This is a genomic window from Candidatus Hydrogenedentota bacterium, assembly GCA_012730045.1.
Lineage (GTDB): Bacteria > Hydrogenedentota > Hydrogenedentia > Hydrogenedentales > CAITNO01 > JAAYBR01.
This window is the reverse complement of the sequence record JAAYBR010000104.1, coordinates 1-57,671: the sequence shown is the minus strand read 5'-3', so window position 1 is coordinate 57,671 and position 57,671 is coordinate 1. Positions and strand designations below refer to the sequence as shown.

The following is a 57,671-nucleotide window of genomic DNA, read 5'->3' as shown; positions in this document are numbered from 1 at the left end:
CACAGCTGCCCGAACCCGGACTGCGCGGCGGAGTCCCTTGTGCTCATGGAGTCCACCACGATGGAGGCTCCGGAGAAGCCCAAACTGAAGAAGGTGAAGCGCAAGAAGACCCCGCCCGTGATCCCGATGGGCGACGACTTCGACGTGGACGAGGCAATGGTGGACATGCCCCTCGAGGACGAAGATTTCGAGGACGTCGAGGTGGAGGAGGAGGAAGAGGCGGAGGAGGTCGAAGAGGCCGAAGAGGTGCTGGAGGAAACGGCAGACGACTTCGAGGAGGAGGTGGCCGAGGTGGCGGACGACCTTGAGACCGACGACGGGGACGAGGAGATCGCGGACGATGATCTCAGCGGTGGCGGCCTGCCGCTGGACACCGAGGAGCTCTAAGCCCCGGAAGCCTGAACAAGAACGGCGCCCGGAACGCGCGTGCGCGTTCCGGGCGCCCTTTTCTTCAGGCGGAAAAGCGGATTCCTCAGCCTTCCGGCTTCGCCCCCTCCGGGGGTTCCTTCGGGGCCGACTCTTCGGCCAGGGAGACGCTGACCTTGTCGTACTGGTAGGACACCTCGACAACGGGGGCCGCCTCCTTGAACTCCTTGCGGAAGAAGGCTGCCAGCGTGGCCTCTGCGGGCACGGTGACGGTGATTTTGCGCCGGGGAACCGGAAGCTCGTTCACCGGCCCCTCGAAAACCACGGCGCACTCCATCCGCCGCGCCAGGTCCTCAAGCACTTCAATCAGGTCACGGTCCTCGTACACCAGCGGGGTCTCCGGAACCGCCGTGGTGATCTTCCGGTGGAAGTCCGCGGAAAGCTCCTCGCCGAGCATGACGTCCGATGCGTTGGACGACGTGCCGGCCGGGCTGGGCGCGGCCGCGGCGGCGGGTGCCCCGGAGCGCTCGACGGACATCACCAGCCTGCGGGGAATCTTCATGGGCGGCTGCCCCGGAACGGTCTCCACCTCCACGCTGCTCGGGGTCTCCCGGATCACCCGGCCGCCGCGCAGCTGCTTGCCGTTCTTCAGGGTGATGACATCCCCCTCAATCGGGGTTTCGCTGGAGGGGCTGTCCTCCGCGGGCTCCGCATCTCCGGCGGGCTCCGCATCTCCGGCGGGTTCCGCGGCGTCGGCGTCCGCAGGCTTCGCCTCCGGCGCGTTGGCGGGCGCGTCCGACTCCCTGGCGGGCGCATCCTGCGCCAGAACCACCGCGGGCGCGCACAGCAGCGCGGCCAGTGCAAGAAGGCAAAGGGCATGCAATTTCATGGGGTGCTCCTTTCGAAATCCGCCCCCATTCTAGTGGGGGGGCGGCGGCAAATCAACCGAAACACCCCCCCCTGCGGGGAAGCCCGGGGGACCGGGCTGGGCGGGCGGCAGCGGGAGCAGCAGCTGGACGGTGGTTCCCAGCCCCTCCCCGCTGTGCACGCGCACAGCGCCCTGATGGCCGCGGGCAATACCCAGCACGGCGGAAAGGCCAAGCCCGCGCCCCATGAACTTGGTGGAGAAGAAGGGCTCGAAGATGTGCTCCAACGAGTCGGGAGCCATGCCTTTTCCCGTGTCGGTCACCTCCACCCACGCATACGCGACGCCGGGGCGCGGCGGGGCCGCCCAGACGCCGGCCGCGCCCGCGCCCCGGAACACGAGGGTGCCCGTTCCCACGGAGACCACCCCCCCCGTCCCGGCCAGGGCCTCTGAGGCATTGAGGAGCAGGCTGACCACGGCCTGCCGCAGCTGGGCGGAATCACCCCGCGCGGGCACCGCCTCCGGGGAAATCCGGAAGCGCAGGCGGATTTCCGGCGGCAGCTCCGGCGCCAGCATCCGCGCGGCCTCGCGGGCCACCAGGTTCAGGTCCATGGGCTCTGCGGCGAAGCTTCCCTTTCCCGCGTAGGTGAGCATCTGCCGGCAGAGGGTGGCGGCCTTGCGCGCCGCCGCGCCGATCTCCATCAGCGACTTGTGGGCCGGGTGGTGCGGGGGCACGTCGAGGAGGGCGAGGTCCACGTTGCCGATGACGGCCATGAGCAGGTTGTTGAAGTCGTGGGCGACCCCCCCGGCGAAAAGGGAAAGGCTCTCCAGCCGCCGCGCCTCGCGCATGCGCGCGTCCACCTGCCGCTTGCGCTCCTCCGCCGCCACCACCCCCGTGATGTCCTCCAGGGTGAACACCGCCCCCTCCGCGCCGGTCAGGCGCAGCGGCACGCCGTTGAGCGAAAGGATGCGCTCCCCCGCATCCCCGGCCGCGGGGCGGCACCGGCGGTTCATGAACGGCGCCCCCCCCGCCATGACCCCCCGGGCTGCGGCGGCAAAATCCGCGCCGTCCTCCAGGCGCAGGAGCGGGGACACCTCGTCCAGGAACATGCCCGCCAGCTCCTCCGCCGCCATGCCGAGAAGCTCGGCCGCGCGCCCGTTGGAGAAGACCACCACGCCCGGCGCGTCGGCCGCCAGAATTCCCACCGGACTCGTTCCCGCAATCCCCGCCAGCAGCTCCTGCTGGCGGACCAGTGCCTGCTCCGCGTGGTGCCGGGCCGTCACGTCGCGCAGAATGCACAGGCGCGCGGGGGTCGCCGAGGGGTCCATCCCGATGTCCGTTGCCTCCACAAAGACCTCCCCCCCGTCGGGTCCGGGAATCGCCAGCGACGCCGGCGCCGGCTCCGTCCCCGCCACAGCCGCCTCCCCGCCCGGCACCAGCCGGGAAAACAGCACCCCCTCCAGGGCTGCGGGCGCGTCCCGGTGAAAGAGCCGGGCCGCCGCCGCGTTGGCGAACAGCACGCGGCCCTCCGCGTGCATCAGCATGGCGTCCGGCGCTGATTCGATAAGGGCCCGGTGCTTGCGCTCGCTGGCCGCCAGTTCCGCCGTGTGCGCCGCGACCTGGACCCGCAGGGTGGCGATCCAGAAAAAGGCGGCCAGCAGGACAAGCGCGGCGACCGCCGCCGCGGCGAGGAACTTGGGGAGATGGCGGTCCAGAAAACCCCGGTCGCGCACGCCCAGCCATTTCTCGTAGATGGCCCGGTACTCCCCCGTCGCCTTCAGGATGCGCAGGCCCTCGTTCAGCCGCCCCACCAGGTCCCCGCGCCCCTTCTTCACGGCGAAGCAGAAGGAGGACTCGCTCAGGGTGAACGGGGCCACGTCGAGGTTGGACAGGCCCAGCCGCTCGCACAGGAACAGCCCCTGGTACCGGTTGAGCAGGGCGACATCGTACTCCCCCGCGGCCAGCAGCCGCAGGGCGCCCTCCGGGTCCGGCACGGTGACCACCCGCCTCGCCACGTCCCGCGCGAGAATCCAGTCGTGCATGATCTCCCCCTCCTGCACGATCACCGAGCGGCCGCGCAGCTCCTCGGGCCCCGAAAGGGTGGTTCCCTTCCGGAAGAAGACGCCGTGAATCAGCAGGCTGTGGGGGACACTGAAATCCGCCAGCTCTTCCCGCTGCGGGGAGTAGGCGTAGCCCGTCAGGCCGTCCACCTCCCCCGTCTCCAGCAGATGCCGGGCCTCCCCCCAGGGCAGCAGCCGGATCTCCAGGTCGAAGTTCATCACCCGGGCCACCGCGCGGAGCAGCTCCACCGTGAAGCCCGACGGCGCGCCCCCCTCCAGAAACTCAAAGGGCGGGTAATTGGCGTCCCCCGCAAACACCAGCCGCTCCCCCCGCGCGGGCGCCGCCACGCAGGCCGCCACGCAGAACAGCCCGGCCAGAAGGGGGAAAAGCGCGCGCGAAAAGAAAGGGCCTGGACCCCTCCCCCGGACGCGGTCGAGACTCCCTGACGGCATGCGCTGCGTCTCCGGAACGGTTTTCGGCGCCGCGGCGGACTGCCCGCCGCCCCCTTACTCTAGGGGGGCGCGCGGCGGAATGCAAGCGCGGGGCGTGAACCCGCGCCGCCGCCTGGAATATAGTGGGGGCCCCGGCACGCCGCCGCAACAGGAGACAAGGTAATGGACCCGCACCACCTGACCCGCCGCGCCTTTCTGGCCGCCGCCACCACGACCGCCCTGGCCGCCGCCGCGCCGCGCGTGAACGCCGCGCGCGTGGTGCCGCGAAAACTGTCGCCCAACGAGAAAATGAACATCGCGGGCATCGGCGTGGGCGGCATGGGGCGCGGCAATGTGGACGCGTGCGCCGTGACGGAGAACATCGCCGCCCTGTGCGACGTGGACTTCAAATACGCGGGCGGCACCCTCGCCGCCTACCCGAAGGCGCGCCGCCACACGGACTACCGGAAGATGTTTGACGCCGAGGGCGACCAGATTGACGCGGTGGTCATCGCCACGCCGGACCACACCCACGCCGTCATCGCCATGGAGGCGGTGCGCCGGGGAAAGCACGTTTACTGCCAGAAGCCGCTCACGCACAGCGTCGCCGAAACGCGCGCCCTCACCCTGGCCGCCCGCGAGGCGGGCGTGCAGACGCAGATGGGCAACCAGGGGCACTCCTCCGACGCCATCCGCCGCTGCCGCGAATGGGTGCAGGCCGGGGTCATCGGCCCCATCCGCGAGGTGCACGCGTGGAGCGACCGCCCCGTGGGCGGGGATCCGTGGTCGGACTTCCCGATCATGGCGCGCCCGAAGGAGAAGCCGCCCGTGCCGGACTCGCTGGACTGGGATCTGTGGCTCGGGCCCGCGAAGAAGCGCCCCTACCACCCGGTCTACCACCCCATGTCCTGGCGCGGGTTCGTGGATTTCGGCACCGGGCCCCTCGGCGACATGGGCTGCCACATCCTCGACCCGGCCTTCTGGGCCCTCGACCTCGGGCATCCCGCCAGCGTGCAGGCCACCACGACGCACTACGAGCCGGAGGTCAGCGCGGAGACCTACCCCCGCGCGTGCGTCGTGCGGCACCAGTTCCCCGCCCGGGGCACGATGCCGCCCGTCGCCCTGACCTGGTATGACGGCCGCCTCAGGCCGCCCGTCCCGGACGGCCTGCCCGCCGACTACGACTTTGGCACCAACGGGGCCCTCTTCATCGGCGAGAAGGGATTCATCCGCCACGGCTCCCACGGCGCGGGCGGCGTCCATCTGCTGCCCGAGGCCTTTGCCAAGGAGGCCCCGCAGCCCCCCGAAACCATTCCGCGCATCCCCCAGACCGACGGCGCCCACGAGCGCGACTGGATCCGCGCCTGCAAGACCGGCGAGCCCGCATCGTCAAATTTCGAGTACGGCGGCGCGCTCACGGAGATGGTGCTGCTGGGCGTCGTGGCCGTCCGCCTCCCGGACCGCCGCCTCGAATGGGACGGCGCGGCCCTGCGCGTCACCAACTGCAAAGAGGCCGAGAGGCTCGTGAATCCGCCCTACCGCCGGGGCTGGTCGCTGGAGGGGTAGGGAAGACTCAACGCGGAGACGCGGAGAACGCAGAGGGAGCGAGGCACGCAGACCCGGACGTGTCGCCTGGGAAACGGGGGCTCTCTTCCTCCTTTCGCCGTGGCGGCCCGCAGGCGAGCCTGCGGGAAGAAAGGCGGCAGCAAGCTGCCGCAGTCCAAGGTGCTCCGCACGATGCAGGCCCTGGGTCGGCGTGAACCCCGACTCCCTCTCCAGACTTCCCTTCACCACCGGTTTCGATCCCCGCGCGCGCTTCGCGCGCCTTGGAGTGCGGTAGCTTGCTGCCGCCTTTCTTCGCGCGGGCTTGCCGGCGCGGGGCCAGTTTGCAGCCCCCTTGCCGCCGTCTTTTCCAACCTGACTCTCCGCGCCCTGCGTTGGGTCTTCCCTACTCCTCCGCCACCACACGGAAGCCGACGTCGTGGATGGTCTGCGTCTTTTCGTAGTGGTTGCGGAAGGCGGCGCGGGCGCGCTTGGGGCGGTCGAGCCAGGAGCCGCCCCGGACGACTTTGCGCGTGGTCCCGCCGCCGGCGGGATAGTCTGACGCGGTCCATTCGGCGACGTTCCCGTGCATGTCGTGGAGCCCCCACGGGTTCGCCGCGAAGGTGCCGGCGGGGGCCGACACGCGCCAGTGGTCGTCGAAGCGGGTCTCGGACGCGCGCCACGGCGGGAGCGCCGTGGGCACATGGGGGTAGAACACCGTGTGGTGCGTGGCGTCGGAGAGGTTCTCGCAGGCGCTGAAGTCGCTGTCGTTGGTCCCGTACCAGAGCGGGGTCGTCGTGCCCGCGCGGCAGGCGTACTCCCACTGCTCCTCCGTGGGCAGGGCGAAGCGGCGGCCCGTGCGCGCCGAGAGCCAATCGCAGAAGGCGGCGGCCTGTTCCCAGGACACGCGCACCACAGGCTGCTCCGGACGGTTCAGGGTGAAACCGCGCTCATCGTCGCCGAACTGGTAGGCCTCGCCGGTCTCCAGACCGCTGTCGTGCGCGGGGTCGAAGCGCCGGAACTGCGCGTTGGTGATTTCGCAGCGCCCCATGAGGAAGCCCCGTTCAAAGCGGACCGGGCGCGCGGGCGCCTCGTTGGGCAGGCCGTGGTCCGTTCCCAGGGCGCACTCCCCCGGCGCCACGCGCACCAGCTCCAGCGCCATGCCGTCGCCGAGGTCCACGCGCTCCACTGCGGGGGTTCCGGCGGGTACGGCTGGCGCGGTCACGGGCCCGCCCATGACGAGTTCAGCGGGCGTCTCCGCCGGGGCGGCGGCCTGCTTCTCCAGCACGGGCGCGGGATGGATCGCCTCGGGATCCTCGTCCATCCCGGCATACCGCGCGTGCAGCTCACGCCGCCGCGCCGCGCCCTTAAGCGCCAGGTCATGCTTCTCCGGGATGGACGCGACCCCCTCCTTCCACGTGCCGTGGAAGGGGGCGTTGAGGTCTATCCAGGTGACGAGGCGGTCCCATGCCTCGGGGGAGAGGCTCACGCCGTAATGCCCGTCGCGGAGAATCTGGACGAGGCGGCTGGTGTCCGCGTGGAAGGCCCGCGCGGGGAGCAGGTGCGCGTCGCTCTCCAGCGTGGGCGTGTGCACCCAGCGGCGCAGCTCCATGTAGGACGGCGAGAAGTGCATCTGGAACGCCGAGGGCACCCGCTCCGCCGGTTTGGCCGTGAGGTCGAAGGGGCCGGTGTCCGGGCCGTGGCAGTCCACGCAGTATGCGTCCAGCACGGGCTGGACCTCGCGCTCGAAGGAGAAGCCCCGCTGGGGGCCGTGCCACGGGGCGATGTCGGAGGGCGGACGCCGGAAGGCCTTCGGCTGCATCCCCGGCGCGCTCGTGTTGTTTTGCCGCTCATGGCAGCCCACACAGGACAGGGTCTCACCGGGAACGCCGGTCATCCAGCTCCTCATGAGGGCGAGCGCCTTGCCGTCGGCATCCAGCGGCTGCACGGCGACGGGGGTCATGGCGGGCATGCGGAAATACGCCGAGCCGTCGTCCTCCACGGGCACCGTGCCGACGATCTTCTTCACGTCCCAGGGGCCGTCCAGCCCCACCCGGTCCGGCTCCGCGCCGAGACCGTGGAAGGTGAAGTCGTAGCTGATGAGCCGCAGGGATTTCACGGAGCCCCGGGGCACCCCGGCCAGTCCGGGGCCGACATAGACATCGGCGAGCATGACCTCCGAGGTCTTCTTTTCGGGCTTCACGATGTCGGGGATCACCGGGGGACGCGGCGTCCGGCGCAGGGCGACGGGCTCGAACATCGCCCGGCCCGGCTCCTCGTACAGGAGCGTGAAGTTGTCGAAGACGTCCACCAGGTACACGCCCCAGAGGGCATCCCATGCGGGGCGGCAGGACACGAGGAAGTATTTCTCGCTGAGGGGGTACGGATGCAGGAAGCGGGGCCAGCTCGTGGAGATGAGCCCGTCGAGGATCACGGGCTCCACCTTCTCGCCGAAGCCGGGAATCCGCTGGACCACGCCGTTGGTCTCCGTGCGGCCGAGGGTCGGGTCGAGGATGACCAGCTCCCCCTGGCGGGGCTCGTCGTGGTGGCCGCCGACGATGGTGGCCACCTTCGTCGGGTGGCCCGGCACGGGCCGCGCGAAGAACATGGCCGTCGGCCAGAAGGAGTTGCTGCCGTAGTACTCCATCTGGCGGCTGCCGTCGGGGTTCATGCTGAAGAGCAGGCGCGTGAAGGCGTGGGCGATGTCGGCGTACTCCCAGCGCTGGTAGAGCACCCGCCCGTCGTTCAGCACCGCCGGGCACCAGTTGTGGTCCTGGTCGTTCGTCAGGCGGCGGATGCCGCCGTCAAGCCCGCGCAGGTAGAGGTTGGCCACCTTGGACCGCCCGCCGAGGCAGGGCACGCCGATGATGGGGGCCGTCGAGGTGAACACGATGCGGTCGTCGGGCAGGTAGCACGCGTCGTAGTTGTGGATGTCCGGGGCCTCGATGGTGGACACCCGCGCGCACTGGCCGTCGGCGAGGCGCAGCTCCATGATGTTCCACTTGCCCGTGTCGTCGGGCATGGAAAAGAGCATCCGTTCGGCGTCCCAGTGCAGGTCCAGGTCGCCAAGATACACGTCGGCGGGCGGCGTGTACAGGGTCTCCGGCGCGGCCCCCGGCGTTTTGTAGTCCAGCGAGACCACGGTGTTCTGGTACGCCGCGGGGGGCAGGTCGTCGTTGCCGTAGGAGTTGTGGAGCAGGCCGGGGTTCTCGGCGGAGCGCCGGATCATCAGCAGGCGGTCGAAGTCCAGCAGCGGGTTGGCCAGCAGCGCCTCGCGCTGGAGCGCCGCGAACCGCTCCACGATCCCCGCGTGGGCCTCCGGCCCGCTCCCGGCGGAAAGGGCGCCCTGCTCCGCCTCCAGCACCGCCAGCCGCTCCAGGAACCCCGCGCCGCCGGGATAGGCGTCCGGGAACGACTTCGACAGGTCCTCGACGGCCATGCGCAGGGCGCGCCATTGCTGCTCCGTGACACCGGGCGTTTCGGGGTGCCGCCGCGCGGGGAACTTGGTGCGGATGGCGAAGGGCACCCAGGTGTCCGGCGCGGCCAGATAGGCCAGCAGGTTCGATGTCAGGCGCAGCAGGTTCTCGCGGTGGGGGTTTTCCATGTCCGCATAGTCGGGCCAGCGCCATCCGAAGACGATGAAGCGGCCCTTGCCCACGGTGTACTCCGCCAACGGCCGCTCCACGCCGCGCGGGGTGTTCCCCAGCACCATCGCCGCACCCGGGCCGCCCCAGTAGAAGTCCGCCAGGGCCCGGCACCCGCCCGCGCTCAGCCAGATGCGCCCGTCCTCCAGCGGCAGCCCGGCGAAGGCCGGGTGGGCGGGTTCCTCCGGCACCAGCGCGGCAGGGTCGCGGTAGTTCTCGATGTTCCGCCGCTGCGACCGGATGTAGCTCTCCACGCCGAGATTGTCAATGAGCGCCAGCGCGCCGCCCGACAGCAGCGCGCCGCCGCCGTTTCCAATATAGGACCGGAGGGCGGTGATCGCCGGGCCGCTGTACATGGCGTTGTAAGCGATGGCGTCCCCCTGGTGGTACCAGACCACCTGGAACTCCTCCAGTTTCCGGACCGCGCCCTGCGGGTCCTGAAACTCTCCCGACTCCTGCAACAGCAGCAGCGTGGCGTTCCCCAGCGTCTGCGCCGTCTCCCACGCGCCCCGCTCATGCGGCCCGATTTTCTCCGCCGCGCTCTCGGCGCTCAGGAAGGCGATGTTCAGGGGGGCGGCGGATGCGGCACCTGAAACCGCCAGGAAGAGAGCAACCGCAAGAACAAAGGAGATTCTATTCATTGTCGCGCAACCATCTTTGCCCCCGTTCCGTCAGCCGGTAAGCCTGCGCCGGGCTTCTGGGAGACTCGGGGTCTGTCCGTTCAATCCATCCCCCCGCCAGTGCCGGATCCAGATAGGAGGTCCGGAAAGACGCCCTGTGGGAAAGTTTCAGCGCCGCCATCAGGTCACCTGCCTTCACCTCGCCCCCGCCGAACACCCGCAACAGCCGCGCTACTTGGTCGGTTACTTGGTCGGTTACTTGGTCGGTCGCCACATTGGCCAGGGCCTGGGAAAGCGCCCCGAGCGTGAACATGATAAACGGGGAGGCGTCCCCGGCCCTGTCGGATTCGGCCAGGGCGCGGTAGTAGTCCTCCTGGCATTCATGCACCACCGTTTCAACGGGCAAGTAGGCAAGCAGGGGCCGCCAGCCGCGCAGGAGGAGGGTGTGCCACAGCCTTCCCATGCGCCCGTTGCCATCGTCGAAGGGGTGGATGAACTCCAGCTCGTAGTGCGCGAGACAGGCGACCACCAGCGGATGCTCCTCCGTTCTGGCGATCCACTCCAGGAGATTCCGCACCAGCCCCGGAACCCGGGCCGCGGGCGGGGCCATGTGGACCAGGGTCTTCCCGCGGAACACCCCCACCTTGCCCAGGCGATAGGCCCCGGGACGGTCCACCAGACCGGCCATCAGGATGCCGTGGGCGGCGAGGAGGTCCGCCTCCCGGAAGGGGGCCCACTGCTCCAGGGCCTCATAGGCTTGAAAGGCGTTTTTCACCTCCTGCACCTCGCGGGGCGGCCCCAGCACCCGCCGGCCCGCAATCACGGCGGTGACCTGCTCCAGGGTGAGCGTGTTGGCCTCGATGGCCAGGGAGGCGTGGATGGTGCGGATGCGGTTGTCGCGCCGGAGTTTTGGTGTCAGCGCCTGTTCGGCCAGGGCCGTGTAACGGCCCACCATCTCGCCGATCTCCGCCACCAGGCGAAGCATGGCGGGGGTGAGTGTGTAGGGCGGCTGATAGGGACTCTTGCTCATGGGCCGCAATCCAGACCTGCGTGGGACACCCCGGCGCCGGAAAGCGCCGCATGGTCAAACCATATACCAGCCGGAAACGGCTTCTCAAGAAACGCGGGCACTCGTGCAGGAAAACACCGCGCCGGCCGGTGCGTTGGCGGGAACGAGATGGCTTCACTTCGTTCGCCATGACGGGGGGTAGCGTGTCATTGCGAAGGAGCGCAGCGACCGAAGCCATCTCGTGCCCGCCAACGCCCCGGCCGACGCGGCGACCATTATCGGAACGCCGTCGGCGATTAGGGAGAGAAAACGGCTGGTCCGCGCGGGGCGGGCCAGCCGGAACCATCATTTGATTTGGGCTCTGGAAGCGCCGGGCCTACTGGCCGGCTTCGGGGAGGGGATCTTTTTCCATGATGCCCTCGAGGACCTCGAGGAGCATTTCGACCTCGACGCCGTAGGCGGCGCAGACCTGCTCGATGGTCTCGTAGTGGCTGATGCCGCAGTGGGCGCAGCCGCCGAGGTGGAAGGCGGCGAAGACTTCGGCCACGCGGGGATGCACCGCCATGGCCTCCGCGACCGCCATGTCCGCCCTGAAGTGTTTCGCGCTGTTTTCCGCGTCCGACATGTTTCCGCTCCTTTGGTTTCCGGCTGACGCCGATGCGAAGAAGAACGCGCCCGGGTGGTAGAGTTATTCCGTCCACCGGCGACGGTGCCATTGTACCGGTGTGTGCCGCGCGGCACAACCCGCCGCGCCCCCCCCAGGAGGCTGTCATGGAGTTTGTGCGTGTGGCGAAGGTAGCGGAGTTCACGCCGGGGGTGTCGCGTTCGGTGCGGGTGGTGGGGCGGCATGTGCGGGTGTACATGGATGGGGAGGGCGTGCTGCGGGCGATGGAGAACTGCTGCCGCCACCAGGGGGCCGATTTGTCCGGCGGCCGCCGCGAGGGGAGCGTGGTGGTCTGCCCGCGCCACGGGTGGCGCTACGATTTGGCGACGGGGGCCTGCGTCGGCGGCGACGGGCGCCCGCTGCGGGCGTACCATTGCCGGGTCGAGGGGGAGAACGTGCTGGTTTCGCTGTTTCCGGTACCGGAGGGCGTTTCCGCCGAGACAGGCCGGCCCGGGGTCCCCTGAGGGGCCTCAGACAACGAGCAGGACTTGAAGGGCGACCTCAATGACCAGATGGACGAGCAGGGGGAGGAGCAGGTTGCGCCGCTTGAGGGTCCACCAGGTGGCGATGAGGGAGAAGACGAGCATGCCGGCCGCCTCCAGGGGCGGCTTCTGGAGGTGGTAGAGCGTTTCGCTGAGGGGCACGACCAGCCAGCCGTACTTGGGGAAGTCGGCGGCAACCCTGCGCAGGAGGAAGTAACGGTGGAGGAACTCCCACGCGGGCATCCACGAGACGACCCACAGCAGCCCTCCCCCCAGGAGGAGGAGCCGTTTTGAAAACGCGAGGCCGCGCGGGGCGGCGGGGTAGATTTCGGCGAGCTGGGGCACCAGGCGCACCAGCCCCACGGCGGCGACGGCCAGCACGCAGGCCACGAGGAGCAGGGCGCGGTCGGAGCGTTTCCACCGGTCCAGCCCGAACCAGCCGGTGTCGAGCCGCCACAGGCACAGGAGGAAGGGGATGATGCCCCAGGCGGTCAGTTTGAAGAGGTCGAACTGTTCCAGAAGGGGGGAGTGGAGCCATTGGGTCAGGCCGCGCCCCAGAAAGGGTTGAAGCAGCGCCGCCAGATGCGCCGGCCGCCAGGCGAACACCGCCCAGTTAATGGTGCGCACATCACCCAGGGTGACAAAGGTGTCATAGACCAGCACGACGGCGACATAGGCCACAACGGCGAGAAAAAGATGGGGAACCCGCGCGGCGGGCTGGGGAAGCTCATCGGCGCGTTCCGTTCTCCTCTCCGGGACCCGGGGGGTGCTTCGGGGTATGGGCGCGGGTTGCGCCGGCGGGGCGGGCCGGGGGGAGGCCTTGGGCCTCTTCTCCGCTGCGGGCGTGGCGGGGGACTTCTTCGTCCGGGTGCATTTCGGCTTTTCGGGAGGGGTTTCCCCGGCCACGTCAAAAAGGTCGGGCTGGTGGGGGTCGGCGGGTTTCCGTTTCGCCGGGGAAGCCTTCCGTCCGGGTTTCTTCTTCGCGGGTTCCTTGCCGGGAGTCATGGTGTCTTCGTTTTTCCGGGGGCGGTTTTTCCGACCCCCCGCTTCGGGCACAGAAGATTAATGCGGCATTCGGCGCACTTGGGGGCGCGGGCGGTGCAGACGGCGCGCCCGTGGTAGACCAGGCGGTGCGAGAAAAGGGTCCAGTGCTCCTCCCGCCAGAGCCGCATGAGGTCGCGCTCCACACCCGCCGGATCCTCCCGTTTGGTGAATCCCATGCGGAAGGCGAGACGCTGGCAGTGCGTGTCCACGATGACGGCGGGTTTCCCGTGGCACTCGCCGAGGATCACGTTGGCGATCTTGCGCCCCACGCCGGGCATGCGCAGGAGGGCCTCCATCGTGTCCGGCATCATTCCGCCGTATTCCTCCTCCAGCATGCGGGAAGTCTGACGGATGGATTTCGCCTTCTGGTTAAAAAAACCGCAGGAGTGGATTTCCCGCTCCAGCTCCCCGGCGGGGGCGTTCATGAAGTCGCGGGGGGTGGAGAAGCGGTCAAACAGGGTGCGGCAGACCAGGTTCACGCGCGCGTCGGTGCACTGCGCGGCGAGGATGGTCATGACCAGCAGGTGGAAGGGGCTGCGGTACTCCAGGGTGCAGCGCACGTCGGGATAGCATTCCTCCAGGATGCGGTAAATCTCCTCCGCGCGCCCGCGCTCGGCGGCGGTCACCCTTTTCGGAGGCATTTCAGGAACTCCCCGGCGGGTTTGCAGTTGAGGATGTCCTCGGGCGCCAGCCATCCCTTTCTGGCGATGCCCACGCCGAAGGGGATGTTCCAGAGCCCCGCGGTCTGGTGCGCGTCGGGGCCGATGACAAACTTCACGCCCCGGTCGCGGGCGCGGCGCAGGTGCCGCCAGTCGAGGTCCAGCCGGGACGGGTTGGCGTTGATTTCAATGGCCACCTGGTTGGCGGCGGCGGCGTCCGCCACGGCGTCCAGGTCCAGCAGGTAGCCGGGCCGGTTGAGGAGCACCCGTCCGGTGGGGTGCGCGAGGATCATGGCATGGGGCTGCTCCATCGCGCGGATCACGCGGCGCGTCGCCTCGCGGCGGCTCATGTCCGTTTCCGTGTGGACGGACACGATGACCACGTCGAAGAGGGCGAGGGTGTCGTCGTCATAGTCCAGCGTGCCGTTGACGCGGATTTCCGCCTCGATGCCCTTGAGGATGCGGAACGGGGGAAGCGCCGCGTTGAGCCGGTCTATCTCGGCGTGCTGTTTGAGTACGCGGGCGCGGTCGAGGCCGTTGGCGTAGTCCGCCGACTGGCTGTGGTCCGTGACGGCAATGTACTGGTACCCCAGCTCGCGCGCCGTGCGCGCCATGTCCGGCAGGGTGTCGCGGCCGTCGGACCAGGTGGTGTGGCAGTGCACGATGCCGCGCACATCCCCGGGCGCCACCAGCCGGGGCGTCTTCTTCAGCTCAAACTCGCCGGTGTTCTCCCGCAGTTCGGGCGGGATCCAGGGGAGGCCCAGGGTCCGGTAAAGGGCCTCCTCGTCCCGGCAGGGGACCGGCGTGCCGGACGCATCCAGCAACTGGCTGGTCGTCAGGCGCAGTTCGCGCTTCTCGGCGTGGTAACGGAGCATGGTGTGGTGTCCGCGGGACCCCGTGTGGTGGACGAGGGAGGGGACGAAACGCTCCGGGGGGGTCACATGCAGCACCGCCGGAATGCCGGACTCCATGCGGATTCTCGCCGAGGTGTGGAGGCGGTAGGTGGCCTCGGTGGCCCCCGGCGTTGCGAGGAAGGCGCTCACGAGCGCCCCGGGGTTTTTCGAGGAGGCGACCAGGACGATCTTCTCGGCCAGCTCGCGGCAGCGGCGAACGCGTCCGGCGACAGAACTCTCCCCGTCCTCCCCCGCAGCCCGCAGGTGGCCGAGAATGCGCTCCGCCTCGGCGGAGGCCAGATTGATGCGGTAGCGGCCCTGCCGCTCGTCCAGCGACTGAAGGCTGTTCAGGATGCGGTTCTCCAGCTCCGTGCCAAACCCGTTCATGGCGGCGACCCGTCCCGCCAGGCAGGCCTCGCGGAGCTGCTCCGCCGAGGCGATGCCGTGCTCCACGGAAAGGGTGCGCACCTGGACCGGGTTGAGCACCTCGACATCGAGGAGGTCCAGCACGGTTTCGGGCACGCGCAGGCGCAGGCGCTCCAGCTGCTCGATGCGCCCGCTTTCCAGCCATTCGCGGATGATCCGTTCGGCCGAGGCGCCGATGCCGGTGAGCGCGCGCAGGCGGTTCTCGCGGGCCAGGGTCTCCACGGACTCTGGGCAGGCGAGCAGGAGGTCCGCGGTCCGCAGGAGGGCGCGCACGCGGGCGGACTCGTCGGAGGACAGTTCCAGAAGCCTGCCCATTTGGGTGAAAGCGGCGGCGATGCCCGCGTTTTCCTTGAAATCAGTCAACGGAGGTAGGTGTTCCCATGCGCCCTGTCCGGCGGGTGCCGCGCGCGGGGGGATCCCGCGGCGGCGCGCCGGCCCATCATACCAGAATCCCCCCCCGGGCCCGCACCCGTTTTTCGGGGTTGGAATTGTATCCCCCCCGGAGGCTGTGGTAGCATTGGCTCCGAGGAGATTCGGTCAAAACAAGAGGAATATTGCGATGGGAAAGCATCTTCTGGTTGGTCTGGCGTGCATGCTTCTGCTTCTTGCGGCCGCGCCGGGTTGCGCGCCCGAGCCGCCCCCGCCGCCGCCGCCGGAGACGCCGCCGCCCCCGCCGGAACCCACCCCCGAGGAGCATCACGCGACCATGAAGGGAAACCTGAGCGCGCTGTTCGCCGAGGGGGGGATGGGGTCCGATGCCGCAGCCGCTCTGGTCGCCAGTTTCAACGGCATGAAGATGCAGATGTCGGCGACGGACAACGGCCGCGCCGCCCTGGGCATGATCCAGCGGGACATTGAGGACGGCATCCGCAGTTTCCGGCAGGACAACCGCTGGGTCAAGGTGAAGGCCTGCTGCGAGCTGTACAAGATTCTCCAGCCCGAAAGCGACCGCTACGCCAAGGCCGAGCGCGACGCCGAGCTGATGATGGCCCGGCCGAGCGTGGTGGTGACGGGGTTCATGAAGTCGGGCAGCGAAATCTACTCGTTCCTGTCGGTGACCAACCCCGAAACCCAGCAGGAGGAGACCTTCAAGATTCGCGAGGGCGAGGAGTTCTACCGGCCCGCGAAGGTGGGTTCCCAGGAGAACGACCAGGACCTGCTGCGCCTGGTCCGGATTATCGGCGACCAGCAGTCCGTGGAGCTGGAGTACAAGCCCGTCAACTTCCTGTGGGAGTGTCCCGGACCCAGGAAGCGCCAGAGTTGACCCCCCCTCCGGGACGGACAAAGCGCGACCGATGAACACACGCCAGCGGGTCTGGTTGGCCGGGGCGGCGGTGGCCGTCCTTGCGGCGGCCGCCTATGTGAACACCCTGGACGGGGGGTGGGTGTGGGACGATGTGTCGTCCGTGCTCCTGCACCGCCACGTTCAGGACCCCTCCAAGATCGGCCAGCTCTTTCTTGAGGACCAGCATGCCTTCGGCATGGGGCAGGGAAACTTCTACCGGCCCCTGCTCTCCGTCTCGTTCATGGCGGATTATCTGCTCTCCGGGGGGCCCTCCCCCGAGGCGACGGCCGCGTCGGGAAAAGGCTATCCGGACGTGCCCCCCCTGGTGTTTCACCTCGACAGTATCGGCTGGCACGCCCTGGCTGCCGTGCTGCTCCTGTTGCTGCTCCTGCGGCTGGGCACCCCTGTCGCGGCCGCCGCCGGGGCTGCGGCGGTCTTCGCGGTGCATCCCCTGCACACGGAGGCCGTGGCCTACATCAGCGGCCGGGCGGACATGATGTCCGCCGCGCTCATGTTTGCGGCGCTGCTGCTGTGCCTTTCCGGGCGCGGCGGCGCGCGCCGCGCCCTCGCCGGGGCTGCGGGGATGGCGTGCCTGGCGGGGGCCCTGCTGAGCAAGGAATCCAGCCTCGTGTTTCCCGTGCTGCTGGCGGTGGTGCTGGGGGTGGACTGGGCGGCAAAACGCGCGTCTGCGGAGGAGGCGGCGCCGCGCGCGGCCGGGCATTTTGCCCCCCTGGCGGCGGCGGTGCTCGTGGTGGGGACCTACATCGCCCTTCGGGCCACAGTCCTGAATTTCGCCCCGGCGGACGCGGCGGCGACGGAGGCGGCCCCGCTGGGAAACCGCCTGGTGGACGTTTTTCAGGCGTTTGCCCTGTATCTGCGCCTGCTCTTCCTGCCCACGGGGCTGCACATGGAGTGGACCCTGGACGGCTATCCCGGATGGCTGGCGCTGCCCGGGGCGGCGGCGTTCCTTGCCCTGGTAGCCGCCGGGGTGCTGGCCGTCCGGTCGGGCCGGTTCCGGATCGCCGGGGGCATCCTTTGGTTCATCGCCGCGTGGCTGCCCATTTCGGGGGTGTTTCCGATCAACGCGCCGCTGGCGGAGCACTGGATGTACGTGCCCATGGCGGGGTTCTGGTGGGCCTTCATGGAGGGCATCCACCGGGAGCGGGGTGCGTTCCGCCGGGTCATGCCCGCGGCGGCCCTGGCGTTGGTGCTGCTCTTTCTTCCCCTGACGGCGGCGCGCAACGCCGACTGGCACGACAACGAACGGCTCTTCCGCGCGACGCTGGCCGAGAACCCCGGGTCGGCCCGGGTGCATTATAATCTCGCCGTGACGTATGAGGACGTGCTCAAGAATCCGGCGGGCGCGCGGCGGCACTATGAGGCCGCCCTCCGCACGGGCAGGGCCCCGGATGTGGCGGACATCCACCTTTCCCTGGGACGCGTGCTGGAGCGGATGAACGATCCCGCCGCGGCCGCCGCGGAGTACGAGCGGGTGCTCGGCCGCCGGGAGGGGGCGGCGGAGCTCATGGTGCATGCGGCCCTGGGGCTCGGACGCTGCCGTCTTGCCCTGGGGGACTGGGGCGGCGCGATGAACGTCCTGCAGCAGCTGGCCAGCCGCGAGCCGGGCCTGCTGCCCGAGGTCGAGCGGCTTTTCGGCGCGGCGCCGTTTTCCGAGGAATACTGACGCCCCTGGTTGAATGCGCGGGCGCATTGGTCTATGATGGCGGAAGTCCGCACGGAGAAGAGAGGAAACCATGCTTAAACAGCGACTGACCCATCCCGAGATTCTGGAGGCCCTGGCATCCGCCGGGCACGGCTCCCGGGTGCTCATCACGGACGGCAACTATCCCGCCAGCACGCAACTGGGGGACAATGCGGCCCTGGTGTACCTGAACCTGGCGCCGGGCATGCCTTCGGCCACCGATGTCCTCAAGGTGGTGCTCACGGCGATTCCCGTCGAGGAGGCGGCGGTCATGGAGCCGGCGGACGGCCCGGAACCCGCCATCTTTCACGAGTTCCGCAGTCTTCTCCAGGAGGTGCCGCTGGTCTCCTATGACCGGTTCACCTTTTACGAGGAGGCTTCCGGTCCGGACACGTGCCTCCAGATTGTGACGGGCGAACAGCGGATTTACGCAAATATACTCTTGACAATCGGAGTGGTCATGCCCTGAAATGACGGGTGCCCGCTTTCGGGGAAATCGCAGATTCTGACGGAGCTTGTACGGAAACTCGCGGGAGAACGGCGGATTTGGGGTCTCCAGGGGCCTCGGATGCCCGTTTCCCCCGGGCGATTTTTTTGTAAAAAGATTCTTGACACTTTTGCCCGTCCATGCTAGAATGCACAGCGTGGTCCAATGGACTGAGACGGTAGAAACACGCGAACGGAGGTAGGTCTGATGGCCGATGACAACCTTTTTGGCGCGGAGCCCCCGGAAGAGAACGAGAAGAGACCGGCAGACGACATGGGCGCCGGCAATCTTCCGCCGCTGAGCGACTTTGATTCGGGTGGAGGACTCGACGAAAGCGAGCTTCCTCCGCTGGCGAATTTTGAGACGCACGATCCGGGCGCACAGGGCGGCTTGCCGCCTGTCGGCGACATTAACATCGAGACGCCCATGCCCGCGGGCGGCAACATCAAACCGCCGCCCCCCGGATTCGATGATGTGGGACAGGTGTCCTCGTTCGGCCTTGGGCGTGGCGGAACGGGCTTCCAGGATCTCGCCGCAGACAGCGATTTCTCCCCCGAGACCCCGGACATTGGGCCCGGCCCCGACACCAGCCTCGACACGCCGATCTTTGACAGCGCCTTCGGCCCGGCGGATTCCACGTTTTCCTTTGGCACCCCGACGCCCGCGCCGGCGCAGGCCCCGGAGACTCCGGTCTTCGGTGAGGCGGATTTCGGCGTGGAGACGCCCGCCATCGGCGCCCCGGACGCCTTCGGGGGCGCGGCCCCCGGGGCCAGCACTCCCGCCCCCGATTTCGGCCCCGACACGGGCTTCGGCGGCGGCATGGACATGGGCTTCGGCGGTGTGGGCGCGGGCATCGGCGCGGCCTCGACCGGCCCCAGCGGCCCCAGCGGCCCCGTGGGAAGGAGCGGCAAGAGCATCACGGCCAAGAAGGGCGGCCTCAGCCCGATGGTCGTGATTGTCACGTGGATTATCTTCATCCTCGGCGGCATCCTTGCGCGTCCGTTCCTGGACGACTATCTGGCCTTCCTGCCCGCATCGCTGCAGAGCCCGCTCAAGGGCCAGATCGCGGAGCGGGAGCAGCAGATTGCCAGCTTGAACAGCCGCATCGCCACGCTGCAGTCCATTCCGGCCGCGGACGGGTCCGGCGTGGAGATCACCGAGGAGCGCCGGATCGAACTGGAGCGCCTCATCAGCGAGAAGTCCCAGCAGCTGGAGCAGCTGAACGGCCAGGTGGAGTCCACCAACGGGACGCTGTCCGAGCGCCAGAGCCAGCTCTCCTCCGTGGAGCAGCAGATCGCCGACAAGAACGAGGAGTTCGCGAACGCCCAGGCCGTCTACGAGGACCTGCGCAACGAGACGGCGATCATCCAGGCCCGCCAGCGCGGCCTGGTGGCGGAAGTGGAGCGGCTCACGGGCTATGTGGGCGAGCTGGAGGAGGCCAACGCCCGCAGCATCGCGACCAAGGACGCCCTGGTGCACAACATTGACCGTCTCCTGATCCAGGTGAAGGAGGCGATGCCCCTCATGCCGCAGAAGTACGACTACACCATGCGCCTGGGCGCCGTGCAGTCGCTGCGCGACAAGGCCGCGGCCGCGAAGTGGGTGGATCCGGCGCTGCAGGAGGAGTACGCCTCCTTCTACATGCGCGAGATGGAGATCGCCCGGTCGAACGAGTACTTCTTCGCCCGCCTGCCCGTGACGGACAGCCTGGGCGTGACCACGCAGAAGTGGGCCGAGTGCCTGCTGCGGGGCAACTGGGGCGTGTACTACCGCACGCTGGACGGCAAGAACATCGGTGTCTATGAGAACCTCGGCACGGTGGACGCGCCCAAGTGGGGCTTCCGCGAGGCGCTGCCCGTGGACGCCCAGAAGGCCATTGAGGCCACCGTCGTGGCCAACCGCGTTCCCGACTACCAGAACAAGGTGCAGATGCTCGCCGAGCGCCAGGTGGCGTCCGAGAACGGCACCCCCTGGCAGCGGAATTTCGACTCCCTGTAAGCCGGGGAGCCCGTCTGGAACATCCGGGCGGACGGTCCGAAAGGGCCGTCCGCCCGTTGCTGTTTAAGGAAACGGGGAGGGAACCACCGATGAACGGCGATGAACACCGATGGGGGCGGCGGGGGGGGGCGTCACGGGGGCGCGCCGCTCTTTGTCTGAACGAGGATGCCGGAGCCGGATGCTGGGGGGACACGGGCTTCCAGCCCGTGTCCCCTCCCTGGGCGGTCCCGGCATCCATGGCATCACAACCGCATTTCGCTCCAGGGCATCCCCCTTCCGAGCACGCCCCGAAAGGAACGGGCGGGCGGCCCGAAAGGGCCGCCCGCCCGCGAAATGCAGGGGGCGGGTCAGGTCACACCTTCTCGCGGGGCGTGTAGCGCGTGTGCAGGAGGTGGTGGGACACCTCGCCGAGCGGATGGCCAAGGAACTCCTCGTAGATCTGCTTGATGGCGGGGTTCTCGTGGGACTTGCGCAGCGGCCGGCCCTCGTCCTCCTGGTAAATGGCTGCTATGCGGGCCTTGCGGACGTCGTCGGTGCAGAAGCGGGGCTGGCCGCCGCCGCCGATGCAGCCGCCGGGGCAGGTCATCACCTCGATGAAGTGGTACTGGCGCTCGCCCGACTTGATGCTCTTGATGAGCTTGTCGGCGTTGGCCAGCCCGTGGGCCACGGCCACCTTCACCGTGACCCCCTCCAGGAATCTCCACGCCTCCACGGTGCCCTCGATCGTGAGGGAGGCCTCCTTGATGCCCTCAAGCCCCATGATCGGCGCCACATGGAGATTGTCCGCGGGGAGGGGCCGCCCGGTGACAAGCTCGTAGGCGGTCCGGAGAGCGGCCTCCATCACGCCGCCCGTGTTGGCGAAGATGTCCGCCGCGCCGGTGGAGACGCCGAGGGGCGCGTCCATCTCCTCGTTGGGGAGGTTCTTGAAGTCAATGCCCGCCGCCTCGATCATGCGCCCCAGCTCGCGGGTGGTAAGGACGGCGTCCACGTCCTGCACGCCGCTGTCGGTCATTTCGGGACGGGAGCACTCGAACTTCTTGGCGGTGCAGGGCATGACGGAGGCGCAGAAGATCTCCTCGGGTTTCTTGCCGAGCTTCTTCGCGTAGTACGTCTTCGCGATGGCGCCGAACATCTGCTGGGGCGACTTGCACGTGCTCAGGTTCGGCAGGATGTCGGGGTGGTAGTACTCGGCGAACTTGATCCAGCCGGGGGAACAGCTCGTGAACATGGGCAGGGGCACCTGCTCGCCGTCCACCAGCGCCCTCTTCAGGCGGGTGAGCAGCTCGGTGCCCTCCTCCATGATCGTGAGGTCCGCCGTGAAGTTGGTGTCAAAGACGCCGTCGAAGCCGAGGCGGCGCAGGGCGGCGACCATCTTGCCCGTCACCAGGGTGCCGGGCTCGTAGCCGAAGCACTCGCCGAGGGCGGCGCGGATGGCCGGGGCCGTCTGGACGACGACATGCATGTCCGGGTCGTCAATGGCGTTCCACACCTTTTCGATGTGCTGCGCCTCCGTGATGGCGCCTACGGGGCAGACGGCGGCGCACTGGCCGCACTGGACGCAGGGCACCGAGGCCAGCTCGCGCGCGAACGCGGGGCCGATCACGCTGTCGAAGCCGCGCCCCTGCGGGAAGAGCGCGCCCACGCCCTGCACCTCGCCGCAGACGCTCACGCAGCGCCGGCACTTGATGCACTTGCTGTTGTCGCGCACCAGGGCGGGGGTGGACAGGTCCATGCGCGGCGCGGCGGTTTCGCCCACGTACCGGTTCTCGCGGATCCCCAGCTCGTGGGCGAGCTTCTGGAGTTCGCAGTCCTCGTTGCGGTCGCAGGTCGTGCAGTCGCCCGCGTGCTCCGAGAGGAGCAGTTCGACGACCGTGCGGCGCGCCTCGCGGACGCGGCGGCTGTTGGTGCGCACGACCATGTTGGGGGTGGCGGGGGTGGAGCAGGCGGCCGCGAGGGCGCGGGCCCCCTCGACCTCCACCAGGCAGACGCGGCAGGCGCCGATGCACTGGATGCCCTCAAGATAGCAGAGCGCGGGGATGCGGATTCCGGCGGCGCGGGCCGCCTGGAGGATGGACATCCCCTGCTCCGCCTGCACGGCGGCGCCGTTGATGGTGAGATTCACCGTTGCCACAGTTGTCTCGCTCATGGTTGTCTCCTTGGTGTTCAAACGCGTTTGCCGAATTCACACCGGAGGCAGCGCTTCGCCTGGCGCGTGGCCACGGGCGCTTCCCAGCAGTGCTCGACTTCCTCGAAACTGTTCTTGCGACGCTCCACGGGGATGGTGGGCATCTTTTCGCGGGCGAAGGCGGCGGGGGCCTCCTCGGGGTCGAAGGCGACCGGCACCGGCTTGTCCGTGCGCCAGAAGGCGTGGTTTGCGCCCGTGAGCATGTGGTCAATGCCGACGGCGGCCCGCTCGCCCGCGGACACCGCGCCGACCACGGAGTCCGGACCCGTGACGGCGTCGCCGCCGCCGAAGATCCAGCCCGCGCTCGTCTGGCCCGTGACCGGGTTCACCTCGATGAACTGCTTGTTCTGCTTTTTCACCGCGACCCCGCCCAGGAGGGCGTCCAGGTCCAGCGCCTGGCCGATGGCCGAGATGACCTGGTCCGCCGGCAGGACGAAGGAGTCGCCGGCGGCCTCGGGGCGCCGGCGGCCGCTGCGGTCGAAGCCCGCCAGCGACATGTGGCGGCAGCGCACGCCGCAGACCCTGCCGTTCTCCGTGAGGATGGCCTCGGGGAGGGTGAGCATCATGAGCTCAACGCCCTCGTGCGTCGCCTCCTCGATCTCCTCGTCGTAGGCCGGCATGTCCTCGCGGCTGCGGCGGTAGACGATGGTGACGCTCTCGGCACCCAGGCGCAGGGCCGTGCGGGCGGCGTCCACGGCGGAGTTGCCGCCGCCGACGATGATGACCTTTTTCCCGACGGGCACGGACCCGCGCATGTTGTAGGTCTTGTTGAACTCCATGGCGTCCACGACGCCGTCCGCGTCCTCTCCGGGGATGCCCATCTTGGAGCCCTGCGGCGCGCCCACGCCGAGGAACACGGCCTCATAGCCCTGCTCCTTCAGGCCCTCCAGCGTGAAGTCCCGGCCGAGCTTTTTGCCGGTCAGGATCTCGACGCCCATGTTCTCGATCATGCGGACCTCGCGGGCGAGGATCTCGCGGGGCAGGCGGTAGGCCGGGATGGCCTGCACCAGCATGCCGCCCGGGCGCTCCTCGGCCTCGAAGATCTGCGGCTTGTAGCCCATGCGCGCCAGGAAGTACCCGCAGGAGAGCCCGGCAGGGCCCGCCCCGATGATCGCGATCTTCTTTTTCGCGTTTTCGGGGTTCTCGCGGACGTCGGGCAGCTGCACGGTGACCTCCTGGTCCGCCATGAAGCGCTTGACCCCGCGGATGGCCACGGACTCGCCGTCCACCAGCGTGTGGCGGCACTTGGTCTCGCAGGAGTGGAAGCACACGCGGGCGCACACGGCGGCCAGCGGGTTCCGCTCGCGGTGCAGGCGCAGCGCCTCGGCGATGCGGCCCTCGCTCACAAGCGCCAGGTACCCCGGAATGTCCACGTTGGCCGGGCAGGCGCTGCGGCAGGGGGAGTCCACCAGCGACGGGCAGATGCCCGGCGTGCACTTTTTCTGGCGGATGTGCTCCTCGTACTCGTTGCGGAAGTGGCGGATGGTGGAGAGCACCGGGTTGGGCGCGGTCTGGCCGAGGCCGCACAGCGACGTGTCGCGGACCTGTTTCCCGAGCTCCTCAAGCTTCTCGATGTCGCCCTCCTCGCCCTCGCCGTTGCAGATGCGCGTGACGATCTCGAGCATTCGCTTGGTGCCCACGCGGCAGGGGACGCACTTTCCGCAGGACTCCTCCTGGACGAACTCCAGGAAGAAACGGGCCACGTCCACCATGCAGTGGTCCTCGTCCATGACCACGATGCCGCCGGAGCCCATGATGGCGCCGAGCTCCTGCAGGGACTCGTAGTCGAGGGGGGTGTTCAGGTACTCGCGGGGAATGCAGCCGCCGGACGGGCCGCCGAGCTGCGCCGCCTTGTACTGCTTGCCGCCGGGGATGCCGCCGCCGACGTCGTGGACCAGGTCGCCCAGGGGCATGCCGATCGGCACCTCGACCAGGCCGGCGTTCACAATGTTGCCGGCCAGGGCGAACACCTTGGTGCCCTTGCTCTTCTCGGTGCCGTGCTGCGCGTACCACGCGCCGCCATTAAGGATGATGGACGGCACGTTGGCGTAGGTCTCGACGTTGTTGAGGATGGTGGGCTTGCCCCACAGCCCCTTGACCGCCGGGAACGGCGGGCGGGGCCGCGGCTCGCCGCGCTTGCCCTCGATGGAGGTGATGAGGGCGGTCTCCTCGCCGCAGACGAAGGCGCCGGAGCCCATGCGGATTTCCAGGTCAAAGGAGAACCCGGAGCCGAGGATGTTCGCGCCCAGCAGCCCCGTCTCGCGGGCCTGCCCGATGGCCATGCGCAGCCGCTCCACCGCCAGCGGGTACTCGGCGCGCACGTAGACATAGCCCTGCGGCGCGCCGATGGCGCACGCCGCGATGGCCATGCCCTCGATCACGCTGTGGGGGTCGCCCTCGAGCATGCTGCGGTCCATGAACGCGCCCGGGTCGCCCTCGTCCGCGTTGCACAGGGCGTACTTCATGTCGCCCTCGGACTTGCGGGCGAAGCTCCACTTCATCCAGGTCGGGAAACCCGCGCCGCCGCGCCCGCGCAGGCCGGAGGCCTTCATCTCCTCGATGACCCCGTCGGCGCCCAGCGCGCCGAGCGCCTTCGCCAGGGCCTGGTAGCCCTCCGCCGCGATGTAGTCCTCAATGAGCTGCGGGTCGATCTTCCCGCAGTTGTGCAGCGCCAGCTTCGTCTGCTTCGCGAAGAAGGGGATGTCGTCCCTGCGCGGGATCGGCTTCCCCTCGGCGTCCTTGCGCAGGAGCCGCTCCACCAGCTGGCCCTTCTGCAGGTGCATCGCGACGATGTCCGCCGCGTCCTCGGGGGCCACGTGCTCGTAGAAAATGTCGTCAATCTGGACGAGCGGGCCGGAGACGCACGGGCCCATGCAGCCCGTGTGCACCATGCGGACGTGGACGTCCGTCATGCCCGCCTTCGCCAGGGCGTCCTTCAGCGCCGTCTCCACCTTGAACGCGCCGGAGGCGATGCAGCCGCCGCCCGCGCACAGCAGGAGGGTCTTGCCGCTGAACGCCGCCAGCTCCTTCCGGCGCGCGTCGCGCGCGGCGTTGAGGTCGGCGACAGAGGTGATCTTTGTGGTCATGACACGCCTCCTTTTCCGTCCGCCCCGCTCTCGCGGTACTGGTCGAGGATTTTCGAAATCTGGGTCGGGCGCACGCCCTGGTGGACATCGTCGTCCACCACAACGACCGGCGCGAGCCCGCAGGCGCCGAAGCAGCGCCCCACGTCCAGCGAGAAGTCCCGGTCCTCCGTCGTGCCGCCCACATCCACCTTCAGCGCGCCCTTGAGCGCGTCCAGCACGTCCTTGCCCCCGCGCACATAGCACGCCGTGCCAAGGCACACGCGCACCAGGTGCTTGCCGCGGGGCTGGGTGGTGAAGAAGGAATAAAAGCCGACCACGCCCGCCACTTCACTGAAGGACTTGCCCAGGCTCTCGGCGATCTTCTTGAGCGCCGGCTCCGGCAGGTAGCCGAACAGGCTCTGGGTGATCTGGAGGACGGGGATCAGCGCGCCGGGCGTGTCCTTGTAGTCCGCCAGCACGGTGTCCAGACGGGCCAGGAGTTCCTCCTCCGTGGCCGCCTCGGCGCAGACACATGCATCTTTTCGTACCTCTGTCATACAAGACCTCCATGCCCCGTCAGGAGCGGTTGCGTGTTGCGGTTCTACACTGCCGACAAAGGACGGGCTTCCTGCGGCTTTCCCGGCAAGCAGAGAATACTTCGGAAGCCCAGGACAGGATAGCACAAGTCTTTGCAAAATAAAAGCAAAAATGAAAAAATCCAGAAAAAGTAAGCAAACAAAACAGCCGATTAGCACCATAAGCATCAACGCGAACAGCTATACCTAATGTTCGGTATACAAAACCGCTCTGCCCGTACCGAACGGTCGGTAGGGCTGCGGCGGTCTTTTCAGTGGTTCCGGGCCCGTTTCGGGTATCCGGAAAACGCGCCCCCCGGAGCGCGTCGTGTGCGCCTCACCGGCGCAAGGGAAAAGATTGCCATTGACGGATGCCCGGGGCTTGGTTAGAATGGCTTCGGCCGGACGGGGCCAACAGCACAGGAGTGAGACAATGGAGCACAGGCATTCGGGTTGCTGCGGCTGTTCGCTGGAGGGGATGAAGCGGCGGTCGTTTCTCGCCGCGCTGGGCGGCGCGGCGGGGGCGGCGGCCGTGACGGGCTGCGCCACATCGGCAAGGGAGCGGGGGGCGGTGACGCCGCGCGTGCGCCCCACGGTGGCGAAGAAGACGCTGGTGGTGCAGCCGGTGCTGGTGGCGGAGATTTACCAGCGGCGCGAGGCGACCAGCTGGCGTCCCTGGGGCGGCATTAAAACCGAAGGCGACGTCCAGACGGAGATGGTGCGCATTAACCGGGAACTGGCGGGCCTGAAGGCGAAGGCGGAGTTTCCGCTGGAGATCCGGCCGCTGGAATGGGTGCGCGGCGGGGACAAGGCGGCGGCGCTGCGCGACGGCGACGCCGACCTGATGCTGATCTACGGCGCGTCGGGCGAGCTGGAGCCGCTCCTCTCCGACAAGCGCAACAACCTCGTGTTCGTACGCCACCGTTCCGGCCCCGTCTACCTGTGGTACGAAATCGTCAGCCCGCGGCTGCTGCGCAAAACGGTGGACGAGCTGGGCCAGCCGGGTCTGATGCCCGCCGACGTGGTGGTGGACGATTATGAGGATGTTCTGTGGCGGATGCGCGCGTGCTATGCCCTGAAGAACACCGTCGGCTCCACGGTGGTGTGCCTGGGCGGGGCGTCGGGCTGGGGCGAGGGCGGGCGGAAGGCGCCCGACATCAGCTCCACCACGTGGAAGATGAACCTGGTGAACTATCCCTACGAGGATCTGGCGAAGCGCATCGCCTCGGCGCGGAACGACCCCGCGCGGGTGCGCCGGGCGGAGGACGACGCGAAGGCCTATGTGGACGACCCCAAGGTCAAACTGGAGACGGACATGGGGTATGTGTCCCGCGCGTTCCTGCTGGCGGAGGTGTTCGAGGACGTGATGGCCGACCACAACACCGATGTGTTCACCATCAACAACTGCATGAGCGTGATCATGCCCATGTCCGAGACGACGGCCTGCCTGTCCCTGACCCTGCTGAACGACTCCGGCAAGCTCGCCTTCTGCGAGTCCGACTTCGTGGTGATCCCGTCCGGCGTGCTGCTGCACCATGTCGCGTCCACGCCGGTGTTCCTGCAGGACCCGACCTATCCGCACCACGGGGTGATCACGCTGGCCCACTGCACGGCGCCGCGCCGGATGGACGGCAAGACGCTGGAGAAGGCGGTGATCCAGACGCACTTCGAGTCCGACTACGGCGCGGCGCCCAAGGTGGAGATGTGCCTGGGCCAGACGGTCACGGTGATAGACCCCGACTTCAACAACCAGCGGTGGATCGGCTTCCGCGGGCAGGTCGTGGAGAACCCGGCCATGGACATCTGCCGCGCGCAGGTGGACGTGAGCATCGAGGGCGACTGCGCCCTCCTCGCCCGCGAGATGCGCGGCTTCCACTGGATGCTGTCCTACGGCGACCACCTGAAGGAGACGGGCTATGCCCTGAGCAAGCTGGGGGTTGGCTGGCTCAACCTCGGCACCGGCAACGCCCTCGAGGCGTAGTCCGGGCTGACGCACACGAAACCGCCCCGGTCCGCGTCACTGCGGGCCGGGGCGGCGGTGTTTCAGGGGGCACCGTGCGGCGCTCCGGGGATCACTGCTCCTTGATGAGGAGGTTGCGGTACTCCATGAGGGTGCTGTGGTTCTGGAGGCCGATGTAGCCGCTGGTGCGCTTGAGGCCCGGGTGCTCGGCCAGTTTGTCCGCGTGCTCCGACAGGTCGCCGTCCACGATCTTCGTGCCGTTCAGCGTGACCTGGATCTTTTGGCCCTTCACGCTGATCACCATCGTCTGCCACTCGCCCGCCTTCTTCGTGGCGCGGGTGGACGGCGCGATGGTGCTGTACACGCTGCCGCAGTACTGCCAGGGCTTCAGGGTCTTGTACTCGTCGCCGTAGTCGTCGAGCACCTGGATTTCCGACCCCTCAAACGCGGGGTTGCCGTCGTGCGGGGCGCGGATGAAGACGCCGCTGTTGCCGTTCGCCGGCACGCGGAACTCCACGGACAGCTCGAAGTCGCCGTATTCCTTCGTGGTGGACAGCCAGCCGCCGCCCTCGCCGCTGGTGACGAGCAGGCCCTTCTCGGCCTTCCACGTCTGGTTCTCCCCGCCGACCTGCTTCCAGCCGGTGAGGTCGCGGTTGTTGAAGAGCGGCGTCCAGCCGTCGGCCTGCGCCGCCAGGCGGGCCAGGTACGGCTCCACGGCCTCCGCCCACAGTTCATAGCCCTTCTCATTCGGGTGCAGCAGGTCCGGCATGACCTCCTTGGGCAGGTTGCCGTCCTGGTCCAGGAAGACCGCGTTGATGTCGAGATACTCCACCATCGGGTCCGCGTCCAGCTTCGAGAACAGCGCCGAGGCGTCCTTCACCTTCTGCTGGAACTCCGGCGCCACGTCGGCGCGCGGGAAGATGGCCAGCAGGAGGATGCGCATTTCCGGCAGGCGCTGGCGCAGCAGGGTCACGATGGCCTCCACACCCTGCGCGATCTCCTCCGCCGAATTGTCCCGGTGGTTGTTCGTGCCGATCATCACCATCGCCACCTTCGGGGAGACACCCTCGATGTTCCCGTTCTGCAGGCGCCACAGCACATGCTCCGTGCGGTCGCCGCCGATGCCCAGGTTCACGGCGTTCCGGTCGGCGTAGCACTTCTCCCACACCCCCTTGCCGCCGCCCTCCCAGCCGTGCGTGATCGAGTCGCCGATGAACAGCATGTCCACGTTCCCCTGCTTCACGCGGGCGTTCATGGACTCATGGCGGTCCATCCAGCCCTGGTCGTTCCGGGGGACCGGCACCACGGTCGCGGGCTGCGCCCACGCCGTTGAAACCGCCGCAAACACCGCCAGGCACACAAGCGCGGACACCGCCGCGCGGGACGAGACACGCCCCAGAATGGCAAAACGTCGCATGGGAAGATCCTTTCGGTTGGGGCCCCCAGTGTACAACCTTCCCCCGGCGAATTCCAGAAAGCCGCGGGCCTCCCGCGCAGTCGGACGGGTCCGACCGGTCCGACCGGTCCGACCGTCTGGCCCGACAAGCCCCCGCCGCGAAATCTGTTGCGACTGGGAGGTCTCCTGGGACGCACTCTGCCGGGCTGGTTGCAGTGTGATAGACTTCCGGTCAGGTGTTGCGGCCCGCCCGATGGTGGCCGGTGTGCCCGGGAGGATGGTGTGGGAATGATAGACTTGGACCGTATTGAGAGACATTTCCATGCGCAACCGGAAATGCACCCATTCAGGATGTCCGCGTCCCTGTTCTTCGTTGTCATAAACTTCCTCGCCCTTACCGCGCACACGATGGACAATCCGCGCGCATTTGCCAGCGGGTTTGCGGTGATCTTCTGGACTGCGTGCGGATTCCTGATGCTCTTGGCCGCCTTTACCGGCGGATACTGGCTTCCAAGGATCGTTTACGCCGGCTTCGTTCCACTTGTTCTCCTTTTCATCTATCAGTTCAGGGTGTTTAACGAGGCAATCGCATTTCTCATGGCGGGGTTGTCCCTTGTTTTTGTGGCGCTGTCGTGTTTCCACGGGTTGGTCTGGAAAAGGGCGGCTCGCGCGGATGCCATCCCCCTGAATACCGGCCTGCTGCCTCAATACAGCGTTTCACTGATTGATCTGACGGTGCTCGGAACTGTTGCGCAGCATGCCATGTCCTCTTCAATGGAGGGGGGAGCGTCTATCGGACTCATGCTTGGGGTTGTCTGGCTGTATGCCGGCACCCTTTTTGCCTGCAGATTCTCGGGAACATGGGCGCGGATGTTGAGTCTTTGCCTGCTGCTGGCCGGGTTTAGGGCCATTGCCCGGTTCTCCCCGGACATGGGGGCCGCCGGCGACATGATCCTACTGGTGCATGCGGGCCTTTTTCTTGGCGTCAAGCTTTTTTCTCTGCTCTTGCGGGGAGTCTGGCCGATCATCAAGGCGCGTGTTCCGGATCTGTGGCGGGAGGAGGCCCGGCACGGGGACTGAGCGAGGCGGAGTATCAGCGACGGCCAAAGATGAGCGGGCTTTCAAAGAACGGCGTGCCGGGACGACGGCGTTTCTGCAAGACCCCAAGACAAGGCCAGCGTGACGCTGGCGGTACGGTGGCGGTTATGCGCGGGTTTTGCCGTACCGCCGCCGTCCCGGCGGCCTTGTCTTGGGGTCTTGGCGACTCACGGGGCGGCGGTTCCCTTTTCCCCGTTTCGCAACGGGCGGGGGGTATCTGCTACACTTCGTTTGCCGCCGCGCGGGGCCTTGCGGGCCGGTTTTGCGGGAGGCGCGCCCGGGCGGATTCCGGGCGTCCGCGGGCGGTGTGGTGTGTTTCCGACCCCTTCGGGGGGCCGGGCAGGAAAGGTGTTTCATGCCCAAGCGTAACAGCAAAGCCGAGTTTTTCAGCCTGTTTGGCTTTCTTCTGGCGGGGGCGCTGCTGCTCTCGAACGGGTTTGTCGCGCGGCTGCACGCGGCGGACGAGACGGATGTCTACCGGGAGCTGGAGCCCGTGGGGGTGGTGATGGACACCATCCTCCGGGAGTATGTGCGCGATGTGGAGGTGGAGAAAGTGGTGGAGGGGGCGCTCATCGGCATGATGGGGTCCCTGGACCGGAACAGCTCCTTTATCTCCGCGGCCGACCTGGAGGCGATGCGGGAGGACACGAAGGGGGAGTTTGAGGGGATCGGCGTGTCCATCAAGCAGGAGGAGGACGGCGGGATCATCGTGTTCCATCCGCTCCCCAACTCGCCGGCGGCCCAGGCGGGCATCAAGGCCTTTGACCGCATCCTCGCGGTGGACGGACAGTCCACGAAGGGGATGGACACGGCCGGCGCGGCGAATCTGATCAAGGGCCGCCGGGGCACAACGGTGACGCTGTCCATCGGCCGGAAGACGGAGAACGCCCCGGCCGACTCCCCGCTGGAGATTCTGGAGTTCAAGGTGCGCCGGGACAAGGTGCCGCTGGAGAGCATCAAGGAGGCGCAGATGCTGAAGGGCGGCGTCGCCTATGTCCGCATCAGCGACTTCAAGGACAACTCGGGGGCCGACCTCGCCAAGCGCCTGAAGGAGTTCACAGACGCCGGGGCGAAGGGCCTCGTGCTCGACCTGCGGTGGAATCCGGGCGGGCTCCTGTCGGCGTCCAAGGACGTGTGCGAGCTGTTCCTGCCGAAGGGGTCGCTGGTGACCTACACGCGCGGCCGCACCGGGGCCGACGGCAAGGCGAACAAGGACGACCAGCGGCTGGTGACGGGGCGCAAGCCCGAGCTGCCCGAGGGCATGCCGGTGATCGTGCTGGCAAACAGCCAGACGGCGAGCGCCGCCGAGATTGTGACGGGGGCGCTCCAGTTCTACGAGCGTGCGCTGGTGGTGGGCGAGAAGACTTTCGGCAAGGGCAGCGTGCAGACGATCATCCCGCTGATGAAGCCCGAAACCACGGCGCTGCGCCTGACCACGGCGCTCTACTACACGCCGGCCGACGTGACGATTGACCACCAGGGCATCCTGCCGGACGTGGAGTCCGAGATGACGCAGGAGCAGGAGGAGGCCCTCGCCAAGCAGATGTTCACCTCCTTTGAGAACGCCCCGGACAACCAGTACAGGCAGAACCACGGCAGCATGACGGACTATCCCGTGACGGCGGAGACGGTGGAGGACCTCCAGCTTCAGCGCGCCCTCGACCTGCTGAACGAGGGGGCGGTGTGGGAGGAGACGGTGAAGAAGCACCACCGCGACGTGCATGACACGCAGATGACCGCCGAGGAGGCGGAGAAGCGCAACGGCAGCGGCGCCGCGCCGGCGGAGACCGCCGAACCGGAGTCCGGCACCCCCGAGACCCCCGCCCCCGGGGCGGCCCCGGAAGCCGCCCCCGAGGCGGCGCCTGAAACGGCGCCCGAAGAGGCCCCGGACGGCGACTTCACCGAGCCGGTGTGGTGAGGGCGCGCGCATGAGACCCGACGGCCGCGCCGACAACGCCCCGCGCCCCGTGCGCATCGAGCGGGGCCACACCAAGTACGCCCCCGGCTCCGTGCTCATCTCCACGGGCGGGACCCGCGTGCTCTGCACGGCCATGTTCGAGGACCGGCTGCCCGCCTGGCTCAAGGGCGGGGGAAAAGGCTGGGTCACGGCGGAGTACGGCATGCTTCCCGGCGCCACCCAGACCCGCAGTCCCCGCAGCAGCCAAACAGGCGGCCGCGCCAAGGAAATCAGCCGCCTCATCGGGCGGTCCCTGCGCGCCGTGACCAACCTTGAGGCCCTGGGCGAGTGCATGGTGACCGTGGACTGCGACGTGCTCCAGGCCGACGGCGGCACGCGGACCGCCGCCATCACCGGGGCCTGGGTGGCCCTGGCCGACGCCTTCGCCCTGTCTGTGAAATCCGGCCACCTGGCCGAGTCGCCCCTGCGGGGGGCCTGCGCCGCCGTCAGCGCCGGGATTGTATCGGGGCGCCCCGTGCTGGACCTCTGCTACGAGGAGGACTCGGCGGCCGAGGTGGACATTAACGTGGTGATGGACGACCGGGGCCGCTTCATCGAGGTGCAGGGCACGGCGGAGGGGGCCCCCTTTGACCGGGCCGCCCTGGACGCCCTGCTGGGCCTCGCGGAGGACGGCATCCGGCAACTGCTCGCGGCCCAGCGGGAGGCACTGGCAAATGGCTGAAACGCTGCTCATCGGCTCCGGAAACCCCAAGAAGGCGGCGGAACTCGCGCACCTGCTCGAGGGCCTGCCGTGGGAGGTGAAGAGCCTGCGCGATTTCCCGTCCGTCCCCGAGCCGGAGGAGACGGGCGCCACCTTTGAGGAAAACGCCCTGTTGAAGGCGGAGTATTACAGCGCCGCTTTCGGCGTGGCCTGCCTGGCCGACGATTCGGGGCTGGTGGTGGACGCGCTGGACGGCGCGCCGGGCGTGTACTCCGCGCGCTATGCGGGCGAGGACGCCAACGACGTCCGGAACAACGAGAAGCTGCTGGACGCGCTGGAGGAGGTGCCCTGGCCCGACCGCACGGCGCATTTCGCCTGCTGCGCGGCGCTGGTTCGGCCCGGCCACCCGCCCCACATCGAGTGGGGCCGGGTCCACGGCCACATCTCCGTGGAGGCCTTCGGCAGCAACGGCTTTGGCTACGACGTGGTCTTCGTGCCCGAGGGGCACGACATCACCTTCGGCGAGATGGACCCGGCGGAGAAGCACACCATCAGCCACCGCGGGGAGGCCCTGGGCAAGGTGCGGGCCTATCTGGAGCGCCTGGCATGCACCCCCTGATCCTGCCCGCCGGGGAGGGGCTGGACACGGCGGTCGCGGTGCTTCAGGACGGCGGCGTGGTCGCCTATCCCACGGAGACTGTTTACGGGCTGGCGGTGGACCCCTTTTCCCCGGGCGCGCTGGACAGCCTGTTCCGGGTGAAGGCCCGCGAAGAGGGGCGGCCCGTGCTCGTGGTGGTGGCGAACCGGTCGCACCTCAAGGCCCTGGCAGCCTCGGTGTCCGAAGCGGCGGAACGGTGCATGCGGGCATTCTGGCCCGGGCCCTTGTCCCTGCTTTTCCCCCCCGCGCCGGGACTGCATGAGGCGTTGATCGGACCCGGCGGCAAGGTGTGCGTCCGCGAGACCGCGCATCCGGCGGCCCGCGCCCTGTGCCTCGACTGGGGCGGCGGCCTGACCTCCACCTCGGCCAACCTCATCGGAAAGCCGCCCGCCGTGGCGGCGCGCGGGGCGTGTCTTGAAGGCGTGTCCCTCGTGCTGGACGGCGGGGCGCTTCCCCCGTCACCGCCCTCGACGGTGTTTGACCCGGACACGCGCGCGGTCCTGCGCGAGGGCAGGATCACGCGGCGGATGCTCGCGGAGGCCGGCGCCCTTTAGGCGCGCGGCCCCGCGCACAAGGAGAACGGACATGAGAATCGCGGTGGCAAGCGACCACGCGGGCTTTGAGGGCCCCGAGCCGCTGTACAAGCCGGCGATCGTCGCCCATCTGAACGCCCTCGGGCACGAGGTGGTGGACTGCGGCCCCGGCACCCCGGACCCGGTGGACTACCCCGACATGGCCGAGCGCGTCTGCCGCACCCTGCTCTGCGGCGAGGCCGACCTGGGCATCCTGCTCTGCGGCACCGGCATCGGCATGAGCATCGCCGCCAACCGGTATCCCGGCATTCGCGCCGCCGTATGCGCGACGGAGGAAATGGCCCGGCTCTCCCGGGAACACAACAACGCCAACATCCTGTGCCTGGGCCGGCGCACCCACTCCCTGGAGCAGTGCCTTGCCCTCGCGGACCTGTGGCTGGCCACCCCCTTCAGCGAGGGGGAGCGGCACCGCCGCCGGGTGGACAAACTGGGGTGAACTCCGCCCCCTGGAACCGAATCCCATGAAGAACCTGACCCCGAAGGACATTGTGCGGGAACTCGACCGCCACATCATCGGCCAGGACGAGGCCAAGAAAAAGGTGGCCATCGCCCTGCGCAACCGCTGGCGCCGCCAGCAGCTTCCGGACGACCTGCGCGACGAGGTGGCGCCGAAGAACATCCTCATGATCGGCCCCACGGGGGTCGGCAAGACCGAGATTGCCCGGCGGCTCTCCAAGCTCGACGACGCGCCGTTCATCAAGGTGGAGGCCTCCAAGTTCACCGAGGTGGGCTATGTGGGCCGCGACTGCGAGTCCATGATCCGCGAGCTGGTGGAGACGGGCGTCAAGATGGTCCGCGAGGAGATGCAGGCCGAGTGCGGGGAAAAGGCGCGGGAGAACGCCCGCAAACGCCTCATTGACCTGCTGTATCCCGGCCGCAGGGGGCGAGGCGGGCAGGCTTTCCACCCGCTCAACCCCTCCTCCGGCGACGAGGGCCCCGCCCGCAACCTCGCCCAGGACGAGAGCGACGAGAAGGTGCGCCTCATGGTCGCCGAAAGACTCGACGCGGGCGGGCTGGAGGACAAGGAGGTGGACCTGTCCGTCCGTGAGCAGGGCGGCCCCCAGATGTCCCAGTTACTCGCCGGAAGCGGCCTGGAGGAGCTCGGCATGAACATGCAGGAGGCCTTCGCCCGCATGTCGCCGCCCAAGACCCGCACCCGCCGGGTGACCGTGGCCGAGGCCCGCGAGCTCCTCGTGCAGGAGGAGCTGCAGGAGCTGGTGGACATGGACCTCGCGGCGCGCCGCGCCGTCGAGCGCGTGGAGAACTCCGGGATCATCTTCCTGGACGAGATAGACAAGATCGCCGGGCGCGGCCAGGGCGCGGGCCAGGGGCCCGACGTCTCCCGCGAGGGCGTGCAGCGCGACATCCTGCCCATCGTCGAGGGCAGCACCGTCATGACGAAATACGGCCCCGTGCGCACCGACCACGTCCTGTTCATCGCGGCGGGCGCGTTCCACGTGTCCAAGGTCTCCGACCTGATCCCCGAGCTGCAGGGGCGCTTCCCCATCCGCGTGGAGCTGTCCAGCCTCACGGCGGCCGACTTCGCGCGCATCCTCCGCGAGACGCACAACTCCCTGATCCGCCAGTACGAGGCCATGCTTGCCACGGAGGGGGTGGCCCTGGTGTTCGAGGACGCCGCCATTGACCTCATGGCCGAAATCTGCGCCCAGGTGAACCAGGAGTCGGAGAACATCGGCGCGCGGCGGCTTCACACCATCATGGAATACCTGCTGGAGGACCTCTCCTTCGACGCGCAGCAGCATGCGGGCGCCACGGTCACGGTGACCGGAGACATGGTCCGCGAGCGCCTGTCGGGAACCCTGGTCAAGCAGGACCTCTCCCGCTACATTCTCTGAGGGCCCCATGGAGCGGTTTCCCCTGATCGAGGACGCCGGGGCGGCGGTCGCCGCGATGTCCGGCGTGGCCGATGGCGACTGCGGCCGGCACGGCGACGCGGACGCCCGCGCCCGTTTCCTTGCCCGTTGGGGGGCGCCTCCGGCCCCCGCCTTCTTCGCCAGCCAGGTGCACGGTGTCCGCATTCTCCGGGTGGACCCCGGCCCGGGCGCGGGGGAGCTGCTCGCGGGCGAGGCGGACGGCCTGATGACCAACGCGCCGGACGCGGTCCTCTGCGTGGGCGTGGCGGACTGCGTGCCGGTCTGGCTTTTCGACCCCGTGACCTGGAGCGGCGCGTTGCTGCACGCGGGCCGGGAAGGCTCGGTGGCCGGGATATGCCCCGCGGGTGTTCAGGCGCTCCAGGAAGCCTACGGGGTCTCGCCCGGAGACCTGCGTGCCCAGATTGGCCCCTCTGCGGGCCCCTGCTGCTACGAGGTTTCGCCCGAAATGGCGGCGGAATACCGGGACCGGGGCTTTCCGGTCCGCGGCCGACATCTTGACCTCTGGGCGCTGAACACCCGGCAGCTGGTCGTCGCCGGGGTGCCTCCCTCCCACATCGCGGTTTCCGGCGAATGCACCCTCTGCGGAGACCGGTTTTACAGTTTTCGCAGGAATAACAGCCGGGAACGGAACCTCGCCGTGCTGCATCTTGGAAGAAAACCGGACGGGGCGGAGCGGTAGAAATGCCCCAATAGCATCATCTTGCGAAAGCCGAATCCGGGCATGATTTGCGGCCTGCCCCCTGTGTGTGGTACCATGGCAGGCTAACGTATGCCGCTTTGACAAAGTGGGTTGCCGCCCACTTTTTTTATTGGGACCAGGTCTCCGGCCGCCGCCGTCCGCGGGGGCTGGCTGGAGGCGCGCGGAGCGTGTGCCTTTTGATAGAAGTGACCGGACAGCTTTGGCGGATTGTGGAGCCCGAACTCGCTGAGTTGGGGTTCGAACTCGTGGAAATCGAGTGCGTTCCCCACGGCCGGGGCCAGATTGTCCGCATATACCTGGACAAGACGCCGGGCCGGATCAGCCTGGACGACTGCGCGATGGCCTCGCGGGTGCTGAGCCCCGTGCTGGACGCGGAGGACGTGGTTCCGGGCGGGTACATCCTGGAGGTGTCCTCGCCGGGGCTGGACCGGCCGGTGCGCAAGCCGGAGCATTTTGTGAAGTACACGGGCGAGCAGGTCAAGCTGACGACCCACGCGCCCGTGGGCGGGAGAACCCGGTTTACCGGCGTGATCCGCGGCCACGAGGACGGGATGATCGTGCTTGAAGTGGACGGGCAGACAGTGTCCATCCACGGCGAGAACCTGAAGAAGGCGAGACTGAACCGGTAGTACGGAAAGGTGGACAGCCTTGGCAGACGACCTTAAAATCGCGTTGGAGCAGATCGAGAAGCTGAAGAATGTGGACCGGGAGACCCTCCTGGAAGCCATTCGCGGCGCCATCGAGATGGCGGCCCGCAAGGGCATCCACCGGGCGGAGAACATCACGGTCGAGGTGGAGAAGAACACCCTGTCCTTCCTGGTCTTCGAGATCAAGACGGTGGTCGCGGAAGTGCGCGACCCGGCCCTGGAAATCTCGCTGGAGGACGCCCGCAAGCTCAACCCGGACGTGGTGGTGGGCAACCGGCTCAAGGTGCGCACGCAGCCCAAGGACTTCGGCCGCATCGCCGCGCAGACGGCCCGGCAGGTGATCATCCAGAAACTGAAGGACGCCGAGCGCGACCGCATCTATGCGGAGTACAAGGAGCGCGAGGGCGACATGATCACGGGCAACGTGAAGCGCATCAGCTCCGGGTGCATCTTCGTGGTCATCGGCCAGGTCGAGGCGGTGCTGCTGCCGGGCGACCAGTCCCCCCGCGAAAACTACAAGGTGGGCGACCGCATCCGCGCCCTCGTGGTGCGGGTCGAGAAGACCCCCAAGGGCACCTCGGTCAAGCTGTCCCGCTCCGCGCCGGACCTGGTCCGGTCCCTGTTCGAGCTGGAGGTCCCCGAAATATACGAGGGCACCGTGGAGATCCGGGCGCTCGCCCGCGAGGCGGGCAACCGCACCAAGGTGGCCGTGGCCTCCCGCGACCCCAATGTGGACCCCGTGGGCGCCTGCGTCGGCCTCAAGGGGTCGCGCGTGCGCGCCGTGGTCGAGGAGCTTTCCGGCGAGAAGATTGACATTGTCCGCTGGAGCGAGGATCCGGTCCAGCTCTGCGTGAACGCGCTGAACCCCGCCGACATTCTCAAGATGCAGCTCGACGAGGAGGCGAAGACGGTCCAGGTGATCGTGCCCCAGGACCAGCTTTCCCTGGCCATCGGCAAGCGCGGGCAGAACGCCCGCCTCGCCTCGAAGCTCATGGGCTGGAGCATTGACATCCGCGGCGACGGCGAGGGCAGGGCCCCGGAACCGCCGGAGCCCGCGGAAGCGCCCCCGGAGGCGGACGAAGCGGGGGGGGAACAGGGTTCGGACGAACCCCTGGAGGACGCCGACGGCAACGCGACAACAGACGGCAACTGACGCAGCTTTTCCGATCACGTTTTGTCCCAATGCGGTTCAAGGCCGCGCACGCCGCCGCGCCCGGTTAGGTGCGGGGTTGGTGTTGTGGAGGTTTGAGTAGATGCAGACCATTTCAAGTTTCACGGAGAAACTGGACCTTTCCCTTGACTGGGCGATCAGCTCGCTCAGGCAGCTGCGCCATTCCATCGCCGACGGCGGCACCGAGATAGACGCGGACCAGGAAGAGCTGCTCATCGCCCTGGACGAGGAGCCCGGTCTGCTCGAAAAGAAGCTCGCCGAGCTTGCCAAGCAGGACGCGGCGGCGGCGAAGAAGGAGGAGGCGGCGGCGAAGAAGAAGGCCGCCGCGGCGAAGAAGGCCGCGGCAAAGAAGCCCGCGGCAAAGAAGCCTGCGGCAAAGAAGCCTGCGGCAAAGAAACCCGCAGCCAGAAAGAAGAAGACGGACGGGGACGAAGAGGCGGAAGAGGCGCCGACCGGGGAATCCGCCCCGACCGCAGTGATTCTTCCCGACCCGGAGACGGGGATGGAACCCGTGGCGGTGGTGGAAGAGGTGGCGGCCGTGGTGGAGACAGTGGCGGAGGCTGCGGAGGCCGCGGAGGCTGCGGAAGACGCGGTGATCGAGGTTTCCGCCCCCCCCGAGGCGCCGGAGGCCGGGGAGGCCCCCGAAGCGCCCGCGGCGGCCGTGGTCCCCGAGCAGGAGCTTATCGCCGTCATTCTCCCAGACGAGCCGGTCACGGAGGAGGACGCGGAGCGCGCCGAGCAGGCGGCCATCGAGGACGCGGCCACCGAGCAGCTGGGCGCCCTTGCCCGCGCGGAGTGGAAGCAGCGCGAGATGGAGCGCCTGCGCGGGCAGCGCAAGGTGGAGAAGGACAAGCAGCCCCCGCAGGAGGAGGTCGCCGCGCCGGTGCCCGACCCCGAGGTGCTGCGGGCCGTGCTCGAGCGGGACCGCCAGCGCAAGGAGCGCCAGCAGGCCCCGCCGCCCGCGCGCGGCCCGGCGCGGCCCGGCCGCGACGCCGCGGCGGCCAAGCCCGGCGGCCGCAAGGAGCAGGCCCCCGTGCTGCTCACCCCCGAAGAGCTTGAAAAGGCCCGCGCCCGCAGCATGGAGAAGCGCGGCGGCGCCCCGACCAAGGCCGCCAAGCAGAAGCAGAAAAAAGAAAAGGCCGAGCGTTTGCGCGTCGTCGAGGAGGACATGCAGCGCGAGGCCGTGCTCGCCGTGCGCGAGTTCCAGTCCGGCTCCGCCGCCACGGGCTCCAAGAAGTACCGCCGCAGGCGCCGCGACGGCGATGACGGGGGCGAGAGCGGCGTGATGCTGCTGGGCACCGTCGTCGTCGAGGAGACGCTCACGGTGGACCAGCTCGCATCCCAGCTCGGCCGGAGCGCCGCCGAGATCATCGTGGACCTGATGGACATGGACGTCATGGCCACCAAGAACCAGGTTCTCGACATGGAGCAGATCCGCCACATCGCGGACAAGTACTCCTTCAACGTCGAGGTCGCCATCCCCGAGGAGGAAAAGGTCTTCGCCGAGGAGCCCGACAGCCCCGAGGACCTCCTCCCCCGGCCCCCCGTGGTCACGGTCATGGGCCACGTGGACCACGGAAAGACCTCGCTGCTGGACCGCGTCCGCCGGACCAACGTGGCGGACTCCGAGGCCGGCGGCATCACCCAGCACATCGCCGCGTACCAGTTCGAGCTGCCCGGCGGCGGCGTGACCTTCCTCGACACGCCCGGCCACGAGGCCTTCACCCAGATGCGCGCCCGCGGCGCCCACGTCACCGACGTGGTCATCCTGGTCGTGGCCGCCACCGACGGCGTCATGCCCCAGACCATCGAGGCCATTGACCACGCCAAGGCGGCCGAGGTCCCGATCATCGTCGCGGTGAACAAGTGCGACCTGGAAAACGCCCAGCCCGACCGCGTGCGCCAGGAGCTGACGCAGTACGGGCTGGTGGCCGAGGAGTGGGGCGGCGACACGATCATGCGCAACATCTCCGCGCGCAACGGCGACGGGGTGGACGACCTCATGGACCTGCTCACGCTCCAGACGGAGCTGCTCAACCTGCGGGCCAACCCCAACAAGCGCGCGCGCGGCGCCGTGCTCGAGTCCGAGATCACCACGGGCCAGGGCCCGGTGGCCTGGGTGCTCGTGCAGTCGGGCACCCTCCGCGTGGGCGACACCTTCCTTGCGGGCACGACCTCCGGGCGCGTCCGCAGCATGGTGAACGCCCGGGGCGAGGAGCTGAAGGAGGCCGGGCCCTCCATGCCCGTGGTCGTCACCGGGTTCAGCACGCCGCCGGACGCCGGCGACATTTTCATCGTCACCGAGGAGGAGCGGGTCGCCAAGAGCATCGCCGAGAAGCGCGCCGCGGCCCAGCGCCTCAAGCGCGGCCCCGCGGTGAAGCACATGACCCTGGAGGACTTCCACAAGCGCTTCTCCGAGGTGGAGAAGAAGGTGCTCAACGTCATCGTCAAGGGTGACGTGCAGGGCTCCGTGGACGTGCTCCGCTCGAGCCTGGCCAAGCTCGGCAACGAGGAGGTCAGCGTCAACATCGTCCACGGCGGCGTCGGCGCCGTCAACGAGTCCGACATCATCCTGGCCGGCGCGAGCGACTCGGTGGTCATCGGGTTCCACGTCACGGCCAACCCGAAGGTCCGCAAGCTGGCCGAGCAGGAGGGCGTCGAGATACGCACCTACCTGATCATCTACGAGATGATGGACGACCTGCGCAACGCCCTCGAGGGGCTCCTCGCGCCCGAGAAGCGCGAGGCCATCACGGGCCACGCGGAGATCCGGCAGGTCTTCCGCTCTTCCGCCCTGGGCAACATTGCCGGCTGCCACGTGGTGGACGGCGAGATCACCCGCAGCGCGCTGGCCCGCCTCGTGCGCGACGGCGTGGTCGTCTACAGCGGCAAGATAGACTCCCTGCGCCGCGGCAAGGACGACGCGAAGTCCGCCGCCACGGGGTTCGAGTGCGGCATCAAGCTTGAGCGCTTCGACGACGTCCGGGCCGGCGACGTCATCGAGGTGTACAAGATTGAGCAGATCGCCAAGACCCTGGACTGATCCGGGGCCGTGACCATCGGGCTGCTGGAGATGGACTTTCTCGTGCCCGGCGCGCGTTCCCTGAAGGAGAAGCGCTCCGTGGTGAAGGGTCTGAAGGACCGGCTGCGCGCCCGCTTCAACTGCTCCGTCGCCGAGGTGGCGTTCCAGGACGTCTGGACGCGTTTCCGCCTGGCCGTCTGCGTGGTGAGCGGCGACAGCCGCTTCGCCAACACGCAGCTGAATGAAATTGTCAACCACGCCTCCACGCACCGCGGCGCGGTGCTGGCGGACTACCGGATTGAGATGCTATGAGCGAGAACAGCAGGGCCACCCGCGTGGCCGAGGTCATACGCGAGGAGATCGCGCGGCTCCTGACCAAGGGGCTCAAGGACCCGCGGATCGGCTTTGTCTCCGTCATGGAGGTGCGCATGTCCCCCGACCTGCGCCATGCCAACGTCTATGTCAGCCTCTACGGCGGCGAGGCGGAGCGCAAGTCCTCCCTCATCGCGCTCCAGAACTCCGCCGGCTGGGTGCGGCGCGAGGTGGGCAAGTGCCTGCACGTGCACCACACCCCCGAAATCCGGTTCTTCCCGGACAGCACGCTGGACCGGGTCTACCAGCTGGAGGAGGTCTTCCAGACCATCCACGTGGAGCAGCAGAACACCCCCATGCTCCGCATGACCCTCGCCGAGATGGTGGAGGAGCTGAAAACCGCCGAGGCCCCCCTCGTCGTCACCCATGTCAACCCGGACGGCGACGCCGTGGGCAGCCTGCTCGCCGCGCGCCTCTTTCTGCGCGCCCTCGGCAAGACGCGCGTCTCCTGCGCCGTTGACGGCGCGGTCCCCGCAGCCTACGCCGCCCTGCCCGGCGCCAAGACGATCCTGAACGCCGAGAGCGACCGTCCCGTGTTCGACCGCGTCGTCCTGGTGGACTGCGCGCGGCTGGACCGCATCGGCGAGATCGCGGACTGGATTCCCCCCGCCGTTCGCGTGCTGGTTCTTGACCACCACGACGAGGAGGGCCCCCCCGGCGGGGCCGGCATCATTGACCCCTCCCGCGCCGCCGCGGGCGAGCTGGTCGCCGCGCTCTTTGACGCCGCCGAAATCCCCTGGGACGCCGACGCGGCCACCTGCCTCTACGTCGCCCAGGCCACCGACACCGGCGGCTACCGTTTCGCCAGCACCACCGCCGGAAGCCACGAGCTGGCCGCGCGGCTCATCTCGGCGGGCGTGGACCTGGCCGTGTGGAACGAGCGCATCTTCAACACCATGGCCGCCCGGAAATTCCAGCTTCTGCGCCGCGTGCTCGACCGGGCCGAGTTCCTCCGCGGCGGCGAGCTCGCCGTCTCCTGGGTGGGGCAGGCCGACTTCGAGGAGACCGGCGCGCTGGCGGAGGACACCGACGGCCTGATCAACTATCTCCGCCAGGTGGACGGGGTCCGCGTGGCCGCGTTCTTCACGGAGCGCGCGCCGGGCGTCTGCAAGGCCAGCCTGCGCTCCGCCGCCTCGTTTGACAGCGCCCGCTTCCTCCGGGAGTACGGCGGCGGCGGCCATTTCATGGCGGCGGGCGCCACGCTGGACATGCCGCTGGCGGAGGCGCGGAAGACCGTGACCGCCGCCCTGGCGGCCGCCATGGACGACAACGGGACGGAGGCGCCATGAACGGCGTGCTGCTGGTGGACAAGCCCGCGGGCATGACCTCGCATGATGTGGTGGACCGCGTGCGCCGGGCCGCGCAGCAGCGGCGCATCGGCCACACGGGCACCCTGGACCCCGGCGCGACGGGGCTGCTGGTGCTGTGCCTGGGCGCGGCCACGCGGCTTTCGGAGCATCTCACGGGCCTCGACAAGACCTACGAGGGCACCATGCGCCTCGGCGTGGTCACCGACAGTTATGACATGGACGGGGCCGTGGTCTCCGAGCATCCCGTGCCGGAACTGGCCCAGGCGGACATCCAGGCCGTCTGCGACACCCTCACGGGCGACATCCTCCAGACGCCGCCCATGATGAGCGCCGTCAAGGTGGGCGGCAAGCGCCTCTACAAGATGGCGCGCAGCGGCCAGACCGTCGAGCGCGAGCCCAGGCCCGTGCATGTGGAGGCCTTCGACATCCTCTCCTGGACCCCGCCCGAGGCGGGCCTGCTCGTGCGCTGCGGCAGCGGCACCTATGTCCGCGCCCTGTGCCACGAGGCGGGCCAGACCCTCGGCTGCGGCGGCATCCTCGCGTCCCTCCGGCGCACCCGCGTCGGCGCGTTCAGCGTCGCCGACGCCGTCGCCCTTGACGCGCTCGACGGCCCCGACACCGTGCGCGGCCGCCTCATCCCCATGGAGGACGCCCTCGACCTGCCCGTGGTTCGCGTGGACCGCGCGCGCGCCGCCATGATCCTCACCGGCGCCGCCATCGCCACCTCGATCCGGCCCGCCCCGGAGGATTTCCCCGACGGGCTCGTCCAGATCAAGTCCGAAGACGGCCGCCTGCTGGCCCTGGGCACGGTCGTCGCCACGGAAACCGGCGCGCTGGTCCGGCCCCGCCGCGTCTTCATGCCGGAACAGTAGGGGGAGGGTTCGTGGACACCGTCGCCGACATCCTCTCCTGCGCGGCGCATCCGCGGCCCACGGCCCTGACCGTCGGCAGTTTTGACGGCGTCCACCTCGGCCACCGCCGGCTGCTCGAGACCCTCGTCCGCGCGGCGGATACCCGCGGGCTGGTGCCCGCCGTCATGACCCTCGACCCGCACCCCCGCCAGCTTTTCGCCCCCGCCAGCGCGCCGAACATCCTGACCACGGCCGCCCAGAAGAACCGGCTGCTCGCCGCGGCGGGCGTCGGCGCCCACTTCACCCTGCCCTTCACGCGCGAGACCGCCGCGATGGACCGCGAGGCCTTCGTCCGCGACGTGGTGGTCCGGCAGTGCGGCGCGCGGCTGCTTCTGGTCGGGCATGATTTCCGTTTCGGCCGCGACGCCGCAGGATCCTTCGAGTACCTCCTCGAGCACGCCGGCGCCTTCGGCCTCGAAGTCGCGCGGGTGGACGCGCTGGTTCTCGACGGCGAATGCGTCAGCAGCACCCTCATCCGAGAGCGCGTCCTCCAGGGCGCCGTGGAGGACGCCGCCCGGTGCCTGGGCCGGCCCTACGCCCTCGAGGGGCCCGTCCTCGCCGGGCGCGGCATCGGCCGCACCCTCGGCTTTCCCACCGCCAACCTCGCCCCCGGCAACCTCGCCGTCCCCGCCCACGGCGTCTACATCGCCGAGACTCTGGTGGACGGCCGCGTCTGGCCCTCGGCCGTCAACATCGGCATCGCCCCCACCGTGCGCAACGAGGACGCCCTCGTCGAGACCCACCTCCTCGGCTTCACCGGCGACCTCATCGGCAGGACCGTAGAGATCACCTTCCACCGCCGCCTCCGCCCCGAGCAGCGCTTTTCCTCCCTCGAAGCCCTCAAAGCCGCCATCCGCCGCGACCTGGACACCGTCCGCGCCCATTTTTCCTCCTGACCGGCCCCTTTCCCGTGTCCTCCGTGTCTTCCGTGGTGAACCCTTCCCGCGAACCCGCGCCGCCTTTCGGGGTCCAACCGTGTGTCCCGCAGGTGAAATCTTCCGCGGTGGAGGGTACACTTGAGGGGAGAACGGGCCGACCAACCACAGGAGGATGCCCCCATGAAACCGATTTGGATGCTGGTTGCGGTGATGTGCCTTCCGCTGTTTGCCGCCGCGCAGGACCCCGCCCCGGCGGCGCCGCCCGCGCCCGCGCCCGCCGACGCCGTCGCGGCGCTGGAGACAACGCTTTCGGACCAGACGGACGTGGCGGTGACGGTGTACAACAACGACCGGGCGCTGGTGCGCGACCGGCGCAAACTGAGCCTGGCCCCCGGCACGCTGACGCTGCGCTTCATGGACGTGGCCGCGTCCATCCAGCCGGAGACGGTGAGCCTGGTGTCGCTGAACGACGGCGGCAACCTGCACATTCTGGAGCAGAACTACGAGTTTGACCTGATGAGCCCGGAAAAGCTCATGGAGAAGTACGTGGGCCGCGAGGTGACGCTGGTCAACAAGAGCAACGACCTGAATTTCTTCGAGCAGAAGGCGAAGCTCCTCAGCGTGAACAACGGCCCCATCTACGAGGTGGAGGGGAAGATATTCCTCGGCCATCCGGGCCAGGTGGTGCTGCCCGAGCTGCCCGGCGAGCTGATCGCCAAGCCGACACTGGTGTGGATGCTGGAGAACGGCGGCAGGGACCACGAGGTCGAGGCGACCTACCTCACCTCCGGCATGTCGTGGAAGGCGGACTACGTGGTCACCATGAACCGTGAGGAGACACAAATGAACCTTGAGGGCTGGGTGACCCTCAACAACCAGTCCGGAACCACCTACCAGAACGCCCAGCTGAAACTCGTCGCGGGGGAGGTGAACGTGGTGCAGGCGGACATGATGCCCGCGCCCGCCATGGAGATGATGAAATCGGCGGTCGGCGGCCGCGCCCCGCAGATGGTCGAGGAGTCCTTTGCCGAGTACCACCTCTACACGCTCCAGCGCCGCACAACGGTCAAGCAGAACCAGTCGAAGCAGGTCAGCCTGCTCTCCGGAAACGGCGTGGCGGTGAAGAAGATCTACGAGTTCCGCGGCGACATCGCCTTCTACGCCAGCAAGATGGAGCCCATCAAGAACCAGAACGTGGACGTGTTTCTGACTTTCCAGAACGACGAGAAGAACCAGCTCGGCATCCCGCTGCCCGCGGGGGTCATGTGCGTCTACCAGCAGGACAGCGGCGGCATGTACCAGTTCTCCGGCGAGGACCGCATCAGGCACACGGCCAAGGACGAGCAGGTGCGCCTGCGCCTGGGCAAGGCCTTCGACATCGTCGCCGAGCGCATCCAGAGCGACTACCGGGGCGTCGGGCCGACCATTCACGAGGCCGAGTTCCGCATCCCCGTGCGCAACCACAAGGACACCCCGGTGACCGTGGACGTCGTGGAGCCCATGCCCGCCACCTGGACCATCCTTTCCAAGTCCCACGACTTCGTCAAGAAGGACGCCCACACGGCGGTCTTCTCCCTCGACATTCCGGCGGACGGCACGGTCGAGCTGACCTACCGCGTCCGCGTGCAGTGGTAGGGGAGGAGGCATGCGGCGTGTGCTGACGGCGGCGGAGATGCGCGAGGCCGACCGGCGGTGCATCGAGGACGTCGGGATTCCCGGCGCGGTCCTGATGAACACCGCCGGCGCGGCCGTCTGGGCCGAGGCCGCGCGGTGGCCGGGGCCCGTGGGCGTCGTCTGCGGGAAGGGCAACAACGGCGGGGACGGCTTTGTCGTCGCCCGCCTCGCCCTGTGCGCGGGCCGCGCCGTGCGTGCAGTTCTCATCGGCGACCCGGCGGCGGTCACGGGCGACGCGGCGGTTTTCCTGCGCGCCTACGAACGCCTCGGCGGCGTCGTGGTCCCCGCGTCCGACCCGGAGGCGGCGGCCCGCGAGACCGCCGCCCTGCGCGGGTCCGGCGTGCTGGTGGACGCCCTGCTCGGCACCGGCTTCGCGGGCGGGGTGAGGGGCGCGGCGCGCGCCGTCCTAGAGGCCTGGCCGGAGGGGATTCCCACCGTGGCGGTGGACATCCCCTCGGGGCTCAACGCCGACACGGGCGAACCGGGCGGCGCCGTCGTGCGCGCCGACACCACCGTGACCTTTGCCTGCCTCAAGCGCGGCCTGCTCGCGGAAAGCGCCCGCCCCTTCACAGGGCGCATTATCGTGGCGGACATCGGCATCCCCGAAGCCTGCCTGGAGGGACTGGGAACGCTCATCCCGAATGACGACAGGTGATCCCCATGCACTTGTTTCTTCCCCGTAGCGCCGGCGTCCCGCCGGCCTTGTCTTTGACGCGGAGGATCTGAACGATGCGCTGTTTCGCGGCCTTCGAGACCGGCCCCGCCGCGCGGGCGGCGCTGGGGGAGTGCATCGCCTCGCTGCGCCCCCTGGGCGGGCAGGTGTCCTGGGTGCGGCCGGAGAATCTTCACCTGACCCTGCGCTTTCTCGGCGAGGTGACGCCTGAGCAGGCGTCCGCGTATGCGGCGCGCCTGCGGGTGCTGGTGTCCGCATTCCCGGATCTCCGGACAAGCGACGGCCCATGCGTCCGCTCCAGGGCGCAGCAAGCGGCGCCCCTACAAGAGGATTCCCGGTGTCTTCGTGTGTGCCCGGGGCATGGGCAGGTAGGGGCGCCGCTTGCCGCGCCCTCTTCTTGCCCGGCAGGACAGTTTCACCCGGTGGGTGAGGAGCATCCCTTTCACGACATCACGCATTCTCCGGCGCGTTCACATGGCGCACCTGATCCCGTCCCTCGCCTTATCCGGCGATTAGGGGCATTGCCTCCGCTTGAACTCGTGGCGGAGGGGCTGGGCGCGTTTCCCAGCCTGCGCCGCCCGTCGGTGCTGTGGGCGGGGGTGAGGGCGCTGTCGGGCGACCTTTTGGCGGTCCAGCGGGCCGCCGAGGCCTGCGCGGCGGCCATCGGCCTGTCCCCCGAGCCGAAGCCGTTTCATCCCCACCTGACCCTGGGCCGGGTGCGCGCCCCGCGCGGGCTGGCCCCCCTGCTGGAGGCCTTCGCGGAGTTGGCCGCCGCCGCGCCGCGCTTCGGGGATGCATTCCCCGCGCCCGCCGTGGCATTATTCCAAAGCGAACTGAAGCCCGGCGGCGCGGTGTACACGCGCCTGGAGGAGATTTCCCTGCAATGGCGCTCATCGTCCTGAGAGTCACGATTGGCAGCGCCCTGACGCTGTGCATGATGGCCGTGCTGCTGCGGTGGAGCGCCCGCGCGCTCGCCGTGGACCTGCACCGCGGCTATCTGCGTTTCGTGCCCCCCCTCACGGACCCCCTCCTGCGCGGCTGCCGGAAACTGTTCCCCCCCACGCACGGCGTGCCCGACTGGTCGCCCCTGCTCGTCCTCCTCGGCCTGTGGATCCTCCGCGTGGTCTTTGCCGGGTATTAGGGCATTTCAAGGGTGAAAACGCCCCATCTCAACCTGAAGTTGCTCTAGCCCCTCCGCCTTGCCTGCCGTTCCCGAAACAGACCGGGCGTCCCGCATGTTATCATCTTCAGCGGCGCGGGTGCCTCTCCGCGCCGTGAATGAAGGGAACAAAGGAACATGCGCCTGATGAACCTCCCCATGACGGCGATGGCGCTGGCCGCGCTGGCGGCCCTGTCGGCGTCGGCGCAGCCCGCCGCGGATGCGCCGTCCCCGCCGCCGCCGACGGCGCGCGCGTCCTCCGATGACTTTGCCGCATTGCCGGTCTATCCGGAGGCGGCCCGGCTGGAGGCCTTTCTGGACGATGAGGCGGTGTTTGTGGAGAAGGCGCGGACCTTTGACCGGCTGCACACGCGGCTGGCGGACCTGCTGCTCGCCCGGGCCACGGCGCTGCAAAGGGAGGGCGGCACCGGCGAGGGGGCCGCGCTGGTGGAGGACGCGCGGAAGAACCTCGCCCTGGCGCGCCAGGCCTACGAGCTGGGCCTGCGCCGATATCCCGACAACCCCTCGCTCCAGAACTACCTCGGCGAACTGCTCTATGACCGCTTCGACGAGCAGCAGCGGGCGGTGGAGCTCTGGCTGAAGGCGGTGGCGGCGGACGCCGCGCATGGGCGCGCGCACAACAACCTGGGCATCCACTGCTTCCACGTCGGGCAGTACGCGGAGGGGCTGAAGCATCTGGACGCCGCCCTGGCGCAGGAGCCCGACAACCCGGACTACCTGTTCAACATGGCGCAGATGTATCTCGTTCACTGGCCCAACCTCATGACCCTGCGCCAATGGACCGCCGCGGAGACCTACGCCGAGGCCATGCGCGTGTCCGGAAAGGCCGCAGCGCTTGCCCCAAAGGACTTCGAACTGGCCCGGGACCACGCCCTCAACTTCTTCGCCGCCGAGCGGATGAACACCCAGCCCGACTGGAAGAAGGCCGCCAAGGCCTGGACCGCCGCGCGCACCGCCGCCCGAAGCGACGACGAGGTCTTCTACACCTGGATGAACGAGGGGAGGGTCTGGCTGCGCGCCCAGGACGGCCGGGAGGCCGAGCGCTGTTTTCTGGAGGCGGTGGCCCTGCGTCCCCAGAGCGGTCTGGCCCAGGGCCTTCTCACCGACGCCCGGTCGTTGAAGTAGGCCGTCATGGAAGCCTCCCCCGAAACCGCCGTCCGCGCGCCCCGAAGGCTCCACGCCCTGCTCCACAGCAAGAAGGCGGGCTGGGCCGCCGTGGTCCTGCTCGCCGCGCTGGCGGTGTTCGCCTTCGGCCCCCTGGGCGTCCGTTTCTTCCTCGTGCCCTCGTCCTCCATGGAGACCACGCTCATGCCCGGCGACATGATCGTCACGGTGCGCGCGGACACCCTCCGCAGGGGAGACATTGTCGTGTTCCGCCACAACGGCGAGTACCTCGTGAAGCGGGTGGCGGGCCTTCCGGGCGACGAGTTGTCGGTGGCGGACGGCGCGCTGTTCCTGAACGGCAAATACGCCTCGGAGCCCTACCTGCGCGAGCCCATGGGCTACGTCATAGACCCGCCGGTCCGCGTGCCCGAGGGGCAGATGCTCTTTCTCGGCGACAACCGGAACCACAGCGACGACAGCGTCCCCGACCGGAAAGAAGAGGGCTTCGACTTCGCCGACCGCGAAAGCGTCATCGGCCGGGTCGTGTTCCGGTACTACCCCTACGACCGCATGGGCAGGATACGGTCCTACCCCCTGACCAACACGGCCGGGGAGTGATGTAGACGCGGCATCCTGCCGCGTTCTTGGGGTTTCCGTTGGCCAAAGAACGCGCCAAGATGGCGCGTCTACTTTGCGGGCGGTCTCGCCAGCTTACTTCATTGGCAGCGAAGCGAACCCATCGCTTGCCCGCGAGACCTCCCACTCCCCCGGCGCGGCGGCGCGCGGGCCGCCGGTTCGGGTACAATAGGCCCGATTCTGCCGGCAGGGAGCGCCCATGCGAGGCTACCAGGACACATACACCGACGATTCCCCCTACGGTTTCGGGGGGCACGGCGTCACCTACATGGTGCGGCGGCTCATCCTTCTCAACGCCGCGGTCTTTGCCGCCCAGCTCCTCCTTGCGCCGCTGGAGGCGCTCTCCGGTGTCACCGCCGTGGAATGGTTCGGGTTCGTGCCCGGCGACTTCATGCGCGGGAGCCTGTGGCAGCCCCTGACCTACCAGTTCCTCCACGGCGGCCTCATGCACCTCGTCATGAACATGCTCTGGCTGTTCTTCTTCGGGCCGGACGTGGAGCGCCTGCTGGGAAGCCGCCAGTTCACCGTGCTGTACGTTGCCTGCGGCGCCGTCGGCGTGCTGCTGTCGCTCTTTTCCCTCGGGCTGTTCGGGCAGAATCCGGTGATTGTGGGGGCCAGCGGTTCCGTGCTCGGCGTGCTGGTGGCCTTTGCCGTGGCCGACCCCGCGCGGCAGATACTGCTGTTCCCCCTGCCCGTGCCCATGAGCGCCGCGACGCTGGTGGCCATCATCGCCGCGCTCAACCTGGTGTGGGCTTTCGGTGAGACCAATGCCTCCGTTTCCACGCACCTCGGCGGGATGGGCATGGGCTGGGTGATGATGCAGCTGATTCCCCGTTACCAGCAGTGGCTGCGCCAGCGCAACCGCGAGCGGTGGCAGAAACGCAACCCCGGGGGCGGCGACGACGACCCCGACAACATATTTGAGTTCCGCCCAAGGGACTAGGCCCGGGCCTGGTCCGAGACGGCTGGACAGGAAGGCGCCATGCCCGGTTTTCAAGAGCTGGTTTTCCTCGCGATCATCATCATCGTGCTGAGCTGGGCGGGGCTCTGGCCCACGGTCATGCGCGCCCTGCGCGAGCTGCGGGGGGAGCACATCCCCGACCCGCCCCAGGCCCCCCCGAACCCCCGCGACGCCGAGGTGTGCTACCGCCTGCTGGGCGTGTCGCCCTCGGCCCCCTGGGAGGAGATCGAGCGCGCCTACCGCAAGAAGGCCAAGGTCCACCATCCCGACCTCGGCGGCGACCAGGATGCCATGCGTGCCCTGAACGAGGCCTACGCCCTGCTCAAGAAACTGCGCGGCGTGCGGTAGGCCCCATCGGAGGAGGCACGGCATGGAAGTGCGGCTGGAACACATGATGCCCGCCGAGATCGAGGCGGCCCGGGACGCCTGCCCGACCCTGTTCATCCCCCTGGGCACCATCGAGTGGCACGGGCTGCACAGCGTCGCCGCGCTGGCCGGCGCCCGGTTCGACGACGTCGCCGCCATCGCGGAGAAGCTGTGAGGGGTCACTGCGGCGCGCGGGCGAGCAGGGCGTCCACGTAGCGCGAGTTCAGCAGCTTGGCCGCCGCGGCGCGCTTCACCGGGGGCAGCCGCAGCACCGCCCCGAGCACCGCGGCCATGGCCTGGTGCGTCATGGACGCCCGGTTGTCAAACAGCAGGTGCTGGAGTTTTCCCCGCTCGACCGCCATCAGCACCGCGCGGTGCACGGCGTTCTTCGGCACGATGACCCGTTTCCCGCGCGGTTTGAGCTTGATGGCGTCCTTGGGGCAGGGCCGCACGCAGACCCCGCATCCGAGGCACACCGACACGTCCACCCGGGCCTTCTTGCGGCGACGGTCGCGCGGGTCGTTGGCCGACACGACGCTCATGGCCTCCACGGGGCACAGGGCCGCGCACTTGCCGCAGCCCGTGCAGGCCTCCGTGTCCACCTCCGGCAGGTAATTGGTCGTGTTGATGGGGCGCATCAGCGCGAAACGGCGGGCGGCGGTCAGGGCCTCGCAGCAGCACCCGCAGCAGTTGCAGATGAAGCTGACACCTCTCTGCTGGTTCTCGCTGAACTGCACCAGGTTGTGCTCGTAGGCCCGCTGGAGCAGGTCCAGGCATTCCGCGCGGTCAATCTTGCGCACGTGGCCGTGGCGGATGAGGGACTCCGCCGGGGTGTTGAAGGTCATGCAGATGTCCATGGGGGCGTCACACTTCCGGCCCTGGTGCATGGCCTTGTGGCGGCAGTAGCACATGGCCACGCCGATGTGGGTCGCCGTCCGGATGACCTCCGTGGCCCGCTCGTGGTCCAGCACGTGGAGCGCCTCGTCCTCCGGCAGCGCGGGCTCCTGCACCAGGGCGCGCCCCATCTGCGTGCCGCCCTGCCCGACCAGTTCGCGCATGAAGTCGTCCTCCCGCGTGATGTACTGCTCGAACAGGTCGGAAAGGGCCTTCTGGTCGAGGTCGTCGCGCACCCGCATGAGGGAGAACTCAAAGAACCCCGCCATCGGCGGGGGGAGCATGTACGCGTGGACGCCGTCCGGCCGCTCATAGTCCAGCAGGATCGCCCGGTGCGCCAGTTCGTCCAGCACGCCCGCGGCCTCGTCCTCCGCCATCTTCCACACCAGCGCCGCCTTCTTGGCGGTGAAAGGCTTGATGGGGAGGAGGGAGACCAGGTCGGCCTCCCGCTCGCTGAAAAGCATCTTCAGGATGCCGTGCAGGAGTTCCGAGGGCGGCGCGCCCTGGGGTGCCCGGTTCAACCGGTCCGTCAGCCGCTGGTATGCCGAAGTAAGGGTCCTGTGCGCCATGGGGTCTCCTTTCCGGGGGAGGGGACGCTTTGCCGCACCCCCGAGTGGAACAACACGCCACAGACTGCGCGGAGCCGTGCCTGCCGGCAGGCTCCCCCGACGCGCCGCGCCGGAGGACGTCTTCATTGTGCGTCCGGCGGGGCGGCACTGTCAACCGGAAAACGTCGCGGCTTTGGCGGCGCGGCCCCGGTGTGGTAGGATCTTGGGACTTTTCCACGGCGGGAGACGCGCCCCATGCCCATGATAGACATGCCCCTGGAGGAACTGCGGGTGTACCGGGGGATCACCCCCAAGCCCGCAGATTTCGACGCCTACTGGGCGGCGGCGCTGGCGGAGCTGGAGGCCACGCCCCCCGCGCCGGAGTTTCTGCCCGCCGAATTCCAGACCCCCTATGCGGAGTGTTTCGACCTGTGGTTCACCGGCGTCGGCGGGGCGCGGGTCTATGCAAAATACCTGCGGCCCCGGCGTTCGGAGGAGGTGCCCCACCCCGCCGTGCTCCAGTTCCACGGGTACAGCGGCAGCAGCGGCGACTGGCAGGACAAGCTGGGCCTGGCCGCCCTCGGGTTCTCCGTGGCCGCGCTGGACGTGCGCGGGCAGGGCGGCCGGTCGCAGGACCCCGGCGGCGCGCTGGGGAACACGCTTCACGGCCACATCATCCGCGGGCTGGACGACGCCCCGGAGCGGCTTTTCTACCGGAGCGTCTTTCTGGACACCGTGCAGCTGGCGCGGGTGGTCATGGCGCTTCCCGAGGTGGACGCGCGCCGCGTGGGCGCGATGGGCATGTCGCAGGGCGGCGCGCTCACCCTGGCGTGCGCGGCGCTGGAGCCGCGCATCCGCCGCCTCGCGCCCATGTGCCCCTTCCTCTGCGACTACCGCCGGGTCTGGGAGATGGACCTCGCGAAGGATGCCTACGAGGAGCTGCGCGACTGGTTCCGCCGGTTTGACCCGCGCCATGAGCGGGAGACGGAAATCTTCACCCGCCTGGGGTATGTGGACTGCCAGCATCTCGCGCCGCGCATCCGCGGCGAGGTGCTCATGGCCGTCGGGCTGATGGACGAGATCTGCCCGGCGTCCTCGCAGTTCGCCGCGTACAACAGGATCACGGCGCCCAAGGAAATGGCGCTGTTCCCCGACTTCGCCCACGAGCATTACCCCGGATTCATGGACCAGGCGTTCCAGTTCATGGCCGGACTGTGATTTTCAAAAACAAAGGAGTCTTCTTTCATGTCTGAGAAACTGCGTTTCCTGATTCCCGACGGGTACAGCCTTGAAAGCCGCCAGCAGTTTGATTCGGTGGGGATGACCCTCGCCGGGGAGCTCTACGGCCTCCTGCTTCAGCGCCGCCTGCCCGGCGCGGAGTACGACGTGTGGTTCAGCAGCGACCCCGGCGCCACGCCGCCGACGGACGCCGAGCTGTCCGGCTATGCGGGGGTCATCTGGCCCGGCTGCAACCTGACGATCTACCACAACGACGACCCGCGCGTGCAGGCGCACAAGGATCTGTGCCTGCGCGCCTACGAGGCGGGCATCCCCCAGTTTGGGAGCTGCTGGGCCATCCAGCTCGCCTGCTTCGTCGCGGGCGGGCGCGTGGAGCCCCACCCCAGGGGCCGCGAGATGGGCATCGCCACCAAGATCATGCTCACCGAACAGGGCCGCAAACACCCCATGATGGACGGGAAGCCGGTGGTCTACTCCCATTTCGTCAGCCACGACGACCAGGTGGTCGAGCTGCCCGAGGGGGCCACGCTGCTCGCGGGGAACGACTGGAGCGTGGTGGAGGCCGCCGCTGTCGAGTTCAAGAAGGGCGTTTTCTGGGCCACGCAGTACCACCCCGAGTACAACCTGCACGAGGTGGCCCGCCTCATCCTCGCCCGCGAGGAGCGGCTCATCAAGCAGGGCTGGTTCAAAGACCACGGGGACATGATGCGGTACGTGGAGAGCTTCGAGGCCGTCCACAACGATCCCACCCTGAAGCACATCCGCTGGCAGCTCAAGATTGACGACAGCATTGTCGAGGACGACCAGCGCGAGTGCGAGTTCGTCAACTGGCTCAAGTACGCGGTGCTGAAGCAGCCCTTCTGATTCTCCCGGCGCATTTCAGAGCCGGGATGCCGTGCTGAAAGGACGGCGTCGGCAGCGCGCAGTGAGGTGGCACGGGCTTCCAGCCCGTGTTTCTTTGGCTGCATCCATGACCCAAAACACGGGCTGGAAGCCCGTGCCAGCTCGGTGTTCGTCCCCGGCGAGTCCCTTATGGACACGGCACTTCAACCGTGCGATGCCCCAGCCGGTGGTTGAGTGCGGCGATGCCGCCGGTTTGTCTCTGGAGGGGGCTGTGGGTGTCGCTTCGCTCAACCGCCTGCGATCATCCCGCACCCCCGCCGGGATGCACTAAAAATCATGTTTGCCCGAAAACAGGAGAAAACGCCCCGCGTCACTCCCGGTTATACCTGTCAAGCACCGGTTTCTCGCCCCGCTTTATCGCGGCAACCCATTTGTCTGTGGCCGCTTTGTTCCAAAAGGTGCCGCAAAGCTCAAGGTACTCAACAACCGCGTCCGTTTCGCCCCGTTGCAGCAGCTCGTTGGCCAGTGTCATGTCGGGACCGAAGGAGTCCAGTTGCGGGGAACCGCCGCATTTTCCCGCCGAAATCAGGTGTCCCTTTGCCTTCTCCACCGCCTCTTCAACAAGGGCAATTCTCCCCAGCACGGCGTTGCCGGTGTGTATCCGGTTGCCCCGGTTCCAACCGCCCGGCCCGCCATCGCCCGCCAACAGCTTCATGCAGTACCCGCGCGCCTTTTCCAACTCGCCAGCCGCAAAGGCCATTTCCGCAAGTTCAGTCAACTGCGATGACTTCTCTTCCGGCTCGGTGGTCAAGGCCGCCGCCTGCTCCAGAGAGGCGAGCGCCTTGCGCGCGTTCTCCGCATCCGGATCGTCGGCAACACCGGAACCTTCACCCGCCACTACGGAAAGGGAATACAGAAAACCCAATTCCTGGTGCCAACGCGGGTTGTCGGGCTCAATCGCGATGCATTTTTTCAGGATTTCCTCTGCAACTTCATTTTCACATATCAGGAAGAAGTTGGCGGCGTTGGCAAGCAGGAACAGGTTGCGCGGCTCGTTTTCGACATGCCCCCGCATCAGGGCCGCAGCCTCGGCGTAGGCTTCGGGGTTAAGCACCGGGTTAAGCTCCACCACGGGTGATCCCATGACGGGCGAGGCGGGCGCGTTCCTTGCCAGCCAGAGCACATGCCGCTCATACTCCCTGCGGGCATCATCCGAGTTATATTTCTTTTTGGCGTGGTAGCCAAGCAGCATCGTCCTCGCCCATAGGTCATCCGGACGCGCTTCCAGCGCATGTTTCAGTTCTCCGGCCTCCTTCTCCGACAGTTCCCCCCCTTCAAAGGAAATCTGCGCGGCCCGCTGCCCCAATCTGACATGATCACCATCGCAGGACGCATCATACACGGCTTCATAGGTGATGCCGTCCGGCGCCGGGGGCAGGTCCGGCGACAATTCCCGCGCCCTGTCATTCACGGCATGCACAGTTTCCCCCTGCACCCAATAGGCCAGGTCCCAATTCAAGAGGTAAACCGCGCGCCCCTCTTTCAACTTCCCGTCTACAATGTCAAAATCGAGGCTGCCGTTGGCTGCCGCGTATTTTGACAGGGAGACTTTTTCGAGCACCTTTTTGGATGCGCCCATGTCTCCGCCTGCACACCCGTGGGACAGCCCAAGGCATGCCATTTCCAGCGTCAACAAACCCGTCAACAAGGATGCTCGCGTCATGCTGTCTCTCCTTCCTTCACGTTTCCCGGCTCCCCGCAGATGTCCGCAGAAAGGGCGTTTAGCTTGGATTATGATAGTCTTCCGCATTCAAAACATCAAATCTGCAGGGCAATCGCACAAAAATCCGTGGGTACTTTCTGGATGGAGTCTGGTAATTTCCCGCCGCCCAACCCCTTCAACGCTGAAAGCGTTTCCGAATATAGCCCAGGCCAGGCCGCCGCCCGAAGGGCCAGGCCTGCCCTGGGTTGCCCGGACAGAAAGAATCATGCCCCAACGGGGCAGCCGAAATTACGGCGAGTGCCCAAAGACAAGGCAGGCGGGACGCCTGCGGTACGAAGAAGACCTGCGGGGCGGTTCCGTACCGCAGGCGTCCCGCCTGCCTTGTCTTCTTCCCGGCGCGCAAATTTCGGATGCCCCTTTGGGGCAAGAAGTGTTTTGGGGCGCGCAACCCAGGGCAGGCCTGGCCCTTTGGGCGGCGGCCTGGCCTGGGCTATAGGCGGATGTCCCGTTGGGACAACAAAGACAGAATCACATAACCAAGGGACGTCCATGCCGCTCGCAGGCGTTTCTCGAGGGACATTTTAGTGCGATTGCCCT

Annotated in this window: 48 protein-coding genes (1 of these 48 running past the window's edge); 34 read left to right on the top strand and 14 right to left on the bottom strand. The window is 68.4% G+C overall.

Annotated elements, in window-relative coordinates:
* Window positions 1-387: the 3' portion of a hypothetical protein gene (locus GXY15_11070; GenBank protein ID NLV41753.1), read on the top strand. The gene continues 69 nt to the left of window position 1, outside the view; the window shows 387 of its 456 coding nt (coding positions 70-456); the start codon falls outside the window, past its left edge; the stop codon is at window positions 385-387.
* 85 nt (window positions 388-472) lie between these two features.
* Here the strand turns inward: GXY15_11070 and GXY15_11065 are convergent, their stop codons facing one another.
* Window positions 473-1,255: a hypothetical protein gene (locus GXY15_11065; protein NLV41752.1), complete on the bottom strand. Its 783-nt coding sequence runs from the start codon at window positions 1,253-1,255 to the stop codon at window positions 473-475.
* Window positions 1,256-1,285: 30 nt separating this feature from the next.
* Entirely contained in the window at window positions 1,286-3,745 is a 2,460-nt protein-coding gene (locus GXY15_11060; GenBank protein ID NLV41751.1) for a transporter substrate-binding domain-containing protein, read from the bottom strand.
* 162 nt (window positions 3,746-3,907) lie between these two features.
* Between GXY15_11060 and GXY15_11055 the strand changes: the two genes are divergently transcribed.
* Window positions 3,908-5,290 (top strand): Gfo/Idh/MocA family oxidoreductase, encoded by a 1,383-nt coding sequence (locus GXY15_11055; protein ID NLV41750.1) that lies wholly within the window; start codon window positions 3,908-3,910, stop codon window positions 5,288-5,290.
* A gap of 382 nt (window positions 5,291-5,672) precedes the next feature.
* Here GXY15_11055 and GXY15_11050 read toward each other — a convergent pair whose 3' ends face one another.
* From GXY15_11050 to GXY15_11040, 3 genes are all read right to left on the bottom strand, one after another.
* Window positions 5,673-9,551 (bottom strand): SUMF1/EgtB/PvdO family nonheme iron enzyme, encoded by a 3,879-nt coding sequence (locus tag GXY15_11050; GenBank protein ID NLV41749.1) that lies wholly within the window; start codon window positions 9,549-9,551, stop codon window positions 5,673-5,675.
* On the bottom strand, window positions 9,544-10,560 hold the full coding sequence (locus tag GXY15_11045; protein NLV41748.1) for a Fic family protein: 1,017 nt from the start codon (window positions 10,558-10,560) through the stop codon (window positions 9,544-9,546). The genes GXY15_11050 and GXY15_11045 overlap by 8 nt, the downstream gene beginning before the upstream one ends.
* Before the next feature lie 355 nt (window positions 10,561-10,915).
* Window positions 10,916-11,164 (bottom strand): DUF1858 domain-containing protein, encoded by a 249-nt coding sequence (locus GXY15_11040; GenBank protein ID NLV41747.1) that lies wholly within the window; start codon window positions 11,162-11,164, stop codon window positions 10,916-10,918.
* Window positions 11,165-11,310: 146 nt separating this feature from the next.
* Between GXY15_11040 and GXY15_11035 the strand changes: the two genes are divergently transcribed.
* The gene (locus tag GXY15_11035; GenBank protein ID NLV41746.1) at window positions 11,311-11,667 is read left to right on the top strand and encodes a Rieske (2Fe-2S) protein; all 357 of its coding nucleotides are present in this window, start codon (window positions 11,311-11,313) and stop codon (window positions 11,665-11,667) included.
* A gap of 6 nt (window positions 11,668-11,673) precedes the next feature.
* Here the strand turns inward: GXY15_11035 and GXY15_11030 are convergent, their stop codons facing one another.
* The 3 genes from GXY15_11030 to GXY15_11020 are packed head-to-tail and all read right to left on the bottom strand — an operon-like array spanning window position 11,674 to window position 15,070.
* On the bottom strand, window positions 11,674-12,690 hold the full coding sequence (locus tag GXY15_11030; protein ID NLV41745.1) for a hypothetical protein: 1,017 nt from the start codon (window positions 12,688-12,690) through the stop codon (window positions 11,674-11,676).
* On the bottom strand, window positions 12,687-13,370 hold the full coding sequence (gene nth / locus GXY15_11025; GenBank protein NLV41744.1) for an endonuclease III: 684 nt from the start codon (window positions 13,368-13,370) through the stop codon (window positions 12,687-12,689). Before nth ends, GXY15_11030 begins: the two co-directional genes overlap by 4 nt.
* Entirely contained in the window at window positions 13,352-15,070 is a 1,719-nt protein-coding gene (locus GXY15_11020) for a histidinol-phosphatase (protein ID NLV41743.1), read from the bottom strand. Before GXY15_11020 ends, nth begins: the two co-directional genes overlap by 19 nt.
* 196 nt (window positions 15,071-15,266) lie before the next feature.
* Between GXY15_11020 and GXY15_11015 the strand changes: the two genes are divergently transcribed.
* From GXY15_11015 to GXY15_11000, 4 genes are all read left to right on the top strand, one after another.
* The gene (locus GXY15_11015) at window positions 15,267-15,971 is read left to right on the top strand and encodes a hypothetical protein (protein NLV41742.1); all 705 of its coding nucleotides are present in this window, start codon (window positions 15,267-15,269) and stop codon (window positions 15,969-15,971) included.
* 31 nt (window positions 15,972-16,002) lie between these two features.
* Window positions 16,003-17,676 (top strand): tetratricopeptide repeat protein, encoded by a 1,674-nt coding sequence (locus GXY15_11010; GenBank protein NLV41741.1) that lies wholly within the window; start codon window positions 16,003-16,005, stop codon window positions 17,674-17,676.
* A gap of 70 nt (window positions 17,677-17,746) precedes the next feature.
* Entirely contained in the window at window positions 17,747-18,163 is a 417-nt protein-coding gene (locus tag GXY15_11005; protein ID NLV41740.1) for an RbsD or FucU transport, read from the top strand.
* 225 nt (window positions 18,164-18,388) lie between these two features.
* The gene (locus GXY15_11000; protein NLV41739.1) at window positions 18,389-20,179 is read left to right on the top strand and encodes a hypothetical protein; all 1,791 of its coding nucleotides are present in this window, start codon (window positions 18,389-18,391) and stop codon (window positions 20,177-20,179) included.
* Between the two features lie 352 nt (window positions 20,180-20,531).
* On the opposite strand, the gene GXY15_10995 is transcribed toward GXY15_11000, so the two are convergent.
* Genes GXY15_10995 through GXY15_10985 form a run of 3 tightly spaced genes read right to left on the bottom strand, consistent with a single transcriptional unit; the run spans window position 20,532 to window position 25,986 of the window.
* Window positions 20,532-22,325 (bottom strand): 2Fe-2S iron-sulfur cluster binding domain-containing protein, encoded by a 1,794-nt coding sequence (locus GXY15_10995; protein ID NLV41738.1) that lies wholly within the window; start codon window positions 22,323-22,325, stop codon window positions 20,532-20,534.
* Window positions 22,326-22,342: 17 nt separating this feature from the next.
* Window positions 22,343-25,450: an NADH-quinone oxidoreductase subunit NuoF gene (nuoF, locus tag GXY15_10990; GenBank protein NLV41737.1), complete on the bottom strand. Its 3,108-nt coding sequence runs from the start codon at window positions 25,448-25,450 to the stop codon at window positions 22,343-22,345.
* On the bottom strand, window positions 25,447-25,986 hold the full coding sequence (locus GXY15_10985; protein ID NLV41736.1) for an NAD(P)H-dependent oxidoreductase subunit E: 540 nt from the start codon (window positions 25,984-25,986) through the stop codon (window positions 25,447-25,449). The genes nuoF and GXY15_10985 overlap by 4 nt, the downstream gene beginning before the upstream one ends.
* A gap of 409 nt (window positions 25,987-26,395) precedes the next feature.
* On the opposite strand from GXY15_10985, the gene GXY15_10980 reads away from it, so the two are divergent.
* Window positions 26,396-27,985, top strand: a complete 1,590-nt coding sequence (locus GXY15_10980) for a sugar isomerase (protein ID NLV41735.1) — start codon at window positions 26,396-26,398, stop codon at window positions 27,983-27,985.
* 91 nt (window positions 27,986-28,076) lie between these two features.
* On the opposite strand, the gene GXY15_10975 is transcribed toward GXY15_10980, so the two are convergent.
* Entirely contained in the window at window positions 28,077-29,381 is a 1,305-nt protein-coding gene (locus GXY15_10975) for a DUF1080 domain-containing protein (protein NLV41734.1), read from the bottom strand.
* Window positions 29,382-29,648: 267 nt separating this feature from the next.
* Between GXY15_10975 and GXY15_10970 the strand changes: the two genes are divergently transcribed.
* From GXY15_10970 to GXY15_10855, 24 genes are all read left to right on the top strand, one after another.
* Window positions 29,649-30,440 (top strand): hypothetical protein, encoded by a 792-nt coding sequence (locus GXY15_10970; GenBank protein ID NLV41733.1) that lies wholly within the window; start codon window positions 29,649-29,651, stop codon window positions 30,438-30,440.
* A 373-nt stretch (window positions 30,441-30,813) separates the two neighbouring features.
* Complete coding sequence (locus tag GXY15_10965; protein NLV41732.1) at window positions 30,814-32,376, top strand: S41 family peptidase; 1,563 nt, start codon at window positions 30,814-30,816, stop codon at window positions 32,374-32,376.
* A gap of 10 nt (window positions 32,377-32,386) precedes the next feature.
* Window positions 32,387-33,097 carry a ribonuclease PH gene (rph, locus tag GXY15_10960; GenBank protein NLV41731.1) on the top strand — a complete coding sequence of 237 codons (711 nt, stop codon included), beginning with the start codon at window positions 32,387-32,389 and terminating at the stop codon, window positions 33,095-33,097.
* Window positions 33,090-33,695, top strand: a complete 606-nt coding sequence (gene rdgB, locus GXY15_10955; protein NLV41730.1) for an RdgB/HAM1 family non-canonical purine NTP pyrophosphatase — start codon at window positions 33,090-33,092, stop codon at window positions 33,693-33,695. Before rph ends, rdgB begins: the two co-directional genes overlap by 8 nt.
* Window positions 33,683-34,288: a threonylcarbamoyl-AMP synthase gene (locus GXY15_10950; protein NLV41729.1), complete on the top strand. Its 606-nt coding sequence runs from the start codon at window positions 33,683-33,685 to the stop codon at window positions 34,286-34,288. The genes rdgB and GXY15_10950 overlap by 13 nt, the downstream gene beginning before the upstream one ends.
* A 31-nt stretch (window positions 34,289-34,319) precedes the next feature.
* Window positions 34,320-34,763: a ribose 5-phosphate isomerase B gene (gene rpiB / locus GXY15_10945; GenBank protein NLV41728.1), complete on the top strand. Its 444-nt coding sequence runs from the start codon at window positions 34,320-34,322 to the stop codon at window positions 34,761-34,763.
* A gap of 25 nt (window positions 34,764-34,788) precedes the next feature.
* The gene (gene hslU / locus GXY15_10940; GenBank protein NLV41727.1) at window positions 34,789-36,183 is read left to right on the top strand and encodes an ATP-dependent protease ATPase subunit HslU; all 1,395 of its coding nucleotides are present in this window, start codon (window positions 34,789-34,791) and stop codon (window positions 36,181-36,183) included.
* A gap of 7 nt (window positions 36,184-36,190) precedes the next feature.
* Window positions 36,191-36,901 carry a polyphenol oxidase family protein gene (locus GXY15_10935; GenBank protein ID NLV41726.1) on the top strand — a complete coding sequence of 237 codons (711 nt, stop codon included), beginning with the start codon at window positions 36,191-36,193 and terminating at the stop codon, window positions 36,899-36,901.
* A 197-nt stretch (window positions 36,902-37,098) separates the two neighbouring features.
* Window positions 37,099-37,551: a ribosome maturation factor RimP gene (locus tag GXY15_10930; protein NLV41725.1), complete on the top strand. Its 453-nt coding sequence runs from the start codon at window positions 37,099-37,101 to the stop codon at window positions 37,549-37,551.
* Between the two features lie 19 nt (window positions 37,552-37,570).
* Window positions 37,571-38,722, top strand: a complete 1,152-nt coding sequence (nusA, locus tag GXY15_10925) for a transcription termination/antitermination protein NusA (GenBank protein NLV41724.1) — start codon at window positions 37,571-37,573, stop codon at window positions 38,720-38,722.
* Between the two features lie 100 nt (window positions 38,723-38,822).
* Window positions 38,823-41,783 (top strand): translation initiation factor IF-2, encoded by a 2,961-nt coding sequence (gene infB, locus GXY15_10920; protein NLV41723.1) that lies wholly within the window; start codon window positions 38,823-38,825, stop codon window positions 41,781-41,783.
* Between the two features lie 9 nt (window positions 41,784-41,792).
* On the top strand, window positions 41,793-42,074 hold the full coding sequence (locus GXY15_10915; protein ID NLV41722.1) for a DUF503 domain-containing protein: 282 nt from the start codon (window positions 41,793-41,795) through the stop codon (window positions 42,072-42,074).
* A complete protein-coding gene (gene rbfA / locus GXY15_10910; GenBank protein NLV41721.1) occupies window positions 42,071-43,423 on the top strand; it encodes a 30S ribosome-binding factor RbfA in 1,353 nt (450 codons plus the stop codon). Before GXY15_10915 ends, rbfA begins: the two co-directional genes overlap by 4 nt.
* Window positions 43,420-44,316: a tRNA pseudouridine(55) synthase TruB gene (truB, locus tag GXY15_10905; protein ID NLV41720.1), complete on the top strand. Its 897-nt coding sequence runs from the start codon at window positions 43,420-43,422 to the stop codon at window positions 44,314-44,316. Before rbfA ends, truB begins: the two co-directional genes overlap by 4 nt.
* 11 nt (window positions 44,317-44,327) lie before the next feature.
* A complete protein-coding gene (gene ribF, locus GXY15_10900) occupies window positions 44,328-45,251 on the top strand; it encodes a riboflavin biosynthesis protein RibF (GenBank protein ID NLV41719.1) in 924 nt (307 codons plus the stop codon).
* Between the two features lie 162 nt (window positions 45,252-45,413).
* Complete coding sequence (locus GXY15_10895) at window positions 45,414-46,868, top strand: DUF4139 domain-containing protein (GenBank protein NLV41718.1); 1,455 nt, start codon at window positions 45,414-45,416, stop codon at window positions 46,866-46,868.
* 10 nt (window positions 46,869-46,878) lie between these two features.
* Entirely contained in the window at window positions 46,879-47,562 is a 684-nt protein-coding gene (locus GXY15_10890; GenBank protein NLV41717.1) for an NAD(P)H-hydrate epimerase, read from the top strand.
* Between the two features lie 74 nt (window positions 47,563-47,636).
* Window positions 47,637-48,482 (top strand): RNA 2',3'-cyclic phosphodiesterase, encoded by an 846-nt coding sequence (gene thpR, locus GXY15_10885; GenBank protein ID NLV41716.1) that lies wholly within the window; start codon window positions 47,637-47,639, stop codon window positions 48,480-48,482.
* Window positions 48,464-48,721, top strand: a complete 258-nt coding sequence (locus GXY15_10880) for a hypothetical protein (protein NLV41715.1) — start codon at window positions 48,464-48,466, stop codon at window positions 48,719-48,721. Before thpR ends, GXY15_10880 begins: the two co-directional genes overlap by 19 nt.
* Before the next feature lie 156 nt (window positions 48,722-48,877).
* Window positions 48,878-49,885, top strand: a complete 1,008-nt coding sequence (locus tag GXY15_10875) for a hypothetical protein (GenBank protein ID NLV41714.1) — start codon at window positions 48,878-48,880, stop codon at window positions 49,883-49,885.
* A gap of 6 nt (window positions 49,886-49,891) precedes the next feature.
* A complete protein-coding gene (gene lepB / locus GXY15_10870; GenBank protein ID NLV41713.1) occupies window positions 49,892-50,482 on the top strand; it encodes a signal peptidase I in 591 nt (196 codons plus the stop codon).
* 217 nt (window positions 50,483-50,699) lie between these two features.
* Window positions 50,700-51,443, top strand: coding sequence for a rhomboid family intramembrane serine protease (locus GXY15_10865; protein NLV41712.1), 744 nt, complete (start codon window positions 50,700-50,702; stop codon window positions 51,441-51,443).
* A 39-nt stretch (window positions 51,444-51,482) separates the two neighbouring features.
* Window positions 51,483-51,809 (top strand): J domain-containing protein, encoded by a 327-nt coding sequence (locus GXY15_10860; protein ID NLV41711.1) that lies wholly within the window; start codon window positions 51,483-51,485, stop codon window positions 51,807-51,809.
* 22 nt (window positions 51,810-51,831) lie between these two features.
* Complete coding sequence (locus tag GXY15_10855; protein ID NLV41710.1) at window positions 51,832-52,002, top strand: hypothetical protein; 171 nt, start codon at window positions 51,832-51,834, stop codon at window positions 52,000-52,002.
* Window positions 52,003-52,006: 4 nt separating this feature from the next.
* Here the strand turns inward: GXY15_10855 and GXY15_10850 are convergent, their stop codons facing one another.
* Window positions 52,007-53,290 carry a 4Fe-4S dicluster domain-containing protein gene (locus GXY15_10850; protein ID NLV41709.1) on the bottom strand — a complete coding sequence of 428 codons (1,284 nt, stop codon included), beginning with the start codon at window positions 53,288-53,290 and terminating at the stop codon, window positions 52,007-52,009.
* Window positions 53,291-53,524: 234 nt separating this feature from the next.
* On the opposite strand from GXY15_10850, the gene GXY15_10845 reads away from it, so the two are divergent.
* Both GXY15_10845 and GXY15_10840 read left to right on the top strand, forming a co-directional pair.
* Window positions 53,525-54,487, top strand: a complete 963-nt coding sequence (locus GXY15_10845) for an acetylxylan esterase (protein ID NLV41708.1) — start codon at window positions 53,525-53,527, stop codon at window positions 54,485-54,487.
* A 27-nt stretch (window positions 54,488-54,514) separates the two neighbouring features.
* Window positions 54,515-55,372, top strand: coding sequence for a type 1 glutamine amidotransferase (locus GXY15_10840; GenBank protein NLV41707.1), 858 nt, complete (start codon window positions 54,515-54,517; stop codon window positions 55,370-55,372).
* Between the two features lie 349 nt (window positions 55,373-55,721).
* Here GXY15_10840 and GXY15_10835 read toward each other — a convergent pair whose 3' ends face one another.
* Window positions 55,722-57,074: a hypothetical protein gene (locus GXY15_10835; protein ID NLV41706.1), complete on the bottom strand. Its 1,353-nt coding sequence runs from the start codon at window positions 57,072-57,074 to the stop codon at window positions 55,722-55,724.
* Window positions 57,075-57,671 lie beyond the last annotated feature (597 nt).

Coding starts and splice junctions, on each gene's coding strand:
- GXY15_11065 (NLV41752.1), bottom strand. CDS start 1,255: ATGAAATTGCATGCCCTTTGCCTTCTTGCACTGGCCGCGCTGCTGTGC.
- GXY15_11060 (NLV41751.1), bottom strand. CDS start 3,745: ATGCCGTCAGGGAGTCTCGACCGCGTCCGGGGGAGGGGTCCAGGCCCT.
- GXY15_11055 (NLV41750.1), top strand. CDS start 3,908: ATGGACCCGCACCACCTGACCCGCCGCGCCTTTCTGGCCGCCGCCACC.
- GXY15_11050 (NLV41749.1), bottom strand. CDS start 9,551: ATGAATAGAATCTCCTTTGTTCTTGCGGTTGCTCTCTTCCTGGCGGTT.
- GXY15_11045 (NLV41748.1), bottom strand. CDS start 10,560: ATGAGCAAGAGTCCCTATCAGCCGCCCTACACACTCACCCCCGCCATG.
- GXY15_11040 (NLV41747.1), bottom strand. CDS start 11,164: ATGTCGGACGCGGAAAACAGCGCGAAACACTTCAGGGCGGACATGGCG.
- GXY15_11035 (NLV41746.1), top strand. CDS start 11,311: ATGGAGTTTGTGCGTGTGGCGAAGGTAGCGGAGTTCACGCCGGGGGTG.
- GXY15_11030 (NLV41745.1), bottom strand. CDS start 12,690: ATGACTCCCGGCAAGGAACCCGCGAAGAAGAAACCCGGACGGAAGGCT.
- nth (NLV41744.1), bottom strand. CDS start 13,370: ATGCCTCCGAAAAGGGTGACCGCCGCCGAGCGCGGGCGCGCGGAGGAG.
- GXY15_11015 (NLV41742.1), top strand. CDS start 15,267: ATGGGAAAGCATCTTCTGGTTGGTCTGGCGTGCATGCTTCTGCTTCTT.
- GXY15_11010 (NLV41741.1), top strand. CDS start 16,003: ATGAACACACGCCAGCGGGTCTGGTTGGCCGGGGCGGCGGTGGCCGTC.
- GXY15_11005 (NLV41740.1), top strand. CDS start 17,747: ATGCTTAAACAGCGACTGACCCATCCCGAGATTCTGGAGGCCCTGGCA.
- GXY15_11000 (NLV41739.1), top strand. CDS start 18,389: ATGGCCGATGACAACCTTTTTGGCGCGGAGCCCCCGGAAGAGAACGAG.
- GXY15_10995 (NLV41738.1), bottom strand. CDS start 22,325: ATGAGCGAGACAACTGTGGCAACGGTGAATCTCACCATCAACGGCGCC.
- nuoF (NLV41737.1), bottom strand. CDS start 25,450: ATGACCACAAAGATCACCTCTGTCGCCGACCTCAACGCCGCGCGCGAC.
- GXY15_10985 (NLV41736.1), bottom strand. CDS start 25,986: ATGACAGAGGTACGAAAAGATGCATGTGTCTGCGCCGAGGCGGCCACG.
- GXY15_10980 (NLV41735.1), top strand. CDS start 26,396: ATGGCTTCGGCCGGACGGGGCCAACAGCACAGGAGTGAGACAATGGAG.
- GXY15_10975 (NLV41734.1), bottom strand. CDS start 29,381: ATGCGACGTTTTGCCATTCTGGGGCGTGTCTCGTCCCGCGCGGCGGTG.
- GXY15_10970 (NLV41733.1), top strand. CDS start 29,649: ATGATAGACTTGGACCGTATTGAGAGACATTTCCATGCGCAACCGGAA.
- GXY15_10965 (NLV41732.1), top strand. CDS start 30,814: ATGCCCAAGCGTAACAGCAAAGCCGAGTTTTTCAGCCTGTTTGGCTTT.
- rph (NLV41731.1), top strand. CDS start 32,387: ATGAGACCCGACGGCCGCGCCGACAACGCCCCGCGCCCCGTGCGCATC.
- rdgB (NLV41730.1), top strand. CDS start 33,090: ATGGCTGAAACGCTGCTCATCGGCTCCGGAAACCCCAAGAAGGCGGCG.
- GXY15_10950 (NLV41729.1), top strand. CDS start 33,683: ATGCACCCCCTGATCCTGCCCGCCGGGGAGGGGCTGGACACGGCGGTC.
- rpiB (NLV41728.1), top strand. CDS start 34,320: ATGAGAATCGCGGTGGCAAGCGACCACGCGGGCTTTGAGGGCCCCGAG.
- hslU (NLV41727.1), top strand. CDS start 34,789: ATGAAGAACCTGACCCCGAAGGACATTGTGCGGGAACTCGACCGCCAC.
- GXY15_10935 (NLV41726.1), top strand. CDS start 36,191: ATGGAGCGGTTTCCCCTGATCGAGGACGCCGGGGCGGCGGTCGCCGCG.
- infB (NLV41723.1), top strand. CDS start 38,823: ATGCAGACCATTTCAAGTTTCACGGAGAAACTGGACCTTTCCCTTGAC.
- rbfA (NLV41721.1), top strand. CDS start 42,071: ATGAGCGAGAACAGCAGGGCCACCCGCGTGGCCGAGGTCATACGCGAG.
- truB (NLV41720.1), top strand. CDS start 43,420: ATGAACGGCGTGCTGCTGGTGGACAAGCCCGCGGGCATGACCTCGCAT.
- GXY15_10895 (NLV41718.1), top strand. CDS start 45,414: ATGAAACCGATTTGGATGCTGGTTGCGGTGATGTGCCTTCCGCTGTTT.
- GXY15_10890 (NLV41717.1), top strand. CDS start 46,879: ATGCGGCGTGTGCTGACGGCGGCGGAGATGCGCGAGGCCGACCGGCGG.
- thpR (NLV41716.1), top strand. CDS start 47,637: ATGCGCTGTTTCGCGGCCTTCGAGACCGGCCCCGCCGCGCGGGCGGCG.
- GXY15_10880 (NLV41715.1), top strand. CDS start 48,464: ATGGCGCTCATCGTCCTGAGAGTCACGATTGGCAGCGCCCTGACGCTG.
- GXY15_10875 (NLV41714.1), top strand. CDS start 48,878: ATGCGCCTGATGAACCTCCCCATGACGGCGATGGCGCTGGCCGCGCTG.
- lepB (NLV41713.1), top strand. CDS start 49,892: ATGGAAGCCTCCCCCGAAACCGCCGTCCGCGCGCCCCGAAGGCTCCAC.
- GXY15_10865 (NLV41712.1), top strand. CDS start 50,700: ATGCGAGGCTACCAGGACACATACACCGACGATTCCCCCTACGGTTTC.
- GXY15_10860 (NLV41711.1), top strand. CDS start 51,483: ATGCCCGGTTTTCAAGAGCTGGTTTTCCTCGCGATCATCATCATCGTG.
- GXY15_10855 (NLV41710.1), top strand. CDS start 51,832: ATGGAAGTGCGGCTGGAACACATGATGCCCGCCGAGATCGAGGCGGCC.
- GXY15_10850 (NLV41709.1), bottom strand. CDS start 53,290: ATGGCGCACAGGACCCTTACTTCGGCATACCAGCGGCTGACGGACCGG.
- GXY15_10845 (NLV41708.1), top strand. CDS start 53,525: ATGCCCATGATAGACATGCCCCTGGAGGAACTGCGGGTGTACCGGGGG.
- GXY15_10840 (NLV41707.1), top strand. CDS start 54,515: ATGTCTGAGAAACTGCGTTTCCTGATTCCCGACGGGTACAGCCTTGAA.
- GXY15_10835 (NLV41706.1), bottom strand. CDS start 57,074: ATGACGCGAGCATCCTTGTTGACGGGTTTGTTGACGCTGGAAATGGCA.